This window comes from Shewanella sp. SP2S2-6 (assembly GCF_031931965.1).
GTDB lineage: Bacteria > Pseudomonadota > Gammaproteobacteria > Enterobacterales > Shewanellaceae > Shewanella > Shewanella baltica.
The window spans coordinates 1-57,671 of sequence record NZ_JAUOEQ010000005.1 but is presented as its reverse complement, the minus strand read 5'-3'; the positions used below and the strand labels follow the sequence as shown (position 1 = coordinate 57,671).

At 46.8% G+C, this 57,671-nt stretch carries 51 protein-coding genes (1 of these 51 running past the window's edge); 19 read left to right on the top strand and 32 right to left on the bottom strand.

Translation table 11 applies throughout. The features are described from left to right. From Q4Q57_RS05765 to Q4Q57_RS05755, 3 genes are all read right to left on the bottom strand, one after another. Nucleotides 1-2,097: the 5' portion of a zinc-dependent metalloprotease gene (locus tag Q4Q57_RS05765; RefSeq protein ID WP_311890121.1), read on the bottom strand. It extends 312 nt beyond the left edge of the window; only the first 2,097 of its 2,409 coding nucleotides appear in the window; it begins with the start codon at nt 2,095-2,097; the stop codon falls past the left edge of the window. A 120-nt stretch (nt 2,098-2,217) separates the two neighbouring features. Next, the gene (locus tag Q4Q57_RS05760; RefSeq protein ID WP_311890120.1) at nt 2,218-5,934 is read right to left on the bottom strand and encodes a response regulator; all 3,717 of its coding nucleotides are present in this window, start codon (nt 5,932-5,934) and stop codon (nt 2,218-2,220) included. 215 nt (nt 5,935-6,149) lie between these two features. After that, complete coding sequence (locus tag Q4Q57_RS05755; RefSeq protein ID WP_311890119.1) at nt 6,150-7,544, bottom strand: PhoH family protein; 1,395 nt, start codon at nt 7,542-7,544, stop codon at nt 6,150-6,152. A 406-nt stretch (nt 7,545-7,950) separates the two neighbouring features. On the opposite strand from Q4Q57_RS05755, the gene rapA reads away from it, so the two are divergent. Then, entirely contained in the window at nt 7,951-10,857 is a 2,907-nt protein-coding gene (gene rapA / locus Q4Q57_RS05750) for an RNA polymerase-associated protein RapA (RefSeq protein WP_268649817.1), read from the top strand. 256 nt (nt 10,858-11,113) lie between these two features. Then, a complete protein-coding gene (locus tag Q4Q57_RS05745) occupies nt 11,114-12,010 on the top strand; it encodes a DUF3530 family protein (RefSeq protein ID WP_311890209.1) in 897 nt (298 codons plus the stop codon). 35 nt (nt 12,011-12,045) lie between these two features. On the opposite strand, the gene Q4Q57_RS05740 is transcribed toward Q4Q57_RS05745, so the two are convergent. Next, nucleotides 12,046-12,852: a crotonase/enoyl-CoA hydratase family protein gene (locus tag Q4Q57_RS05740; protein ID WP_311890118.1), complete on the bottom strand. Its 807-nt coding sequence runs from the start codon at nt 12,850-12,852 to the stop codon at nt 12,046-12,048. A 541-nt stretch (nt 12,853-13,393) separates the two neighbouring features. Between Q4Q57_RS05740 and Q4Q57_RS05735 the strand changes: the two genes are divergently transcribed. Then, nucleotides 13,394-14,389, top strand: coding sequence for a response regulator (locus tag Q4Q57_RS05735; protein ID WP_006080020.1), 996 nt, complete (start codon nt 13,394-13,396; stop codon nt 14,387-14,389). A gap of 18 nt (nt 14,390-14,407) precedes the next feature. After that, nucleotides 14,408-15,394: a sensor domain-containing diguanylate cyclase gene (locus tag Q4Q57_RS05730; protein ID WP_106648221.1), complete on the top strand. Its 987-nt coding sequence runs from the start codon at nt 14,408-14,410 to the stop codon at nt 15,392-15,394. A gap of 80 nt (nt 15,395-15,474) precedes the next feature. On the opposite strand, the gene rraB is transcribed toward Q4Q57_RS05730, so the two are convergent. The 6 genes from rraB to Q4Q57_RS05700 all read right to left on the bottom strand — a co-directional run bounded on the left by rraB (nt 15,475) and on the right by Q4Q57_RS05700 (nt 20,085). Then, nucleotides 15,475-15,885, bottom strand: coding sequence for a ribonuclease E inhibitor RraB (rraB, locus tag Q4Q57_RS05725; RefSeq protein WP_012090273.1), 411 nt, complete (start codon nt 15,883-15,885; stop codon nt 15,475-15,477). Nucleotides 15,886-15,925: 40 nt separating this feature from the next. After that, nucleotides 15,926-16,669: a 1-acylglycerol-3-phosphate O-acyltransferase gene (locus tag Q4Q57_RS05720; protein WP_012090274.1), complete on the bottom strand. Its 744-nt coding sequence runs from the start codon at nt 16,667-16,669 to the stop codon at nt 15,926-15,928. 161 nt (nt 16,670-16,830) lie between these two features. Beyond that, nucleotides 16,831-17,631 (bottom strand): metal ABC transporter permease, encoded by an 801-nt coding sequence (locus tag Q4Q57_RS05715; protein WP_261271804.1) that lies wholly within the window; start codon nt 17,629-17,631, stop codon nt 16,831-16,833. Nucleotides 17,632-17,635: 4 nt separating this feature from the next. Next, a complete protein-coding gene (locus Q4Q57_RS05710) occupies nt 17,636-18,544 on the bottom strand; it encodes a metal ABC transporter solute-binding protein, Zn/Mn family (RefSeq protein ID WP_311890117.1) in 909 nt (302 codons plus the stop codon). Then, on the bottom strand, nt 18,528-19,712 hold the full coding sequence (locus tag Q4Q57_RS05705) for a hypothetical protein (RefSeq protein ID WP_311890116.1): 1,185 nt from the start codon (nt 19,710-19,712) through the stop codon (nt 18,528-18,530). The genes Q4Q57_RS05710 and Q4Q57_RS05705 overlap by 17 nt, the downstream gene beginning before the upstream one ends. A gap of 82 nt (nt 19,713-19,794) precedes the next feature. Further along, on the bottom strand, nt 19,795-20,085 hold the full coding sequence (locus tag Q4Q57_RS05700) for an ABC-type zinc uptake system zinc chaperone (RefSeq protein WP_106648225.1): 291 nt from the start codon (nt 20,083-20,085) through the stop codon (nt 19,795-19,797). Between the two features lie 290 nt (nt 20,086-20,375). Between Q4Q57_RS05700 and Q4Q57_RS05695 the strand changes: the two genes are divergently transcribed. After that, on the top strand, nt 20,376-20,501 hold the full coding sequence (locus tag Q4Q57_RS05695; RefSeq protein ID WP_106651706.1) for a hypothetical protein: 126 nt from the start codon (nt 20,376-20,378) through the stop codon (nt 20,499-20,501). Nucleotides 20,502-20,616: 115 nt separating this feature from the next. Here Q4Q57_RS05695 and Q4Q57_RS05690 read toward each other — a convergent pair whose 3' ends face one another. Then, nucleotides 20,617-20,946 carry a hypothetical protein gene (locus Q4Q57_RS05690; RefSeq protein WP_006084232.1) on the bottom strand — a complete coding sequence of 110 codons (330 nt, stop codon included), beginning with the start codon at nt 20,944-20,946 and terminating at the stop codon, nt 20,617-20,619. Nucleotides 20,947-21,191: 245 nt separating this feature from the next. Between Q4Q57_RS05690 and Q4Q57_RS05685 the strand changes: the two genes are divergently transcribed. Next, complete coding sequence (locus Q4Q57_RS05685; protein WP_311890115.1) at nt 21,192-22,841, top strand: mechanosensitive ion channel domain-containing protein; 1,650 nt, start codon at nt 21,192-21,194, stop codon at nt 22,839-22,841. Nucleotides 22,842-22,963: 122 nt separating this feature from the next. Here Q4Q57_RS05685 and Q4Q57_RS05680 read toward each other — a convergent pair whose 3' ends face one another. Then, a complete protein-coding gene (locus tag Q4Q57_RS05680) occupies nt 22,964-24,721 on the bottom strand; it encodes a formate--tetrahydrofolate ligase (RefSeq protein WP_311890114.1) in 1,758 nt (585 codons plus the stop codon). A 204-nt stretch (nt 24,722-24,925) separates the two neighbouring features. Between Q4Q57_RS05680 and Q4Q57_RS05675 the strand changes: the two genes are divergently transcribed. After that, the gene (locus Q4Q57_RS05675; RefSeq protein WP_311890113.1) at nt 24,926-25,816 is read left to right on the top strand and encodes an aldo/keto reductase family oxidoreductase; all 891 of its coding nucleotides are present in this window, start codon (nt 24,926-24,928) and stop codon (nt 25,814-25,816) included. 80 nt (nt 25,817-25,896) lie between these two features. Here the strand turns inward: Q4Q57_RS05675 and Q4Q57_RS05670 are convergent, their stop codons facing one another. Then, on the bottom strand, nt 25,897-26,727 hold the full coding sequence (locus tag Q4Q57_RS05670; protein ID WP_106651707.1) for a MaoC/PaaZ C-terminal domain-containing protein: 831 nt from the start codon (nt 26,725-26,727) through the stop codon (nt 25,897-25,899). Between the two features lie 415 nt (nt 26,728-27,142). Here Q4Q57_RS05670 and Q4Q57_RS05665 point away from each other — a divergent pair, with 415 nt between their 5' ends. Further along, nucleotides 27,143-27,916, top strand: coding sequence for a methyltransferase domain-containing protein (locus tag Q4Q57_RS05665; protein WP_311890112.1), 774 nt, complete (start codon nt 27,143-27,145; stop codon nt 27,914-27,916). A 34-nt stretch (nt 27,917-27,950) separates the two neighbouring features. Here the strand turns inward: Q4Q57_RS05665 and Q4Q57_RS05660 are convergent, their stop codons facing one another. Further along, a complete protein-coding gene (locus Q4Q57_RS05660) occupies nt 27,951-28,853 on the bottom strand; it encodes a TraB/GumN family protein (protein ID WP_311890111.1) in 903 nt (300 codons plus the stop codon). 48 nt (nt 28,854-28,901) lie between these two features. On the opposite strand from Q4Q57_RS05660, the gene Q4Q57_RS05655 reads away from it, so the two are divergent. Together Q4Q57_RS05655 and Q4Q57_RS05650 are read left to right on the top strand one after the other, a co-directional pair. Further along, entirely contained in the window at nt 28,902-29,210 is a 309-nt protein-coding gene (locus Q4Q57_RS05655) for a prephenate dehydrogenase (RefSeq protein ID WP_311890110.1), read from the top strand. A gap of 160 nt (nt 29,211-29,370) precedes the next feature. Beyond that, nucleotides 29,371-31,128, top strand: coding sequence for a GGDEF domain-containing protein (locus Q4Q57_RS05650; protein WP_283627757.1), 1,758 nt, complete (start codon nt 29,371-29,373; stop codon nt 31,126-31,128). Nucleotides 31,129-31,166: 38 nt separating this feature from the next. Here Q4Q57_RS05650 and Q4Q57_RS05645 read toward each other — a convergent pair whose 3' ends face one another. After that, the gene (locus tag Q4Q57_RS05645) at nt 31,167-31,691 is read right to left on the bottom strand and encodes a DUF3016 domain-containing protein (RefSeq protein WP_006079996.1); all 525 of its coding nucleotides are present in this window, start codon (nt 31,689-31,691) and stop codon (nt 31,167-31,169) included. Between the two features lie 277 nt (nt 31,692-31,968). Here Q4Q57_RS05645 and Q4Q57_RS05640 point away from each other — a divergent pair, with 277 nt between their 5' ends. Both Q4Q57_RS05640 and Q4Q57_RS05635 read left to right on the top strand, forming a co-directional pair. Then, nucleotides 31,969-32,277: a hypothetical protein gene (locus tag Q4Q57_RS05640; RefSeq protein ID WP_012090285.1), complete on the top strand. Its 309-nt coding sequence runs from the start codon at nt 31,969-31,971 to the stop codon at nt 32,275-32,277. 135 nt (nt 32,278-32,412) lie between these two features. Continuing rightward, nucleotides 32,413-32,727: a hypothetical protein gene (locus Q4Q57_RS05635; RefSeq protein WP_311890109.1), complete on the top strand. Its 315-nt coding sequence runs from the start codon at nt 32,413-32,415 to the stop codon at nt 32,725-32,727. A 12-nt stretch (nt 32,728-32,739) separates the two neighbouring features. Here Q4Q57_RS05635 and Q4Q57_RS05630 read toward each other — a convergent pair whose 3' ends face one another. After that, nucleotides 32,740-33,249, bottom strand: coding sequence for a DUF4240 domain-containing protein (locus Q4Q57_RS05630; RefSeq protein ID WP_300480358.1), 510 nt, complete (start codon nt 33,247-33,249; stop codon nt 32,740-32,742). A 130-nt stretch (nt 33,250-33,379) separates the two neighbouring features. On the opposite strand from Q4Q57_RS05630, the gene Q4Q57_RS05625 reads away from it, so the two are divergent. The 4 genes from Q4Q57_RS05625 (at nt 33,380) to Q4Q57_RS05610 (ending at nt 36,057) form a co-directional block, all read left to right on the top strand. Then, on the top strand, nt 33,380-33,760 hold the full coding sequence (locus Q4Q57_RS05625) for a hypothetical protein (protein ID WP_300480355.1): 381 nt from the start codon (nt 33,380-33,382) through the stop codon (nt 33,758-33,760). An 83-nt stretch (nt 33,761-33,843) separates the two neighbouring features. Then, entirely contained in the window at nt 33,844-34,641 is a 798-nt protein-coding gene (locus Q4Q57_RS05620) for a response regulator (RefSeq protein ID WP_126492811.1), read from the top strand. Between the two features lie 159 nt (nt 34,642-34,800). Continuing rightward, on the top strand, nt 34,801-35,073 hold the full coding sequence (locus Q4Q57_RS05615; protein ID WP_006079990.1) for an HU family DNA-binding protein: 273 nt from the start codon (nt 34,801-34,803) through the stop codon (nt 35,071-35,073). Nucleotides 35,074-35,364: 291 nt separating this feature from the next. Further along, the gene (locus Q4Q57_RS05610) at nt 35,365-36,057 is read left to right on the top strand and encodes a TorF family putative porin (protein ID WP_311890108.1); all 693 of its coding nucleotides are present in this window, start codon (nt 35,365-35,367) and stop codon (nt 36,055-36,057) included. Nucleotides 36,058-36,143: 86 nt separating this feature from the next. Here the strand turns inward: Q4Q57_RS05610 and rimK are convergent, their stop codons facing one another. The 4 genes from rimK to Q4Q57_RS05590 form a co-directional block, all read right to left on the bottom strand. Beyond that, nucleotides 36,144-37,049 carry a 30S ribosomal protein S6--L-glutamate ligase gene (gene rimK / locus Q4Q57_RS05605; RefSeq protein ID WP_006079988.1) on the bottom strand — a complete coding sequence of 302 codons (906 nt, stop codon included), beginning with the start codon at nt 37,047-37,049 and terminating at the stop codon, nt 36,144-36,146. A gap of 161 nt (nt 37,050-37,210) precedes the next feature. After that, a complete protein-coding gene (locus Q4Q57_RS05600) occupies nt 37,211-38,944 on the bottom strand; it encodes a GGDEF domain-containing response regulator (protein ID WP_311890107.1) in 1,734 nt (577 codons plus the stop codon). Nucleotides 38,945-38,953: 9 nt separating this feature from the next. Next, a complete protein-coding gene (locus Q4Q57_RS05595; RefSeq protein WP_006079986.1) occupies nt 38,954-39,388 on the bottom strand; it encodes a response regulator in 435 nt (144 codons plus the stop codon). Then, nucleotides 39,385-41,538, bottom strand: coding sequence for a CHASE domain-containing protein (locus tag Q4Q57_RS05590; RefSeq protein ID WP_311890106.1), 2,154 nt, complete (start codon nt 41,536-41,538; stop codon nt 39,385-39,387). The genes Q4Q57_RS05595 and Q4Q57_RS05590 overlap by 4 nt, the downstream gene beginning before the upstream one ends. Nucleotides 41,539-41,862: 324 nt before the next feature. On the opposite strand from Q4Q57_RS05590, the gene Q4Q57_RS05585 reads away from it, so the two are divergent. Next, nucleotides 41,863-42,039 carry a PA3496 family putative envelope integrity protein gene (locus Q4Q57_RS05585; protein WP_006079984.1) on the top strand — a complete coding sequence of 59 codons (177 nt, stop codon included), beginning with the start codon at nt 41,863-41,865 and terminating at the stop codon, nt 42,037-42,039. A 181-nt stretch (nt 42,040-42,220) separates the two neighbouring features. Here Q4Q57_RS05585 and Q4Q57_RS05580 read toward each other — a convergent pair whose 3' ends face one another. Further along, a complete protein-coding gene (locus Q4Q57_RS05580; protein WP_006084247.1) occupies nt 42,221-43,183 on the bottom strand; it encodes a PDC sensor domain-containing protein in 963 nt (320 codons plus the stop codon). 278 nt (nt 43,184-43,461) lie between these two features. Here Q4Q57_RS05580 and Q4Q57_RS05575 point away from each other — a divergent pair, with 278 nt between their 5' ends. After that, the gene (locus Q4Q57_RS05575) at nt 43,462-44,817 is read left to right on the top strand and encodes a flavohemoglobin expression-modulating QEGLA motif protein (protein ID WP_063883966.1); all 1,356 of its coding nucleotides are present in this window, start codon (nt 43,462-43,464) and stop codon (nt 44,815-44,817) included. A gap of 87 nt (nt 44,818-44,904) precedes the next feature. Here the strand turns inward: Q4Q57_RS05575 and Q4Q57_RS05570 are convergent, their stop codons facing one another. The 10 genes from Q4Q57_RS05570 to Q4Q57_RS05525 form a co-directional block, all read right to left on the bottom strand. Continuing rightward, entirely contained in the window at nt 44,905-46,281 is a 1,377-nt protein-coding gene (locus tag Q4Q57_RS05570; RefSeq protein ID WP_106648242.1) for an alanine/glycine:cation symporter family protein, read from the bottom strand. A gap of 290 nt (nt 46,282-46,571) precedes the next feature. Continuing rightward, a complete protein-coding gene (locus Q4Q57_RS05565; protein WP_311890105.1) occupies nt 46,572-48,014 on the bottom strand; it encodes an MBL fold metallo-hydrolase in 1,443 nt (480 codons plus the stop codon). Nucleotides 48,015-48,131: 117 nt separating this feature from the next. Then, nucleotides 48,132-49,016 (bottom strand): DUF2927 domain-containing protein, encoded by an 885-nt coding sequence (locus Q4Q57_RS05560; RefSeq protein ID WP_311890104.1) that lies wholly within the window; start codon nt 49,014-49,016, stop codon nt 48,132-48,134. Between the two features lie 6 nt (nt 49,017-49,022). Then, a complete protein-coding gene (gene arsJ, locus Q4Q57_RS05555) occupies nt 49,023-50,291 on the bottom strand; it encodes an organoarsenical effux MFS transporter ArsJ (RefSeq protein WP_311890103.1) in 1,269 nt (422 codons plus the stop codon). 9 nt (nt 50,292-50,300) lie between these two features. Further along, the gene (locus Q4Q57_RS05550; protein ID WP_311890102.1) at nt 50,301-51,314 is read right to left on the bottom strand and encodes an ArsJ-associated glyceraldehyde-3-phosphate dehydrogenase; all 1,014 of its coding nucleotides are present in this window, start codon (nt 51,312-51,314) and stop codon (nt 50,301-50,303) included. A gap of 189 nt (nt 51,315-51,503) precedes the next feature. After that, a complete protein-coding gene (locus tag Q4Q57_RS05545; RefSeq protein WP_106648247.1) occupies nt 51,504-51,740 on the bottom strand; it encodes a thioredoxin family protein in 237 nt (78 codons plus the stop codon). A gap of 9 nt (nt 51,741-51,749) precedes the next feature. Then, on the bottom strand, nt 51,750-52,745 hold the full coding sequence (locus tag Q4Q57_RS05540; protein ID WP_311890101.1) for a permease: 996 nt from the start codon (nt 52,743-52,745) through the stop codon (nt 51,750-51,752). A gap of 47 nt (nt 52,746-52,792) precedes the next feature. Then, complete coding sequence (arsB, locus tag Q4Q57_RS05535) at nt 52,793-53,806, bottom strand: ACR3 family arsenite efflux transporter (RefSeq protein ID WP_311890100.1); 1,014 nt, start codon at nt 53,804-53,806, stop codon at nt 52,793-52,795. Nucleotides 53,807-53,861: 55 nt separating this feature from the next. After that, nucleotides 53,862-54,206 carry a metalloregulator ArsR/SmtB family transcription factor gene (locus tag Q4Q57_RS05530; protein WP_012090298.1) on the bottom strand — a complete coding sequence of 115 codons (345 nt, stop codon included), beginning with the start codon at nt 54,204-54,206 and terminating at the stop codon, nt 53,862-53,864. Nucleotides 54,207-54,690: 484 nt separating this feature from the next. Continuing rightward, nucleotides 54,691-55,302 (bottom strand): LysE family translocator, encoded by a 612-nt coding sequence (locus Q4Q57_RS05525; protein WP_261271783.1) that lies wholly within the window; start codon nt 55,300-55,302, stop codon nt 54,691-54,693. 99 nt (nt 55,303-55,401) lie between these two features. On the opposite strand from Q4Q57_RS05525, the gene Q4Q57_RS05520 reads away from it, so the two are divergent. Beyond that, nucleotides 55,402-56,268 carry a LysR family transcriptional regulator gene (locus tag Q4Q57_RS05520; protein WP_261271782.1) on the top strand — a complete coding sequence of 289 codons (867 nt, stop codon included), beginning with the start codon at nt 55,402-55,404 and terminating at the stop codon, nt 56,266-56,268. A gap of 75 nt (nt 56,269-56,343) precedes the next feature. Here Q4Q57_RS05520 and Q4Q57_RS05515 read toward each other — a convergent pair whose 3' ends face one another. Next, nucleotides 56,344-57,123, bottom strand: coding sequence for a radical SAM protein (locus Q4Q57_RS05515; RefSeq protein WP_311890099.1), 780 nt, complete (start codon nt 57,121-57,123; stop codon nt 56,344-56,346). Nucleotides 57,124-57,671: the final 548 nt, after the last annotated feature.

Genomic DNA, 57,671 nt, shown 5'->3' with positions numbered 1-57,671 from the left:
TAACTTATCCAGTAATGTCGTCACCGATAACTGCTCGCTATCGGCCATGGATGCTTTGCTGACACGGTTCAAACGTTTAGGCATCAATAGCAAGCTCACGGTATGACGGCTAAATACTTCAGCCATGCCGAGAGGATCGTTAATTGCGCCTAAACCTGAGTCGAAGGATTCCCGCGTGGAATGATAATTCCCCGCCTTTGGCACTAAACTGTCGAGCAAGGATTGCGGCACAGTTAAACTCGCCGCATCTAAAGTTTTAAGCAGTGCGTCTAAACCCGTTAACTGCAATTGCGGCGCAATATAGCTCCAGCGGCTGCCTTCACCTATGGATTGATAGTTATAGTCAGTGCCGCCAATAAACTTAGCAACCGCATCGATTTGATAACGCGTCAGCAAATAAATTGGCGCAAAGGCATCGGCTAGCTCGCCCAGTGGCTCATTGGGTAACAAGGCTGCACTGGAGAATCCCGCAATCGCCCTAGTGCGAATTTTGTCGAGCTTACCCAACTGGTCGATCGGATCGTCACCACTATCCCACAAACTGGCATAGGCCTGACTCGCATCCTTTTGCCGAGAATCGGCCTCACCGATATAACGTAAGCCACGTTTGGCGACATCGGCCAGTAAGTCGACTTGCAGTGCTTGTTGGGTACGGGCATCACCTTGATCGCTATAACCATAGGCGATAGCAAAATCATCCCAAGGGCCAACACCTGTAGTGTAAGGTGCTGAAATATCAATATCATTGCCCTTTAGCAGGATTTTCGGATGGGGATAATCCATCACAGAGGCATCCTGATTGGTCGAAGCGGCAAAGTTATGATCAAGCCCTAAGGTATGGCCAACTTCATGGGCGGCCAGTTGGCGAATACGCGCCAGCGACAAGGCTGTCGCCGCTTTCTCGGCCGCCACTCTATCCTGCCAGCCTGCGGTTAAGGCTTTGGCAATCAAGTAATCCTGCCGCACACGCAAGCTGCCGAGCGTGACTTGACCCTTAATGATTTCACCTGTGCGTGGATCGGTCAGTGCGGCGCCATAGGACCAACCCCGCGTCGCCCTGTGCACCCATTGGATCATGTTGTAGCGAATATCCTGCGGATCGGCATCTACCGGCAATAACTCAACTTTAAAGCCGTTGATAAATCCGGCGCGAGTAAAAGCCGTCTCCCACCAGCGCGCGCCATCGAGCAACGCCGAACGTATCGGCTCTGGCACACCGGGATCAAGATAATAAGTAATAGGTTTAACGACTTCGCTTGGCGCTGGGCCAGGATGAACTTTCTGTAAACGGTGGCGCAGGATAAAACGCTGAGCTAACGGTTGGTCAAAGGGCGTCGCATAGTCTTGATACTCATCTGACAAATAACCGCTCATCGGATGATAAGCCCGCGGCTGATAATCGGTATCGGGCAGCTCAACAAAGGAATAACGCATCCGCACCGACATTAAGGTGCCATCGGGGGTTACCTGCGCGACCTGCGCGCCAGCAACATCGCCTTTAAAAGTGAGTTGCACATCGACATCGGCGTTTTTCTCAAAGGATTTAATCCCTTTGGGTAAGATGACAGAACGGCTCAGATCTAGCCGATAATTGCCTTGTTCAGTCTGTTGCAAAACGGAAGCCACACCGTGTAAATCATTGAGGACCAGATCGTTGACTGCCACCAGATCTGGCTTGCCCTCAATCACTTTGCCTTGCCATAGTACTGAATCGGCAAAGGCTTCTGCAACCGCTCTTTGCTCAGCGGCGTCAGTGGTATTCGCACGATATTGGGTATTGAGTTGCTTGAGTAAAACATAGGGACCTTGGCGCTCAAACTGCACCATGCGGGTCTGACCCAGTTGGCCACGATCGAGACCAATGTCGTTCGAACCTACACCCTGCGGCAAACTAGTGACCAAGAGAAAAGGCTGATTTAAGCGATTGACCTCAAGGTACAACTCTCCCTGAGATTCCTCGTAATAGAGATTAAGAAACCCTTTCGCCTCTTGGCTTTGCTTAATAATCTTGGCACTAGGCGCGGCTGCTGCGACGGTAACTGTGGGAAATCCTAACAGCGCTATGGATAAGGCTAAGGCTAAACTTTGGGGTTTCATCTTTCCTCCTGATACGGCTGGCTGCGTTATTTACCTTAATAAGTTATCGATGACTCTTGATCTCAAGCGATTGCTTAAAAGTAAATAACGCGAGGCCATCACTGGCCCCGAGCAAATAAATTAACGATTCAGATGCTGGTTCTTATGTTTGATCCAGTGATTTAATGTTTCAAATAATTCGTTGAGCACTATAGGTTTAGTGATGTGGGCATTCATCCCCGCCGCTAAACTTTTTTCCCTGTCGCCCGACATGGCATGGGCTGTCATGGCAATAATAGGCAGTTCATCGGCATTAAAACGCTCACGCAGTGCCTTTGCAGCGGTTAACCCGTCCATCACTGGCATTTGAATATCCATCAACACGGCATCAAACGGCCGCGAGTCTATGGTATCCAGCGCTACTTGACCATTGTCGGCCAGCACCACTTCATAGCCTGCACTTTTAAGGAGTTCAGTGGCCACTTGCTGGTTGATAAAATTATCTTCCACCAGCAGCACTAAACCTGTGTGTTCTCCGTCCTCAACTTGGACTTCAACCATAGGCTGAACCACATTCAATCTCGGCTCATCGGCAAAGGCGGCAATAATCTCATCGAACAGGCTCGATGCCTTGAACGGTTTTTGCAGTACGGCAAACACATTGGCACTATCGACTTCATGCTGCAAGGGCTCTGCCGCATAGGCCGTCATCATGATAATCACAGGCCGTTTCGCTAAGCGGCCCTCGGCAACCATAGTGTCTATGGCGCTGACCACATCGCTGCCGTCCATTTCTGGCATCATCCAGTCGAGCAATAACAGATCGATTGGCGCCCGCGACAGTTTATAAAGCGCTTCGGCGCCACTGGCGGCGGTATCAACTTCGAAGTGGAAATCTCGCATCAAGGTCGAGTAAATTTGCAGTGCCGTTGGGTTATCGTCAACGACTAAGGTACGTAGACTATTGAGCTTTTCCGGCACGACGAAAGGCTCAATCTTAGCGGCTTCGGCAATCTCAAAGCTGATAGTAAAGCTAAAGGTACTGCCGACCCCAAGCTCACTCTGCACTTGCATCTTACCGCCCATCATAGACACCAGATGCTTACTGATCGATAAACCTAAACCTGTGCCACCGTATTTACGGGTGGTCGAACCGTCGGCTTGGGCGAAGGCATCGAACAGTTTTTCTTGCTGATCTTTGCTGATCCCAATACCGGTATCCCGCACCCAAAACTTCAAGGTAATCCGATGATCGCGCTCACCGACATCTTCACAGCCCAGCTCAATCTCGCCAGATTGGGTAAATTTCACCGCATTCGACAGCAGGTTAATCAATACTTGACCTAAACGCAGCGGATCGCCTTTAAGAATGAGTCCCGCCGTCACTGGGGCATACAAGAGTAACTCAACGCCCTGCTCCTGTGCTTTGAGCGCATTGAGATCGAGGGCATGATCGAGCACTTTATCCAGCGGGAATGGCACCCGCTCAAGCTCTAACTTACCCGCCTCAATTTTAGAGAAGTCGAGAATATCGTTGATGATCCTCAGCAGCGATTGCGCCGAGAAACCGGCTTTTTCGAGGTAATCTTTCTGCTGCGCCGTTAACGAGGTGCGCTGCGCCAACTGCAACATACCGATAATGGCGTTCATCGGCGTGCGGATCTCATGGCTCATGTTGGCCAAGAATTCACTCTTGTAGAGGTTAGCTAATTCGGCGTCTTGCTTGGCTTCCAAAAGCGCCACTTCGTTACTCTTATGGCGGGTAATATCCTTATGGGTACCGAGCATACGCTTAGGCTGGCCTTCGGCGGTGAACTCCACCACACGGCCACGGGATAACACCCAGTGATAGCCGCCATTTTTACCTAACATACGGAATTCAATTTCGTAAGCGCCGACAGGGTCCGCGAGATACTGAGCTCGGTATTCCTCGACGCGGATACGATCGTCGGGATGGGATAATTCATCAATCGTCGACACAAGAGCTGGGAACTCATTGGTTTTATAACCCAACATAGAATAATAGGCAGGGTTACAAATGATCTGTTCAGAGTCTAAATACCAGTCCCACAGGCCATCCTCCACCGCATCCATGGCTAAGTGATAACGCTCTTCGGACAGGCGCAATTGTTCAGCAGACTCGTATTCCCGTGTCACATCACGCCACACGGCAATCAGACCCTGCAATTCGCCGCGGCGATTATAGAAAGGCAGTTTAAGGGTATCGAGCAACACAGGTTTACCCGCAAGCTCGACCTTTTCTTGGTAGCGCAGCGGCGTGCGATCTTTTAGGACTTGTTCGTCTTCGGCGCGGATACGAATGCCCATTTCTGGCGAGGTCAGATCCTCAGATGATAAACCTATCATCTCGCTCTCGGTGTAACCCAGCATGCGTTCAGCCGCTTTGTTACAACCTAAATAGTTGCCTTCTTTATCTTTAAAGACAATGGCTTCGGGGATCGAATCAAGCAGGGATCGTAGCAGCGCATATTCGCGTTCACGCCGCTCTGTGGTGTCTTTTAAGCGTTCAGTACGCCGCGCAACTAGCTTATCGAGCCGCTTATTCTGCTCCGCTAAATGGTGGGTATATTGTTTGTTTTCCTCAAAAATCCGACTCACCAGCAAGAACCAAGGTTCCCAGCCGCGGGTGATTTTCTCCGGTGGCTTACGCGGTTCTTGCGAGCAACCCTCAAGATGCGACAGTAGTCGCGAGGCAGGGCTCACAAAAGATCGACGCGTCTGCCAATGCACTATGGTCACCAACACAGACAGGGCGATAACCACTAAAATAAAGGTCAGCTGCAGTTTTTCCCACGAGTCTTGGAATAGGTCGTCCTCATCCTGCAAATACAGTAAACGCCAAGGTGCGTTATGCAGAGCAACCGAGTGAATGTAATAGCCGTTGCGTATGATGCCGTCGTGGGCATCGAACAATTCCGACTCAGGCAAAGAATGCAGCTCAGAGGGAATACGTTGGCTGATGTGATAGACCCGATTGATGTCTGAGCTATCAAAATCGCTGTGGGATAAAATATTGTTCTGTTGGTCGAGCAAAATCACTGTGCCCGGCATCTTAAAGTAGACCCGAATTTGCCGTGCTAACGAGGCAAGCGTCATGTCTAAGTTAATTGAGCCAATGAACTCATCGTCCAAATAAACGGGCACACCTAAAGTGGTCAATAAGCCTTTGCCCGTGGAGTCGACATAGGCTTCGCTCCAAAACACACTGCGCTGCGGGTTCATTGCCGGGGTGGCGTATTGAAACTGTTTCTTGTTGAGTAATTCGTCCCTAAAACGTTGATCGTCATTCGACCAAGGGAAGTAGGACATAATCCTACGTTTCGACAGGTAATAAATCGCCGAGGCTTTCGGGGCGGCTTCTTTGGCGACGGGGAATGACAGTGACAGCTCAAACAACATCTCAAGCTCTTGATAGAACTTGTCGCTGCGGCCATCGAGGGAACCCGCACCAGTAATCCTACCCATGTTGGTAAAAGGCTCACCGCTCTGGGCGTAGCTAGGTTCTAAGGTAAAATACTGGCCGCTTTCGTTGAATTTACCGTATTGGGGTAAGCGTTCTTTACGCACGAGTTCGCCTAAGCGCAAATGATCCACGGCAACGTCACGTAAGCTTTTTACCGCTCTAATGCTCGACTCAAGTAGCAGATCGATTTGCAATACATGGCGCTGAACCTGCTCTTCACGCTGCTCCATCTGCTGTGCTTTTTGGCGGTCGAAAAACATCCATGCGGTCAACAAAGACATGACGATAACGCCGATGTACGTATAAAAAACGGCACGGTTGTAGTTCTTCTGGATCGGCGATTTTAGTTGCAGATCCGGCTCACTCGATTTCATCCACTACCCTTGATTGCAGCGCTTGATTTCAGCCAACGGCGGCAAAAGCTATGAGCTTCATATAGTAGCAGGAAGAAACTACCAATCACATAAAATAATTGCTGGATAAAGGCTACTCATACCACTGATAAGTCGATTAAAAATCTACTACTCCATAAAATTAAGGCCTCCATATCAGAGGCCTTAGTCATTACCCTAAATTAAACCGACCTGCTTTACAGATGCTCTTCAGCGTATTCCGCTAAGCGTGAACGCACCACGCCATTCAGATACACGTTGGCACTGCCTTCAAAGTCTTTAAAACGTTCGACAATATAGGTTAAACCTGAGGTAACAGCAGTTAAGTAGTTAGAGTCGATTTGCGCTAAGTTACCGCAACAAATCAGTTTTGTGCCTTCGCCCATACGGGTGATCATGGTTTTGATCTGCGAAGCAGTGAGGTTTTGGCATTCATCCAGTAGCACTATGGAGTTTTGGATCGAACGCCCGCGCATAAAGTTAATCGATTTAAACTGAATGTTAGCCTTCTCCATGATGTAGTTCATGCTGCCGGTGGGATTCACATCATTCTTATGTAGTACTTCGAGCGTATCGGTAATGGCGGCCAGCCAAGGCATCATCTTCTCCTCTTCCGTGCCGGGCAAGAAGCCGATAGATTCGGCGATTTCAGGGGTGTTACGGGTGACAATCACTTTGTCGTAGCGATTACGCTCGACCACCAGTTCCAACGCCGCCGCCATGGCGAGCAAGGTTTTACCGCAACCGGCTGGGCCAGTTAAGATCACCAGATCGATATCGGGATCGAGCAATGCTTGCAGCGCCATGCCTTGATAGACGTTTTTAGGTTTAACACCCCATGCCTCGAGGTTTTTCACCCGCTCACGGCCAAGATCTAAAATGTGTAGATGGGTGTCAGTGCGATCGGTAACGCGACCGCAAAAATCAGACTCAGTGTCGATAAGGTATTGGTTGATGTAAAACTTATCATTTTCAAGATCTTTGAGCGGCACTTCATGCACTGTGTGTCTACCGTGGCGCTCGGTGGAGACCTTGTTCAAGTGCTCCCAAAAATTACCTTCGAACTGGTAAAAACCTTTGCTGAGAAAGCGAATGTCATCGATCAACTGGTCAGTTCGATAATCTTCAACCAATTGAATGCCTGCGCCTTTGGCCTTGAGACGCATATTGATATCTTTGGTGACTAAGACAACGGTACGGGGATGATGCAGGTTTTGCAGATGTAGGGCGGTGTTGATAATGCGATTGTCGTTTCCATCTCCCGGCAGTGCGCCTAAGGTAAAATCAACAAGGTGGTCGGGGAAGATTGAGAGCGAACCGACCGCATCGGCATGACCCTCTCGGCTGGGCAAAGGGACACCATTGATAATCTGTTCTGGGGTTGTTTCACCGCCTAGGGTATCTTCCAATGCCCTGATGGCAACTCTAGCATCCCGACTCACATCACTCTTTCGATCTTTAATCTGGTCCAACTCTTCTAGCACTGTCATCGGAATGACCACATCGTGCTCTTTAAACGAATAGATCGCCAAAGGTTCATGTAGTAACACATTGGTATCCAGTACAAACAACTTTCTGTCGTCTTGTTCCATGGCGCCTCCAGAGTGCTTCATTAAAGTTTAAACAAACTTTTGAGTCTCAATAAAAGTTACCCAACTCCTATTACTGGCAAAGCATATGGCAAAGAATGATCATAAGGTTCAAGTTGATAGCACTTTACTCGCACTTAAACCTTAAGTTGATATTGGCACCAAACTCACGAGATAACAATACAGCAACCATTGTTTACCATACAGACTCGAGGCAGTGTATAACCACGGATGTGACATTAGCGTGACAGTTTCATGTACTGGCTCGACAATTTTGTCGCTTGTACAATTTGTAATCTAGCACTCAGGGAATTAGGCTCTAACGGGTGAGAGGGCGATTTAAATATCACGAGTATTGGTATAACATACGCGCCCTTTGTTAGAGTCCGCCTAGAAATGAGAATTTAAGATGCCGTTCGCCTTAGGTCAACGTTGGATAAGTGATACCGAGTCAGAGCTTGGTTTAGGAACTGTGGTTCAAGTAGAAGGCCGTATGGTCACTGTTTTATTCCCTGCCACGGGTGAGAATCGCATGTTCTCCCGAGCAGAAGCCCCTCTGACACGCGTTATATACAATCCCGGCGATTCGGTTGAAAGCCATGAAGGCTGGAGCCTTGCGGTCAGCGAGTTGACCGAGAAAGACGGGATAGTGATCTATCACGGCATTCACAGTGAGACAGGCGAGCAAGTTACCCTGCGTGAAACCCTGCTGAACCACAATATTCGTTTCAATAAACCCCAAGACCGTTTATTCGCTGGCCAAATCGATCGCCTCGACCGTTTTGGTGTGCGTTATCAGTGCCAAATGTTGCGCCACAAATTGGCCTCATCGGATTTGCTTGGCCTGCAAGGTCCACGCGTTGGACTTATTCCGCATCAAATGTGGATTGCCCATGAAGTCGGTCGTCGCTATGCACCGCGTGTACTGCTGGCCGACGAAGTGGGTTTAGGTAAAACCATTGAAGCGGGTCTGATTATTCACCAACAACTGCTTACTGGCCGCGCCGAACGCATCCTGATCATCGTGCCCGATACTCTGCGCCATCAGTGGTTAGTGGAAATGCTGCGCCGCTTTAACCTGCGTTTTTCGGTATTTGATGAAGATCGTTGTGTAGAAGCCTATGCCGATCACGACAATCCTTTCTATACAGAACAATTAGTGATTTGTTCACTCGAATTACTGCGTAAGAAAAAACGTCTTGATCAAGCCCTAGATGCCGATTGGGATCTGTTAGTGGTTGACGAAGCGCACCACTTAGAATGGACCGAAGAAGCGCCAAGCCGCGCCTATCAAGTGGTTGAGGCATTAAGCGAAGTGATCCCAGGCGTTTTGCTGTTAACCGCAACGCCGGATCAACTTGGCCATGAAAGTCACTTCGCCCGTTTGCGTCTGCTCGATCCGGATCGTTTCTACGATTACGATGCCTTCCTAGCCGAAGAAGACAGCTATAAAGACGTCGCTATTGCCGCCGAAGCACTGGCTGGCAACGCTAAATTACCCGATACCGCTATAAACAGCTTGACAGAGTTACTGGGCGAGAAAGACATCAGCCCAAGTATTCGTTTAATCCAAGCCGAGGGTATTGATGCTGAAGTACAGCAAGCCGCCCGCAGCGAATTACTGCAAGAATTACTCGACCGTCACGGTACTGGCCGCGTCTTATACCGCAACAGCCGCGCCTCAGTAAAAGGCTTCCCAAAGCGTTTCTTTAACGCTTACCCACACGCCATGCCAGATCAATATCAAACAGCCGCACGCGTCAGCGGCATGATGGGCGGACACAAGTCATTAGAGGCGAAAGCGGCGCAAGCCCTGAGCCCTGAAAAGCTGTATCAAGAATTTGAAGATAACAGCGCCAGTTGGTGGAAGTTCGATCCCCGTGTGGATTGGTTAATTGAGTTCTTAAAATCACACCGCAGCAAAAAAGTGCTGATCATCGCCAGCCAAGCGGAAACCGCCCTGAGCTTAGAAGAAGCCCTGCGCACCCGCGAAGGGATTCAAGCGACGGTATTCCACGAAGGCATGTCGATTATCGAGCGCGATAAAGCTGGCGCTTACTTTGCTCAAGAGGAAGGCGGCGCACAGGCGTTGATCTGTTCTGAAATTGGTTCTGAAGGCCGTAACTTCCAGTTTGCCAGTCACTTAGTCCTGTTCGATCTGCCGCTAAACCCAGATCTATTGGAACAGCGCATCGGTCGTTTAGACCGTATCGGCCAGAAAAATGATATCCAAATTCACTTACCGTACCTTGAAGACACCGCCCAAGAACGTTTGATGCAGTGGTATCACCAAGGGCTGAATGCCTTCGAACTGACTTGTCCGAGTGGCCATGTGCTTTACAGTGAATTTGCCGAAGATCTGTTAAACGTGCTTGTGGTTGATGACAGCGACGAGCTGACAAACCTGCTCAATCACACCCAGAGCCGTTATAAAGAACTCAAGCACGCCATGGAGCAAGGCCGCGACAAGCTGCTGGAAATCAACTCACACGGCGGCGAGAAGGCAATGGCTATCGTCCAGCGCCTCGCCCAGAATGATGGTGATACCCATTTGATCGGTTCAGTGATCCGTCTGTGGGATATTATCGGTGTCGATCAAGAAGATAAGGGTGAAAACTCGATCATTCTGCGTCCAAGCGAACACATGATGTTCCCAACCTACCCTGGCTTGCCAGAAGATGGCGTGACTGTGACCTTCGACCGTGACACAGCGTTATCTCGCGATGATATTGCGCTGATCACCCAAGAGCATCCACTGGTGCAAACGGGGCTAGATCTGATCACAGGTTCAGAAACCGGCACCACCAGCGTCGCAATTCTGAAGAATAAAGCCCTGCCTGCAGGTACCTTATTCTTAGAACTCATCTACATGGCCGATGCCTCAGCACCTAAGTCGAGCCAGCTTTACCGCTATTTACCGCCTACACCCATTCGCGTGTTGCTGGATAAAAATGGTAACGACCTGTCGGCTAAAGTGGATTACGCCAGTTTCGATAAACAACTGAGCGCGGTGAATCGACATATTGGCGGCAAGTTAGTCACCGCATCTCAGCCAATTCTGCATCCGTTATTTGCTAAGGGTGAAGAATATGCTCAAGTGGTTGTGGATGAAATGGTCGCCCAAGCCAGAGAGAAAATGACCCAACAACTGAGCACAGAGCTGAGTCGTTTAGAGTCACTCAAGGCAGTAAACCCCAATATCCGTGAGGAAGAATTGGAATACCTGCGCAATCAGATGCAAGAGTTAAACACTTATCTGGATGCCAGCCAGTTACAACTCGATGCGATCCGTATGGTACTCGTCAGCCACGTATAGGCCCGAGCCGAAGCACAGGTTTCCATCAATGAGCCCAGCCAAAGCGCTGGGCCTTTTTATGCCTTTAGCTTTCGATTCAAAGTGGTTTTCTATAATAAGCGGCTGTTGATGTTCAGCAGCGTCTTCCCAATTAACGTGATTATCCCAAATGATGAGGCGTCACTCTTTGGCGAGGAAAGTTCACTTTTTGGTAATTGTTCAGGTTATACTCAAGCACTGATGAATTTATGAGACTACACAGGTGGTTATCAATACTATGGCACGCATTATTTCGCTTCTCTTTTGCCTCCTACTTGGTTTCACTACCATCTCTGCCCGCGCGGCAGACCCAGCAACAGCTACGCCAACGCCAGCAGAAGTCAGTGCCAAAAAATTAAATAACCGCTATTTACCCGAGAATGAAGTCAAACAAATCACCATAGACAATCAGCCCTACGATTTGTTGGTGAGAGCGTGGGAAGGTAAAAAGAAACTCGGTGCGGCGATCATTCTGCCCGCCACCAACGGCACGGCAGACGCGCCGGGGCTGATGGCGTTTGTGCGCCGTAATATTAATCCTGCCGGTTGGGCAAGTTTAAGTTTAACCCCGCCAACAGAGCTGCCTGCGGCCAATTTTGCCACCGCCGCCACTGAAGTCACCTCACCCGGCGCTGCGCAATTAAGCTCACCTTCCAACAAACCTAGCCCTAAAATCAAGCCCGAAGATAACAGCAAACATCTGCAAGAGCAGGAAGACTTTCTCGTCCAAAGCATGTCGCAATTAGATGCGGTCGGCGCAGATTATGCGGGCAAACGCATTTTGATCACCGCCGACCAAAGCGCAGGATTATTGATTAGCCTATTGAGCCAAAAGAAGATTGCCGATCCCGATGTGCTGATCGTCATCAATCCCTATCGTGAGGACGAAAAGCTCAACCAAGCACTCGCGGAGCAATTAGCGAAACTCACGCTGCCGATTTTAGATATCCAATCGCCGGACGGTCATCCCGCCTCATTAGAAACGGCCGCGAATCGTAAGATTTTAGCCGTGACCTTAAAAAGTCCTAACTACCGCCAAACCAGCTTAGCGCTCAATTTAGATAACGAGAGCGCATGGCAGAATTGCTTAAATGCGATTAAAGGCTTTTCCGCCCGCATGAGCGGCGCGCAGTAACAACGGCGATTTAAGCTAATTCAGACAAAATAGCATTACCAGCCCGACTGACGATCTTGGTAAGGTTTCTGCGGATCTTTCAGCTGACGCGCCGTCGCTATCTTGCAATTTTTGCCTAACAATAACCGAATCTGACTAATAGACTCACGGCAAAGCAGGCTACGCACCGAAGCCGTCCAACTACGGTTAATGCTGAGTTTGATGGCCGCTGCTGCATCCGGTGAGGTTTGCATCAGTTGCTGCGCCAATTGTTGCGCCGCTTCCATCGGCGTCTCGCTCACTTGCGTCACGAGTCCTAAGGCTAGCGCTTCATGACTCTCAAGCACTTTTGCCGTCAGGCTCAGCAGCATAGCTTGATCCTTAGGCATGATTTGCCTTAACGCGACCAACCCCGCCATATCGGGCACGAGTCCCCATTTAGCCTCCATGATCGATAATTTACAGTCATGGCTAGCGATGCGCACATCTGCGCCCAAGGCGATTTGCATACCGCCGCCATAGCAACAGCCTTCAAGTACGGCAATCACAGGTACGGGCAAGTTTTGCCAACCTAATGACACCCGCTGGGCTAAGTTCGCATTCCCCGGTAAGCCCTTAAACAGTAATTTTACCGCCTGCATGGGTGCCGACATCACGCTTTTGACATCGAGCCCAGAGCTAAAATTGCCACCCGCCCCCGAGAGGATCACCGCTCGCACCCCACGATTGGATTTGATATTTTTAATCGCACGGTCGAGCTCACTAAACATTAAATAATTAATCGCATTCATTTTTTCAGGACGATTAAGCAACACATAGGCGATGCCATCATCGATTTTGACTTGTACACTTTGGCCACTCATGAAATATTCCGTTACTGGTCAGTCCAGAATAAATGTTAACACGTTTGGAATAATTCACTAAAAGATATAACATAAGCCTGTTTTTTGACTTGAGTCAAAATATTGCCAATTCAAACATGGACTGAAGGCAACTTATGTTAGGCTGTCGCCAATACGTGCGGTAATCCTAATGTATGTTTCGATGAGATAGACTTATCGAACTCGGCAATGAAGTTACCTCGCCGCCAACATCGACGCTTATATAAAACTGTACTTGCCGCTAAGGATAACGCCGCAAACAGATGGACTCAGTCGTCCTTTTTATTCGTTACATCCTTGTTATTTGCTAAAAATTAGCCAGCTCGATTTAAAATTTTGCATCATATGATTCAATAATGAGTCAAATTTTAATGTCAGCGAAAAAACGAAATTAATCAATAATATCTATAAGTTACATCTAGAAGATATAAATCAGACTTGCCCGAAGAACGCAATTCGTCAGTCGGACCTGAAAAATAAGTGTTATCTTCAATTAATGGGCAAATAAGGATCACTAGTCAGCATGTCAATATCTGTACTCATCTGTGACGATTCCGCCATGGCACGTAAGCAAATGGCCCGCACGCTCCCAAAAGAGTGGGATGTGGAAATTACTTATGCGACCAATGGTGCCGAAGGCCTTGATGCTATCCGAGCCGGAAAAGGCGAAGTGGTGTTTCTCGATCTCAACATGCCAGTGATGGACGGTTATGAAGTACTGCAAACCGTGCAGCAGCAGGATCTCCCCGCGCTGATCATTGTGGTCTCTGGCGACATTCAAATCAAAGCTCATGAGCGAGTCAAAGCCTTAGGCGCATTAGATTTTATTCAAAAACCCGTTAGCGCCGATGCCATCAGCAACATTTTGCAAGATTACGGCATCTTAACCCTGACGCAGAAAGATATCGCCGACGAAGTCCCGATGATCAAAGTCGACATGCGTGACGCTTGCCAAGAAATTGCCAACGTCGCCATGGGCCGCGCCGCCGATCTGTTAGCTAAGTTACTCGATGTATTCGTGTTACTGCCCATCCCCAATGTGAACGTGCTTGAGGTGAGTGAGTTGACCATGGCACTCAAAGCCACGGAAGAAAGCTCGACCGTATCGGCACTTTGCCAAGGTTTTATCGGTGCGGGGATTGCGGGTGAAGCCCTGCTCTTGTTCCATGATTCCAGCTTTAAGGACATGGCCAAGCTGATGGGATTAGCCAATCCTGAAGATAAAAATACTGAGATAGAAGTCCTGATCGATACCGGAAACGTGCTGATCGGCGCCTTCCTTAACGGCATTTCTGAACAGCTCGACATGAAATTTAGTCAGGCTCACCCTGTCGTGCTAGGACGGCACTGCACGGTTAACGATCTGATCCATGATAATTCAGAGAAATGGCAGCGAACTTTGGCTATGGAGATCAACTATCGGATTGAAGATCATAATATTCAATGCGATTTGTTACTGCTCTTCACCGAGGATTCTATCCCCACACTTAGCTATAAACTCGGCTATTTACTCGATTAACCAGTTGGATTTTATCCTATGTCAAATGACCAAAGCGCAATGAACGAACTACACTGGCTCATCGATATGGTGCAAACCATAGAGGTGGGATTAGTGGTATTAGATCGCCATTACAATATCCAGCTGTGGAACGGTTTTATGGAGAATCACAGCGGTGTTTCCCCTAATTCGATCAAAGGTCAAAACTTGTTTACCCGCTTCCCCGATCTGCCCGCCACTTGGTTAAAGCAGAAAATGGAATCGGTTTTTATGCTTAAAAACCGTGCCTTTATCAGCTGGGAACAAAGGCCATACGTTTTCCAATTTAAAAACTACCGCCCGATCACAGGCCGTGCAGACTACATGTACCAAAACGTGACCTTGTTGCCACTGGCATCGCTTACAGGGCAAGTGACCCATATCAGCGTGATTATTTATGATGTGACTGATATTGCCATCAACAAGTTACAACTTAAAGCCGCGAACGAGCAACTCGAGCGCCTAAGCCAAACCGATGGTTTGACTCAGCTGCATAACCGTCGTCATTGGCAAGAATGTTTAGACCATGAGTACGACATGTATGCCCGCTACTCAGGCATGGCAAGTTTAGTGATGATAGATATCGATAACTTTAAACATATCAATGACAGCTATGGTCATCTGGCGGGTGATAAAGTGATCCAGCATATCGCCCACTTACTCAGCCAATCCCTGCGTGAGACCGATTGCGCCGGACGTTATGGCGGCGAAGAATTTGCGGTTGTATTGCCCAAAACCAGCGGCGCAGATGCGATGAACTTTACCGAGCGGCTCAGGGAAAAAATCGCCGCATCCGTCATAGTGTATGAAAGCTTGAAGATCTCTGTGACTGTGAGTTTAGGTGTATGCGAAATTGGTTCCCACATCACCAGCAGCTCAAGCTGGATTTCTTGCTCCGATAAAGCGCTGTACGAAGCCAAGCAAAAAGGCCGTAATTGCAGCGTTCTGCATACCAGTACAACTGCGAAAAAAATCAGCCAAACTTAAAATATCTACCTAATAAAAATGCCCATCATAGATGGGCATTTTTATTTAAAGCGGATATAGATTAGATATTCACGCGCGAATTAATGAGGGAAACCATCATCTTCTTCGTCGTCTTCATCTTCTTCGTCATCCATTTCATCACCGACAAAATAGGTGCCCCAACCGTCATATTCCACTTTCTGTTTTACCGCTAATTGCAGCAGTTGTTCTGCGGCTTTATCCAGTAATTCAACATCTAGCTTGTGGTGCGCGACAGCATCGAAACAGAAAATAATTGAACCATCTTCCAATTCCATTTCTTCAGCGTCGTTTACCTCAAAACCTAATTTAAAGGCATCTACTGCGGCTTTTTCGAGACGATCGAAATTGGTCGATGAAAAGTGATGCTCAATAACATATTCCGCATCAGGCTCTGAGCCATCGTCAAGCAGGGCTTGCACTATGTCACGATTCTCTGCAAGTTGGGCTTTTAACTGACTTTCAATAGACATGGATTTGTCTCCGTTAAGGTAAATCTGGCTCAAATTGGCATTATACGTCATCACTCGCGAGAGTTTTACCCATAAGTGCTGCCGCCTCTTGATTTATCTCAGCAAATCTCGCCGACATGCTGGCATGAATTTGCGCAGAGAAGTTTTTCACATCTGCTTTATCTAAACCTGCGGTCGGCACAGGTGCCATCATATCGATAATGACTACACCGTTATTCCAGCGATTGAGCTTAATGTGGCTTTGGCACGAGGCCAATACCGGCACAACAGGCACTCCCGCCGCAATCGCAGTATGGAAAGCGCCCGCTTTAAAAGGTAACAAACCGCGACCACGTGAACGTGTCCCTTCAGGGAAAATCCACACAGACAAATTCTTCTGTTTAATTTTTTCCACGGTTTTCGCCATAGTATCAAAAGCACTGTGACGGTTTTTACGGTCGATCAGAATATTTCCTGACAACCAATAGATTTGACCGAATAATGGCATCCACGCCAAACTCTTCTTACCCAAACTCACAGTCCCTTTAGGTACCGCAGTCGTATGAGTAAACAGATCGAAGTTATTCTGATGATTTGCGAGGAAAATATAGGGGCCATCCTGCACATCTTTATGTCGACGTACAATCACTTTGATCCCAAGGATCGGAGCGACCGATGAGAAGATCTTGGCGAACATATGTACATTGTCGCGGTGCCGAGGTCTTAATAAACACACTAAGCCACCAAAAATAAAGGCAAGCAACAATGACACCGCCAACAGCATTGATCTGACGATTAAAAGCACGATTTACTCCGACTGTAAAAGTGGCGTCAGTATAGCTACCATGGCTTTGGGACTCAATATATTGTTTACATCTGTAAGCTGACTTGCTAACAAGCAAGCAAAAAAGCCCATCGATATACTGAAAATCCAGTGTATCTATGGGCTTTTATATCAATATTTATCTAAGCGTGGTGCTTTGGCAGGATTTCAGATCCCGTTGCCTGAGGTGCAACTTTAGCTAACACTAAACGGATAACGAAGGCGCTCACGGCCAAAGTCGCGACAATCGCCGCACCGCTGGGCAGATCTAACGTCGCCGACAGGACTAATCCTAGAACATAACCCAACAAACCGACGAGGTAAGCGTAGAACAACCGACCTTTGCCGCAATACTTGTTCAGCGCGAGAGCGGGCAATATCAAGGTACTGAATACCAGATAAACACCTACTAATTCCACCGACAAGGTAATGACCAGCGCAAATAGCAGATAGAACCCTGCACCATCCAATATCTGGGGACGCAGGAATATCGCCAATAACACCAGCGAATATACCACTGCTGGCAAAATCAGTTGTGACCAACTCACCCACAGGATCTGACCTGACATCAATTGCTTTAACAGCTCGGCGCCGTGTGGGTCGTTCGCCAGCAGCAACATAGCCGCTACCGCAGACAACACATAAAAGCAGCCGATCATTGCCTCCAACTCACCCGCCATCCGCTTAGATAACCAAGCGATAAACCCTGCGCCCGCGAGGGCAAACAGCGCTGGCATCCACACATTAGCAAACGGCATGTCTTCTAATCTGTGGTCCATGTGAGCGACAATCGCGCCTAAGGCGGCAACTTGCGCTATCGCTAAATCGATAAAGATGATGCCACGCTTAAGCACTTGTCTTCCAAGTACAATATGCGTTGACAACACTAAGATCCCCGCCGCCAATGCAGGCAACAGAATCGACATCAGTTCAAGATCAAACATAGGTTTATTTCACTCCATTTAAGAGTGAAATCACGCTGTCATAAAGGCTAAATAAATCTTGGCTCTTATCGTTACCACCCACAGACATAGGCAGCATTACCACGGGCAAGTTCGCTTTCTCACCCAGCCATTTTGCACCGCGCTCGTCCTGATAAGAGGCCACGACCACCGCCAGAATATCCCCTTGCTCGGCGCGCGTCAGCAGGCTCGCTAAGTGGCCGCTCGTTGGAGCCAAACCCGGTTTAGGCTCTAAATCCGCCACTTGCTCGATACCAATCCAATTGAATAAGTATCTGAAGCTTGAGTGGTAAGCAATCACTTTTTTACCTTGTAATCCCTTAGCTTGCGCTTCCCAACGCGGGACTGCGGCTTGCCAGCGAGTGGTAAAATCTGCCAGTGATTTTTGGTAATCAGCCGCGCCAGCAGGATCTAATTGAGCCAGCTTAGCACTCAGCGCCGTGGCGACGTTTAACAGACGCGTCGGATCGAAATGGATATGTGGATTACCTTGGGCATGCACATCACCCATGCTGCGATCGACACTGGCCAGCTTATCTAAGGTCTCGATTTGATCGGCGGCGAAAAATAACCCTTGATCGGTCGAGCGCACTTTTGCGTTTGCCGACTTCATCTGCAGCATAGGCAACCAACCCACCTCAAGATCGGCACCGGCGCAGACCACAAGATCCGCCTGACGCATTTTGGCGATCAAGCTCGGGCGCGCCTGCACTTGATGTGGGTCTTGCAATGCCGTTGTTGCCGAATAAATGCTCGCCGTTGGAGCAAGCTCCTTGGTCAATGCTGCATATTCAGGTTCACAGGCAAACACGTTTAGTTCGGCGTGGGCCAAACCGGTATAAGTGACAGATAAGGCCACTGCGGCCAATTTAGCTAAATTAGAATTGATGCGCACCGTGAGCCCCCAGAGACATAATGTATTGAATAGTGAAGATGTTATCGTCTTCTATTCCATCGAAGTTAGTACCCTTTTGATTGGTATACTGGAAACGAACCGTTGAAAAATGGCTAGAATGCCAAGCCAAACTCACCTCAGATTCCTTCAACTTTTGCCCATGAAAATGATCGCCATGGAGCTCTTGGGTATCAGCTTCACCGTAACGCACACCCGCTGACCAGCTAGGCGTGAATTGGTACACACTACTCAGATACCAACCTTGGTGGTAATCTTGGCTTGGCGCATCCTCTGGATGCAGATCGACAGGGGTAAAATCGCTCACCCGATAATACTCGCCGCTCACGGTAAGATTTTGATATTTGTAGTTACCGTTAGGCGCCCACTTATAAACAAAATCAGCACCATAGGTATTTTTACCTGTGTAAGATGCGGCATGGCTATGACCTTCGTGCTCATCACCATGGTCATGCTCATCTTCATGTTCGCCTTCTTCATGGGCGGTCACTTGGCCATTCTCGTTGCGCAAGTAACTCAACCCCGCTTGCCATGAGCTGTTATCGCCTATGTCGCCACCTATTTTTGAGTACAAGGTATAAACACCGACCTTCTTAAACTCACGCTCACCATGCTCATCGGCAGCACGTAAACTATCGCCTTTAAAGGCTTCAACGCCCATGGTCCAATACAAGTCCGTCGGCGCTACGTAGTTAAAACGTATACCGTCATCAAAATAATGTCCCCCTAAGAATGCACGGTAAACCACAGGACGGTCGGTGAAGGAATCAGTATGTAAATGTTGGTTATTGAGGTAACCAATGTCCGATAGGAAACGACCACCACGGATAGAAAATCCCGCTGGCATCGCCATAGTTTGAATAAAGGCTTCTTCAAGATTCAGCTCAGTCTCACCGTCATGCATTTCAACTACTGCGGTGATTTTACCGTAAAACATATCATCGATATTGGCACTCATCGCCAGTTCAGTCTCGCCTAAACCAAAGCCATCTGGACTCTCGGCTAATGGGCGCTCACCTGTTTGATAGTAACCATTTAATACGGCGCTGATCGCTGGGTTCGTGAGGCTCGAATCTTCAGCCAATAAGCTAGGCGATACAAACGCACACGCCAAAGCCACCAAAGAAATTCGGGTATTTAAAACAGTCATGATATCTCCAAAATACAACTAGCACTCGACGACTGATATAAAGTCATCAAGAAATACAATAAGTTAAAATGTTTGAGTTGATTTAGAGCGTGACAGGAGGCGCACGACTGCGATAAACACTGACGTGTTCAGAAATGGAGGGGGGTAAAACAAATTCGACCACATCGAAATGCTGTACGCCTAAATTAAGCGTCAGCGGTTGGGTCAATAGAATCTTGTTGAGCTGGTGCTGATGGAAGCACAGGGTACAGTGGGTCTTAGCCCCATCGTCAAGATGGGTCACACTATGGGCTGAGGCGGCAAAAGACAGCAATATCAAGATGGCCGAAAGCCATATCGAAATCGTGCGTCTAATGTGACGTTTAAGTCTCACTCAGTCGTCCCCATAGTTAAAAAGTTGCATAAGTCTATGTCAGGGCCATAGCAAGTTGCAATAAGGTAATCACTTTGCAAAAGGTTACAAGATATTTGAGGTGGGTAATCTTAGCGACAACTGGCCTCGCCCATTACGGCGAATCCTTGCGGGAATGCTGCTAAAAGAGTGCATTTAAGATTAGCTTAAGTGAGTGTAACTATAGTGTATTTAGTTTTTATGTCAGCGAGCACAGCGGCAAAATTGAGCTCGATATGGCGTCCATTTTCAACCACCAAAAGGCAACTCACATGCTAGCATTTTTTCGTGAAAACTTAGGGATTATCTTAGGGATAGTGATTTTCAGCGTGGTGATATTTGGTGGCATTTACTACGTTGAGCACTCATTAGCGGCCCAAGAACAAGTCGTTCAGTAAGCAAAGGCCCACTCGCGACGGCGATAATTCGCCACAATAAACACCTGCTTCGCTATACCTTGAGCGCCCGCTAAAGGCGCTCGACTCATTTGTGCCTCAACAAATTGTCTTCTTGTTATCGGTACTTTTGTCTTTGGTCACTATCATCGACGGGTTCCGGCGCTTCAATGGTGATCACTTGGTCCATAAAGTGACTCACAAACAACAACATCAGCGAAAAAATCATCACAGGGATCGCAAAGTGCCGCACTGAGGCATCGAAATAACTGTATCCCGCCGTAAACACACTCAAATAAAAGCCCAATAACTTAAGCTTAGCCAATGTTGGGCTGCGGCCTAACCAAGCGGTGCAGTGGGGACAACGCACTTGGGCATCAAAACCTTTGCCTCTTTGCTGGGTGATATCACTGACCTTGATGTACTGATTACAATGGGAACACAACATGAAAACACGATTCCTAAATAGCGATGCGCAAGTTTACCAGATCCCTGCCAGACTACGGCCAGCAAATACTGATAAAAGGCTAATATTGTCGAAGATACGGGTAAAGCCACGAGCCCAGCAATAAGCCTAATACACCCCTACTACAAAAAACCTTAGCTCCGAGGCCAATTTCACGCGACGGCGTTTTACAGTCAATCCGGCAGCCACTATCATAACCAAACATATTTCAACTTAAGACCATTCCTATGCATCGCTACCTCGCTCTAGTGTTTGCCCTATTTATTCCATTGTTAAGCCTTTCATCTCCAACGCAAGCCGAACCTGTCGCGGTAACCGATAACACATCAACCACACCTGTGGCGGTCAAAGCTGAACTGGCTATGTTGCAACAGGCTATCGATACCGATATCCATAAACTAAAACATGCAAAAGGTGAGTTGAAGACGATTGTCGAATATCGCATTCAAAACAAAACCTTACAGTTACGTAATAAGATTAAAGATCTGCTCGAAGCAACACCGATCGACAGTGTTTTTCTGCAGCCATTGATCCAAGGGCAATTGAACTACATCCAACAGATTGATAGCTATATCGATGACAACATTGATAAATTAGAGCAGCAATTAGGCTCAGGTAAAGATGATGCGATTCTGCTCGATATCTCTAAGCGCGAATTAGACAAAGACACCTATTACAAACAACAACTCGAGACACTCAATTGGCTCGAACAAGTTGGCCAAGATATTAGTGAAGCGCAAAAGTCACTGCTGCAAATTTTAATTGCGCGTGCAGATATGCTCGAAAGTTTAGTGACTTACACTCAGCAGCAACTGCAAACTGCGGTCGATACCGCAACCAGTGCGGGTAAAGACGTTACGTCGGCGCAAACCAGCCACGTGATGATGCTAAAGGAACGCTTAGCCCAAAATAGCCAAAGCTTAAATATCGACATAAACTTACTCGATGCTTTAGGCCAAGATACTGCCGCACTGAAAAAGACCTTGTTCAGTGTGTCAGGCGATATTACTCAGGATGTGTTGAGCTTTGATGTGGCCTCAAGCTTAATCGAGCAATGGCTGAACACGGCGCAGGAACAAGCGATAAATCATGGCCCTACGGTCGTGTTTAAGTTATTTGTATTCTGCTTGATCTTATTTATCGCGGGTCTCGCTGGTAAGTTAGCCAAACAGATAGTGAAGAATACTGTTAGCAATTCTAAATTGAATTTGAGCAAGTTATTACAAGACTTCTTTACTTCGCTATCAGGCAAAGCCGTCTTTACTATCGGACTCTTGATCGCCCTGTCTCAACTTGGGATCGAACTTGGGCCGCTGCTCGCAGGCTTTGGTATCGCGGGTGTGATTATTGGTTTTGCCTTGCAAGATACCCTGTCGAACTTTGCCTCTGGGATGATGATCTTAATTTATCGTCCCTACGATGTGGGAGACTTGATCAACGCCGCTGGCGTCACGGGTCGAGTGAGCCACATGAGTCTGGTCTCGACCACGATTAAAACCATGGATAACCAACGTCTTATTATTCCTAATAATAAGATTTGGGGCGACACTATTAACAACATCACGGTCGAGCACCAACGCCGGGTGGATATGACATTTGGTATTGGTTACAGCGACAACATAGAACATGCTGAAGCGATTCTCAAATCCATCGTCGAGGCCCATCCTAAAGTACAGCCATTGCCAGAGCCGACGATTAAACTGCATCTGCTAGGAGAATCTTCGGTGGACTTTATCGTGCGCCCATGGGCAAAACCGGAAGATTACTGGGAAGTGTATTGGGACATTACCCGTGAAGTGAAAATGCGTTTCGACGCCGAAGGGATCAGCATTCCGTTCCCGCAGCGCGATGTGCATATCTATCAAACCACGAAATAACCGTTTTAAAACAGCACTAAAGCGTTAGCACTAAAACAGTATTAGCACGTTAACTGAGTCAAAGGGCGTAGCTGTCAGCTCGCCCTTTTCTATCTCAGCACAGTTAGTTTTGAATCTAAACGTTAGCCCAAACCGACTATCTCGCCTTTGGCATCAATATCGATTTTCAAGTATCCCGGTTTCAGCCCAAGTCCTGGCATAGTCATCACATTACCCACTAAGGCGGTAATGAATCCCGCCCCCGCATGTAACACTAACTCTCGCACTGGCACCACAAAATCCTTAGGAACACCCTTTAAGCTAGGATCGTGGCTAATGGATAACGGCGTTTTAGCCATACACAAAGGCAAATGTCCATAGCCAAGCGCGGTCAGTTGCTGCGCCTGTTGTTTCGTCTCGATAGACAGACTCACGCCTTTAGCGCCGTAGCCTACTTCGGCTAAGGTGGATAACTTAGCCTCCAATGAGGCTTCATCAGGATATAACAGCTTGAACTGACTCTTAGTTTCAGCGGCGCGAACCACAGTTTGCGCTAAGGCGATAGCGCCCGCTTCCCCTTGGCTGAAGGCATCGCTAATTTCACAACCAAAGGCAGCACTCGCATTGACGGCTTCCGTTAGCCATTGTAACTCAGCATCAGAATCAGTGGCGAAACGATTAATAGCCACCACCACAGGAACGCCATAACGCGCCACATTGTTGATATGCCAGTTTAAATTTGCAAAGCCCGCTTCGAGTCGAGACTGATCAGGGGCATTGCTGTTTATCGCGCTTATGTTTGGCACATGGATATTTGATACATTGCTATCCGCCTCAGATGCCAAGCCACTATTGGCCTTCAGCGCTTTTACAGTCGTCACCAATACAGCGGCGGCTGGCGCCTGCCCCGATTGACGTACTTTGATATTACAGAACTTTTCAAAGCCCATATCCGAGCCGAAACCGCCTTCAGTCACCACAAAGTCCGCCAGCCTGAGGGCGATATCATCGGCAATAATTGACGAGTTACCGTGGGCAATATTGGCAAAGGGCCCTGAATGGATCAGGCAAGGCGAGCCATTTAAGGTCTGCATTAACGTCGGCTTTATCGCATCGGCCATGATGGCCGTCATCGCGCCAGCCACACCTAAATCGTCGGCGGTAATCACTTGCCCTTGGGTATTTAAGGCCAACACTAAACGACCGATCCGCACCCGCATATCCGCCAAATCATGACTTAAAGCTAAAATCGCCATCAACTCAGAGGCGGCGGTAATATCAAAGCTAGATCCGTACTCTGGGCCGTTATTGTCGCCTAAGCCCACCTGGATTTGCCTAAGGCAGCGATCATTATGATCGACTACTCGATGCCAGCGGATCTCCTTGGGATCGATAGCCAAAAATGCTTGTCCGGATTGCGCTTCAAATTCTGATTTACCTAAGCGCGCCTCGTGAAATAGCCGCGCCGCAATCGCCGCCGCCCCTAAATTGTGGGCACTGCTGACGGCGTGAATATCGCCCATGAGATGTAAGTTCATCTCCTGCATGGGCACCACTTGCGCATAACCGCCACCCGCAGCACCACCTTTCACCCCAAACACAGGTCCCATGCTGGGTTGACGAATACAAGCACAGGCCTTTTGGCCTATGGCATTTAACGATTGTGTTAAGCCAATGCTCGTCACCGTTTTACCTTCGCCGTGGGGTGTAGGCGTAACTGCGGTGACGATAATCAATTTACCTTTGCGTTGCCCCGCTAAACGCTGCAACACACTAAGCTCCACCTTGGCTTTAGTGTGACCAAATAGCATCATCTCTTCGGGTAACAGGCCTAAGTCGGTGCCCAGTTCGGTGATGTTTTTAAGGCTTGCGCGACTCGAAATATCCATATCTGTCAGCATGCGTCGATTTCTCCCTTTCAGATACGCTTTGGTTTAGTATGAGGGGTTGCTAAGCACAACACTCATTGAATAGGGCGGATATTAGGTGATTGGCTTTAAGATATATAGCCATCGAAAGGGTTAATGAGCGATTCCTTAATCTGCATCAAATATTTTGCCCTGCGCCCTATAAATCAAAAGCAAACAGTCCCAAAGAGGAACAGCATGAGCGAGTCCCATTTCACTTTTTCTGAATTTGTTGCTGGTTTCTGGCGAATGGAAAGCTGGGACATGACGCCCATGCAGCGCCTTAACCTGATTGAGCAATATCTAGAACTAGGCGTGACCACTGTGGATCACGCTGATATTTATGGCGAATATCAATGCGAGACCTTGTTTGGCGAGGCATTAGCCTTAAAGCCAGCACTGCGCCAACAGATGCAAATTGTCAGTAAATGCGGCATTAAACCCGCGTTTGCGTGCCGCCCTGAGCGCTATGTTAATCACTACGACACCTCCTGTGAGCATATTATTGCTAGCGTCGAGCATTCCCTTAAACAGCTCAATACTGACTATTTAGATCTGCTGCTGATCCACAGACCCGATCCCCTAATGGACGCTGATGCGGTCGCCGAGGCATTTAAGAGCCTCAAGCAAGCAGGTAAAGTACAACATTTTGGCGTATCGAACTTCACTAATGCACAGTTTTCCTTGTTGCAATCGCGCTTAGATGCCCCTTTAGTCACCAATCAAGTGGAACTCTCGCCACTGGCGATGAGCACCTTACACGACGGTACGCTCGATTTGTGCCAGCAACGTCGTATTCGGCCTATGGCTTGGTCGTGCTTAGCAGGCGGAAAGATTTTTGAAACCACGAACCCACAGGCGGTTCGCTTGCATCAAACCCTCAAGCTCATCGCCGAGCAAGTAGGAACTCATGATATCAGCCAAGTGATTTATGCCTGGGTTCGTATGCTACCAAGCCGACCCGTGCCACTTATCGGCAGTGGCAATATCGAGCGGATAAAGCGCGCCGTTGCCTCCAATGAGATCCAGCTCGATCGCCAGCAATGGTTCAGTATTTGGCAGGCATCTATGGGTCACAGCGTACCTTAATTTTTACCTCCCAAACGCAACAACCATAAACAACAACGGCGCCAGAAGGCGCCGTTGTTGTATGTATTATTGAATGCGACTTAAAACTGCACATCGCCACTTAAATGCGGGCGACGACCTTTGCTGTCACGTAACTCAAATACCATATTATTAGCATTCTGCTCATAGCCAAATCCAACATCGGCAGGCATCAAGAGTGGCAGTTTAAAGGTCACATCCACAGTAAATGGACGATCGCCAATGCTTGGCATCAACTCAGCCAAACAACGGGCCTTAGACCACATACCATGGGCGAGCACGCGATCAAAACCAAAACGCTTTGAGAGCACAGGATGCAAGTGGATCAAGTTATAGTCACCAGATGCCTTAGCATAACGACGACCTAAATCTTCACTCAAACTCCAGCTTTGTGGCGTTTCCCACGCCATATCAATGGCTTTAGGTGGACGAACCCGACGTCCAGCGACATCGATACGATATAAATAGGTGGAAAGCGATTCCCAAACGAGTTCTTCACCTACAAACGCCTTAGACACAAATTCAAACTCTAAGCCAGAATCAGTCTCACGGCTCGTCGTCAAGGCGCACTCGAGGGAGAAAGTCTCGTCAACCGTTACAGGGCGATATACTTGAATGCGGTTCTTTAGGTGGATCATCCCAAGCAGCGGGAAAGTGATGCCATCGTGGGTAAAAATCACCGCATGCAGGCGAAATGCCATCACATACAAATAGGTTGGCGGCAGCACTTTACCGTCAAATTGAAAACCACACACCTGCGCATATTGGCTTACTTTAGTTTCAGACACAGTCACATGTGGCGCAGTCACCTTTATATAGGGCAGCGGTTGCTGATCCCAACCCGGCTTACGGCCAAAGAAGATCTTGCGATAAAGAGAAAACAGCGACGGCATCGCGTTCAATTCAACACAATATGCATTATTCAAGTCTGAGTACCTTTTAATTAACTATCCCTTGGCACATAAATGCATTGCCATAAATTACCCCGCACAGACGAGTAACGTCTGCTCAATCAAGTTGATAACGAGTGTAAAACAGGCAGCGCTGCGTCTTAATAAGGGCTGATGCTGACTCACCGAATGGATAGCTATAGAGTCAGGTTTGTCGAAAACGGCGTGATTATAACCCATAGGACAGAGTTCTGTGTATCCCTAAGTTTAGTAGGAATAATTACTACTAATAAAATCAATAAATTAAAATATTATGATACAAATTTACCCATCTCGGCTCGGCGATAACATCTCCTGAGTGCGAAAAATTTACGTCTGTGCCACACTATCGTTCCACTCTCTTTAACCTAGTTATCACGTGCAAGATAAGAATTTTGATAAGCTCGCGCAAAAATTTGCGAAAAATATTTATGGTACGCCTAAAGGCGACATTCGTGCAGCTGTACTGTGGCGCGACCTCGCACCTGCGCTAGCAAAACTGGGGGATAGAAAACTCAGGGTATTAGATGCGGGCGGTGGTTTTGGTTACTTTAGCCAGAAATTAGCCCGCCTCGGCCACGAAGTGGTGCTGTGCGATATCTCGGCGGAGATGTTGGCGCAAGCGCAAGAGCAGATAGATGCATCGCCTGAACCATTAGCTATCCAGCTTATCCATGCGCCTATCCAAGCTCTGTCGGTCGAGCAACATGGCTATTTCGATATTATATTGTGCCATGCAGTCGTCGAATGGTTAACGGATGCTAAGCCCACGATGGCGGGCCTACTCACTATGCTTAAACCCGCGGGATTATTCTCTTTGATGTTTTACAACAAAGAAGCCATGCGCTTTCATGCCTTAGTGTCGGGCAATTTCGATTACGTCGCCGCAGATTTAAAAGTAAAGAAGAAAGTGCGGCTAACACCCACGCACCCACTTTATATTCAAGAGGTTAAAGATTGGTTTAGCGAGTGGCAGATGTCACTCATCTGTCAGTCTGGCGTGCGGGTGATCCACGACTATTTGAAAAAAAGTCAGCCAGTGGATTTCGATTATCAAAAACTGCTGCAAATGGAGCTCGAGTATTCGCAACGCGAGCCCTATATTTCGTTAGGTCGATATGTACACTTTTTAGGGCAGAGTCCAGCAGTTTAAATGCGCTTGGTTATAAACCCAGTATCCTAAACGATTACTCGCAGGTCTGTTTCCAGCAGGCGCTCACTTTGGCGCCTGCTCGTTCTAGCAATTGCACCACACTCTTATCGCCCACCACATGACCCGCACCAACCACCACAAATAATGGTGAAGCCACGTCAGTCGAGCCCATTAATTTTATAATGCCGTCGGCCATCACATGGTTTCGCCGCCAGAGAATTTTCTCTAGCATTTCAGTGTCGTCCTCGCCGCCCATTTGCTCCTGCATTATGTTATCAAGCTCAGCTTCATTACCCGAACGCCAAGCCGCAATTAACGACAAAAGGTCTGCATCCGACGTACTAATCGCCTCACGCACCATAGACCACTGCGCTTGGCTATCAAAGGACGCTAATAACTGAAATTGCGACTCAGCGGTTTCTAACTGATACACAGGTAAAGCCGCATGGCGGGCAATCAACTGCATATCAACGCCATAATCCGTGCTGTAACCTAAGTTGTTATAACGTATTAAGTTAAGTTGCGTGGCTTGCAGCCAAGGCGCGAAGGATTGAATCGACTGGCAAACATTGGCCGTGGCAGCGCAATAGGGCGTCATGCTCTCAACCGTTTGTTTATCTCGGCTCTGCCAATCTAAACCTTTGGTTTTATCGGCGCGGCCGTATTGGCGCAGCAAGGCATTGCTATCGGCTTTATTCATATCGACTTCCACGACTAAGCCCTTCGCTTTGCCCAGCGAGGTTTCAATTTGGGTGGGTAATGGATAAAAATCGGCACGTCCAATATGAATCGAGCCCAGTAGATACGCGCTCTTTCCTTGCCATTGCACTTGATAAAATGGCGGCTTATCGGTTTCGGCACTCACCGCTTTGGTGCTCCAACCCGTCAACGCCAGAAAACAGATTGCTGCAATTAATCGCCATTGGCTTGTTGCCATATCCTTTGCCCCTTATAATTCCTGCAAATTTTGCAATGAGACGCTGTTATGCCACATACCAAGGTTATAGAGCAACTGAAAGAGAATCTTCAAATCGCCTATCGCCAAGCCATAGACGCCGACGCTAAGTTAGATGTGCTAAAGAAAGCTGGCCATGGAAACTTCACCAGCATATTCACGGCAGAACAAGGTTTTATCGCTTCGAGTAATCGTTTTCTGCCCTATGTACAAGAGTTGGTCGATGACTTAACTCGCATGGAAGAATATGAGGAGCTCGATGCTAAAGAACTCGAAACCTATGTGCGCCAGCTCGGTGCGTTACTGCAAACATTGCAGGCCTTTAAGATGCAAAGCTAAGCTTGATTAAGAGCTGAAACTCGCCAGTAGTCTTCAGCTCTTTTCATCTGCTATCCATTCAAACCCCCCGCATAGCTAACGCTAAGCGCCCTCAAAATTGTCATCATTTTGTCATTTCTAAGTCATAGACTCCGCTCACATAGACGAAGGGGCTGACGTAATGACAAGTTTAGATTTGGCTAAAGAGCTCGATAAAATAATTTCTAAAGCGGCAATCAGTCCCTTATTTCAGCCAATTTTCAATATATTAGAACATAAGATCCACGGTTTTGAAGCCTTGAGCCGCGGCCCTGAACACAGCCCGTTATACTCTCCAGTGCCGCTATTTCAGACCGCCGAGCATGAAGGCAAGTTAAGCGAGTTAGAAACCCTTTGTCGGCGCATTTCACTCGAACAATTTAAGCTGCGTCAGTTCCAAGGCAAGCTGTTTATCAATATCTCGCCCAAGGCGTTGTTAGACCCTGCGCACCCCAAGGGCATGACCTTACAGCTGTTGCAACAACTCGGCATAGCGCCATCGCAGGTGGTGATTGAGCTGTCGGAGCAATATCCCGCCGATGATATCGACTTACTTAAATCTTGCTTGAATCATTATCGCAGCCAAGGTTTTTTAACGGCCATCGATGACTTAGGCGCAGGTTATTCCGGTTTAAGGCTCTGGTCAGAATTGTCGCCCGACTATGTCAAAATTGACCGCCACTTTATCCATGAAATTGATTCGACCCCTGTCAAACAGGAGTTTGTCCGCTCGATTGTGGAGTTATGCCAAAGCTTAACCTGCAAAGTGATAGCAGAAGGGATTGAAACGCAAGAGGAATTAGCCGTACTCAAACAACTGGGTATCGTCTATTGCCAAGGCTATTTGCTAGGGCGTCCAGAAGTGCTCCCCTGCCGCGCGATGAAAGCGACCTTAGTGCCAAACAATACCCAAATTCAACCTAGATACAGCGAATCCGCCGAAAGCCTGTGCACAAATGCCATCACAGTTGCACCCACACTCAAACTCAAATTTTTAAGTGACACCTTTAGCTCGCAACCCGCACTGCAGGCGGTGGTTGTGGTCGATAATCAGTTACCGCTGGGGATTATCAGCCGCGCAACCTTACTCGAGCTTTTCAGTACGCCCTATGGTCGTGCCTTGCATGAAAATCATGCCGTAAGTGAAGTGATGGACCCGCAGGTTATCCAAATTGAAGCCAACGAACCCTTATCTACAGTGAGCCAATTGCTGACCTCAGAGACGGCCAATACAGTTGCTCAGCAGTTCATTATCCTTCGCCGTGGCAAACTACTCGGCATAGGCCACACCAAAGATTTACTGCAAAGGATCACAGAGCACAGAATTAAGATGGCCCGCCACGCGAATCCTCTGACAGACTTGCCGGGCAATGTGCCCATTCAAGAGGAATTAAAACGCCTTAAGATCCAAAAGAAACACTTTTATCTGGCCTATTTTGATTTGTGTAACTTTAAGCCCTATAACGATATTTATGGCTTTTGTCGCGGCGATGAAGTGATTTGTGAAGTGACTAATCTGTTACTGAAATATAAAAGTGACAATTGCTTTATCGGCCATGTGGGCGGCGATGACTTTGTGATTATCAGCACCTGTGAACATATGATCAGCCGTTGCCAACGAATTCTAGCGGACTTTGAAACCCATAAGCATTTGTTTTACAGCGCCGAGCATTGGCAAGCGCAAGAGATGCTCGCCGACGATAGACAAGGCGAAGCCTGCTACCATCAATTGATCAGCCTGTGCGTGGGTATCTTGCCACCAGCACTGACCTTTAACGCCAATGAACACAGCCTGTCGACCTTAAGTGCCCGGGCAAAAAAACAGGCAAAATCCGCGAATAACGGATTTTACCTGTTAGAAAATCACCTTACTATCGAAACTCAAGCGCTCAGTGCTTGAGTCTTGAGTGACCGATTTAACGATTGAAAGATTGACGATTAAAGTTGTGGGGCAATCGTCTTCTTTAACCAATCAGTCAACATTTTGGTTTCGTACATAAAAGGTTTATCAGTTAAAGATTTAATCCCATCCATGAAACCCATATCCGACAGTTTTTCATCGCCCGCAATAATCACTTTATCGTTTTCCAAAACTTGATAGGAAAAAGTCATACGCGGTGGATAGATTTCTTTAACAATGCGTAAATCATTGGCGGTCGCACCAAAGGTTGGGCGCATATCCCCCGCCAGATCAACATCGGTGATCGTCATTTCAAGCTTTTGATTCGGCTTTAAAATCTTCGCCGCTTCTTTATTGATGTTTTCTGTTAAGGTCTCAAATAAGCGCTTCTCATAGCGGGATTGGATTTCCCCCGATGATTTGATATCGCGAAAATCCTTAGGACTTTGCCAAACAATTTTAACCACCCCATCTTCGGTGACGGGATTCACTGGCGCTTCATCGGCCGCCCAAGCCGCACTGCAACTTAATACACCTGCGAGTAAAAGGGACTGAATTTTCATGTTTGCCTCCAAGGCCTAGATAACTTTCTGAGAACCACAGTACAAAATCTAACCTGAACTAGAGCTTAACGCAAAACTGATATAAGTACAGCTAATGCTGTGTAAGCTTTTGTATAAATACGTAAATTTTATCTGATAACCACAATTGACACGTATCTTTTTGTATCGAGACTGCACTAAGTAAGTGCATAGTTATCAATTTGTGAACATTTTACGCGCATAACCACAAAAAAAACGTTATCCTTCCGCTATTGTTTACATGGCTCACTTAATAAAAATGAAATTCCCCGTTGTACCTGTGTTCATTCTTATCCTGTTTACCTGCGTGGTTAGTGCGATTTGGTTTATCTCCCCGAGTGATAAAAATACCGGCCCTAAAACTTGGTCAGCCTTTATCTATAACCATGGCTATGACTCTGGAAAGTATAAAAAAACGGATAACTTTGATAGCTATGAGACCTGCCGCGATTTTGCACGCGAACAATCGGCCTTTTACGACGATGTACCTTGGGAATGTGGTTCTATGTGCCAGTTCGATACTCGCAAGCAAGGGTTTCAATGCAAAGAAATGAAGAATGAGCGCTAACTAACCGTTCAGCATAGGTTCAATATTTATACAATAAGCTAAGCCCCTCACAGTACAACTCGTTTTCTTTACCGTCTAAGGATGCACGATTTAGAACTGACGTGTTAAACGTAATTTTTAATTTGGAGCTTACCTATGAACCTAAAAACAGCTAATTTATCAAAACCTTACTCACATAAAATTGCTTTATTGGCTCTACTAACATTCGGAACTAGCATTAGTCTTTCAAGCCATGCGGCGCCATTGACCATCAGCCAACAACAGGCGGTTAACGCTCATTTTAGCAAATTGGCTCAGGCGCAATATGCGGCTGAAACCCAAATGGCTGAGCAGCTTAAGCAAGATTTTTCTCAGCAATTAACCGCACAGGAACATGAGTTTATGAATGATATCTGCCCTAAATACGGCATGACATTCGACGTGACAACCAATGCCTGTTTACGCTCATAAGCGATTGCAAGATTAAAATGGAAAACGGGCGCTGAGCTCAGGGTATTGCAGCTTTAAATCCTTGGGCTTAGTGCTAAATTTTTTCCCCGCGGGCGTCGCCTTGCCCGATGGCATAAAGGGCAATTCCTCACCGGTTCTATCTTCGTATAATTGCCCTGCAATAAGATCGTATTCATCCACAAAGGGATAAGCATAGGCATCTCGCTCTGGCCAAGCGGCTAAACGCGCTAAAGTGTCAGGCTGATTAACCACACCATCGTAGATTTCTTTGCCGAGTGAAATCAAAAAACACCTGAATTCGGCAAAGGCATATTCAGAATCACAGCCCGTAATAATGTAAGCAGCGCCCCAAACCGACCACAAATAGCTACGGCGCATCTGCTGACCAAAGATTTTATCGAAGGCTTTTAACTCTTCATTACTCAGTTCGGCGAGTTTCTGCTTCAGTGCTTGAGCCAAAGACTCCTGTGATTGCGCCGCTTCCGTACGCGTGACTAAACCCCAAAACTCAACTTCTGTCATAAACTTCACCTAATAGAATAAGCCTTTCGCAAAAGGCTTATTCTACACGATATTAAGGTTATGCTGGACTCGGATTAGGGCATTTCCTACACTTGCTCATCTTCTTCGCTACCTGTCTACATATCCATCTATGCCTAAACGTCTTATGCTACTGATCTCTTTATATTGCCTCTTCAGCATTGCCGCACTTTTACGGGCTGCGACAACGCAATCCTTTGATGTATTCACCCTAGGCGTCCTCCCTGTGCTCGTTGGCATAATGATGCGCACGCCGTGGTCGAGCTTAGTCTTGAAGATTTATATCGGCATGCAAACCTTAGGATTTTCAGCCCTAGGCATTACAGCGATTATTGCCTACCGCATTACCCCTGAAGATGTAAAAGTGGTTGTTTCTGGCCACAATATTCCTATGTTGCCGCTGACAATAAGCATTATTGTCATTTTACTCTTGCAGTATTGGATCGCATTTTCTAAGGTCACGAGTCATTATTTGACCCGTCAAACACGGTAATGGACATTTGTTGCTAAGCTGTTACTAATAGCGTAGCTTAGCGACCCAATAAAATACTTGCGACTCTTAACTTGAAGTAGACTATGAGCCATTTATCGCCCAGTGAACTATCCATTCTTTTGGTAGAACCTTCAGATATCCAGCGTCGAATAATTATTCAGCGCTTGCAACAAGAAGGTATTCTCAGCATTCAAACCGCAGAAAATATCGAAGCGGCTAAAGATATTATTGCTCGCCACAAACCCGATCTTATCGCCAGCGCCATGCATTTTGATGATGGCACCGCCATTGATCTTTTGGGTTACCTAAGGGCTAACGCGGACTGCAAAGATATTCAATTTATGCTGGTCTCGAGTGAGTGTCGCCGTGAGCAACTTGAGATATTCCGCCAATCGGGTGTGGTCGCTATCCTGCCTAAGCCCTTCAGTGCCGACCATTTAGCCACAGCCTTAAATGCCACTATCGATCTGCTCAGCCACGATGAACTCGACCTCAGTAACTTCGATGTGCAAGATGTGCGCGTATTAGTGGTCGATGATAGCCGTATGGCAAGAAATGTCATTAAACGCACTATCGGTAACTTAGGGATGAAACTGATTACCGAGGCCGAAGATGGTGCACAGGCCATAGCGTTGATGAAAAACAATATGTTCGACTTAGTCATCACTGACTACAATATGCCCAGCGTAGATGGTCTTGCGCTGACTCAATATATTCGCAGCGAAAGCCAGCAATCGCACATTCCCATCTTAATGGTATCTTCCGAAGCCAACGATACCCACCTCAGCAATGTGTCCCAAGCGGGGGTGAATGCCTTATGCGACAAGCCCTTTGAACCCAAATTGGTTAAAAAATTACTCTATCAACTGTTAGAAGAATGAAACCAGAATAAAACTTAAGTCACGAACTGAGTAAATATTCTGCGCTTTACCGAACATCCTGCGGCAGCTTAGACGCAAAAGGCTTTCCAAGCGCTGAACCTTATGGCATGTTAGGCACGCTTATTTCAAATAAATCTACGGAAAGAAGAGACAATAAAAATGAACAAAACTGAACTTATCGCCAAAATTGCAGAAAATGCCGATCTAACGAAAGTAGAAGCCGCACGCGCATTGAAGTCTTTTGAAGCAGCCATTACCGAATCAATGAAAAATGGTGACAAAATCTCCATCGTAGGCTTCGGTTCGTTTGAAACTGCGACTCGTGCTGCTCGCACTGGCCGTAACCCACAAACGGGTAAAGAAATTCAAATCGCTGAAGCGACTGTGCCTAAGTTTAAAGCGGGTAAAACCCTACGCGACAGCGTAAACTAAGCGAGAAAATTCAAAACAACGCCTCCATTGTGAGGCGTTTTTTTTTGCTTTCTTCCAGTGAAACCCTGAATATTTTTTGCACAACAAGAGTGCGCCTCTGCCCCATAAGCTGGCAAATAAAAACATTTCATTAACACTTGATATTCTAATGTATTGTTTTACATATGATTGTAATAGTGGCATGTGATTAGCAAATCCCTTCTTAGAAAAAAACCAAGATGCACTAATGACCACTGCTTACTTAAGTGCGCCAATGGTGAATCGATAAATAAGTCAATCGAGGGGATGAGCATGAAGAAATCACTGTATAGCGTTTTGGCCTTATCGACGGGAATGTTACTGGCAGGCAATGCCTTTGCAGTCGTATCAGGCAACATTGGTGGTACCTCTAATTACCTATGGCGCGGTGCGACCCAAACTAAAGATGCGGTCGCAATCCAAGGTGGGATTGACTACAGCCATGATTCTGGATTTTATGCCGGCACTTGGGCATCGAATGTGGATTTTGGTGATGATACGAGCTACGAGCTAGATCTCTACGCGGGTTATGGTGGCAATATTACCGAAGACATCAGTTACGACTTTGGCTACCTCTACTACGCCTACCCAGACGCTCCTGGCAGCATTGATTTTGGTGAACTCCATGCTGCAGTAACTTGGAAGTGGCTTGAACTGGGTTACTCCCATGTCATCAATGCCGGTGACGATGTCGCCGCCGATCCGTTAGATAATAAAGATCTCAGCTATCTTGCCGCGACTGTCTCTGTGCCTCTCACTGAAAAACTTAGCTTATCAGTGCACTATGGCTACTCAAGCGGTGATGTTGTGCAATCTTGGTTTGGCGAAGATAACTATGCCGACTATAACGTCACACTCAGTGCAGATACCAGCATGGGCACAGTGTCGTTCATGGTTTCTGATACCGATCTCACCGATGATGATGCCAAACTGGTACTCGGCTATTCCTACAGCTTTGATCTCTAAGATCTAACATTTAGGATCTTACGTCTAAGCTCTAAGCATAAAAAACGCCACCTTAAACGGTAGCGTTTTTTTAGCGTAATCAACTATTAGGCAATAATAGGTCTATTGGTTTTACGGGCAGCGACCATTTTCTCGATATATTCAACAATAGGCTCAGTCACTGAAATCCCTGTGGTTTGTTCAATCCCTTCAATGCCTGGCGCCGAATTCACCTCAAGGATCAAAGGACCACGATTAGAGCGTAAAATATCCACCCCAGCGACCACCAATCCCATCGCTTTCACCGCCGCAATCGCCATCTTACGTTCCACTGCAGTGATTTTAACCACCTCACCACAGCCACCCAAATGCAGATTAGAGCGAAAATCCCCCTCGGGACCTTGGCGCTTCATAGAGGCGATGACCTTGTCACCGACAACAAAACAACGAATATCACTGCCATTGGATTCTTTAATGTATTCCTGTACTAAGATATTCGCTTTCAGCCCCAAGAATGCTTCTATCACGCTCTCAGCAGCCGTTTTCGTCTCAGCTAATACCACGCCAATCCCTTGAGTACCTTCGAGTAACTTAATGACTAACGGAGCGCCGCCCACCATATTGATGAGGTCGGGGATATCATTTGGCTTATTGGCAAAGCCTGTCACAGGCATACCAATCCCTTTGCGGGAGAGTAATTGCAGCGCCCGTAATTTGTCCCGAGAACGCGCAATAGAGATTGAATCATTCGCCGCATACACGCCCATCATCTCGAACTGACGAACAACGGCACAACCATAAAAAGTCACGCTGGCATGAATACGCGGGATGATGGCATCAAAACCAACTAATTCAGTGCCTTCATAATGAATGCTAGGTTTAATGGAATTAATATTCATGTAGCAGTTCAGCGTATTGATCACGACCGCTTCATGTCCGCGGCTTTGACAAGCCTCCACTAAACGTTGCGTCGAATACAACTGGGGGAATTGGGATAAAATACCTATTTTCATTGCTGAGTGACCAACTTAAGCATGAGTGAATAAACCGTTCTGCAGCACTAAAAGCACAGCGACAGAAAAAGGGGCTGATATTTGTCTATTGCTCAGTGTAAAGCAAGAAAATATTCCTCACCAGACGAAATCACTATGCTATTGAAATAGTTCGAGACCTCTCACACTGGGAGCTGAGTTTGGGTTAGTAGTGGCAGAATATACTTGGCCTCAAACGCCGCGGCATCTAAGGGGCGCGAGAATAAATACCCTTGTAAAACAGTGCAATGGCGAGCAGTACAAAACTCTGCTTGCTCAAACGTTTCAACACCCTCCGCCACAGAAATAACATTAAACCCATAGGCAAAGTTGAGTAAAGCAGCGAGCAATCGGGTGTCTTTTTCATCCTTATCGTAGGAAGCGACAAAGCTTTTATCGATTTTCAGCACGCTGATCGGAAACAGTTTGATGTGTTCTAATGACGAAAAACCCGTCCCGAAATCATCGAGGGCAAAACGCACCCCTAATCCGGCGATTCTATCGAGCACTTTGGCATGTTCATGGGGATCTTCAATGAGGCAATTCTCTGTAATTTCAAGCTCTAATGCTCCAGCAGGCAAGCCTGTCTTAGTCAATATATGCACTATTTTATCGAATAGGTTCTCATTGCCTATTTGAGAGGCGGAGAGGTTAACTGCAATAGTAAATTCTTGGCCTAAAGGCTGTAACTGGGATAACCAAATCTGAGCTTGGGTGCAGGCTTGTTCAAGCACCCAATCATCAATGTCATCCATTAAGCCAATTTCGTCAGCAATAGGTAAAAATTGATCGGGGGCGATAATGCCATCCACTGGATGCTGCCATCGGATAAGGGCTTCCATCCCCACCAACTGATGGGTTTTCGCATTAACCTGTGCCTGATAATGGACCTTAAACTCATGTCTTTTTAAGGCCATACGCAAACTTGACTCGATATGATTACGGTAGCGCACCTCTTTATCTAAGGCTTCGGAATAAAACTGTATCTGATTTCGGCCCATCTTTTTAGCGCGATACATGGCAATATCGGCGCATTTCATCAATTCAGAACTATTCGAAGCCGCTTCATTATAAAAAGCCACACCGATACTGGCACCAATAAGCACGTCGTTATCACCGAGACAAAACACGTCCTCAAAGACTTTTAGCAGTCGATTGGCCACTATCATGGGGAAATATTTATAATCGTTATCCGTCACCAGTACGACAAATTCGTCCCCGCCTAAGCGGGCAATAATATCGCCATCGCGCAGCACTTCACTTAATCTGGCCGCCACTTGAACTAACAGCACATCACCAGTTTGGTGGCCTAAAGTGTCATTGATCGCTTTAAAATCATCGAGATCGAGTAAGATAACGGCTAAATAATCGTGGCAACGTTTCGCCCTTGCGATCGCTCGATTCAGACACAGTTCAAAGCCATAACGATTAACCAACTTAGTGAGCGAGTCGTGCTCGGCCAGCTCTTTGAGTTTTTGATGGCTATTACGTAACGCCAATGCCATTGAAGATCTTTGTTTTGCGTAGCGAATCGCACGGGTTAGTATCCGCGAATTAACCTCATCCTTGAGCAGAAAATCCTGCGCACCTAATTCAATACAGCGCTGGGCCAGTTTCTCATCTTCATAGCGACTCAGCATCACGACCACAGTCTGGTCTTGCGTCATGGCATTGAGCTTAATCAACACTTCTAACCCATTGGCATCGGGCAATAAATAATCCAATAGAATGCCATCGAAATGGCGTTCTAAAGCAAGATTTAACCCATCAAATGCACAATTTGCTTCGATCACATTAAACGTCAATTTCGACTGTCTAAGTGCTCGGATAATTGCCGTTCTATCGACTTCATCATCATCGATCAGTAGTAAATCCATATACTCACCTTATGCGGATGGGAGCTCGACTATTCGCCAGTAACCTTCAAGCATGTTAAAAATATTGTTAAAACCGTCTTTTATGTCAGTTTTAACCATGTAGCCAGCCACATGATGACTATAGGCCTTCATTCTATCTTCATCGGTACTCGACGTCGTGAGCATAAAAACGACAGATGATGAAAGTGAAGGATCTGAACGTATCCGCTCAAGAAACTCAAAGCCATTCATTCTTGGCATATTAAGGTCGAGTAAAATTAGATACGGGCCTTTAATTGTGTCTAAGCTGGTGAGAATTGCGAGTGCCTCAATGCCATCCCGTGCGCGCACTAAAGGATTGAGTAACCTAAGCTGTCTCATCGCCCGCTGCACGGCCATGTAATCCACATCATCGTCATCAACTAATAAAATAGTGACCTGTTGATATTGATCTGCTGCTCTCATAAAAGCTCCTTTTTCACTATGTGCTTAGGCCAAGTAAAGTAAAAACAACAGCCTCTACCCTGCGATTTGAGTTGAATATTACCGCCTAAACTTTCAACTGTTTTCTTCACAAGTGATAAACCTAAACCACTGCCTTCGACTTCATCTCTAGGTTTAAGTGTTTGAAACATTTCGAAGACTTTATTCTGATAGGCACTCGAAATACCTGGCCCATCATCCAACACACTGAATAGATAATGTTTACTTGTACTCTCACATAAAACGGTAATGACACCTGTAACTAAGTCATGGTGCTTAATGGCATTACTGATTAAATTTCGTATCACTAATTCCAACAAGGCGCGAACGGTATGGAAGTTCGGAAACTCCCCTTTGAGGACTAATTCGAACCCCTGAGGTGGCGCAACGAGCGCAAACATATCTTCAACCAGTTGCCGACTGTTGACCTCAGTGGTTTCAGTATCGACACGGCCAATACGGGAGAACATCAATAGCCCATCGAGCAATAACACCATGCGGTGAATACGGCTTTGGATCAGCCCGAGATATTTCTGCACATTTTCATTGGTGTTATCGGATAAATCCTCTGTTAGCCAAGAGGTTAACTGCTCGATACCCCGTAGCGGGGATTTCAAATCATGGGAAGCGATATAGGCAAAACGGTCGAGTTCTTGATTGATGCGCTCAAGCTCTTGCATGTGTTCTGCACGCTGAACTTCAATGCGCTTACGTTCAGACACATTGTTAATTGTCGCAAGAATGAAAATGCCATTACTGAAATGAATAGGCGTCAGCCCCACTTCTATCGCGAGTCGACTGCCATCTTTACAACAGCCAAATAAGTCATCCCGCATCGACATATTTTTCGCAATCGGCTGCACTAAGTAATTATTCATGTGCTGCTGGTGCACATCCCTCAGCGCGTCTGGCAATAACATATTGATAGAGCGGCCGAGTAACTCATCTCTGGCATAACCAAATAAACGTTCGGCATGGGTGTTTACCAATGTAATAATTCCAGCCTTATCCACCATAAACAGTGCGCTTGGAGAGGCTTCAATGACGAGTCTAAAGCGTTTTTCATTCGCGATTAGCTCAGAGGTAAGTAATGACTCTTTATATCGATTACGCGCCATGATTAGCACCGAGTAAAACAATGCCAAAATGAATGCACAACCGATAAATTGCAGCCAGATACCTTGGGTCTCTTCCGATCTTGAGATAAAACGCGATTGTGATGAAATGTCCAAGCGCCACTGCCTACCGCCAATCAAGTCGGTCTGTGACTGATAAAACACATCTTTTTGATTTGGCAGTACTTTACTGCTAGTGAACATTAAACTGTCTGCATTTGCCTGCGGGTTTTCATAAATAGCAAGTTTCAAACCTGAGAATCGATCTCCCATAATCCCTTGCATGAGGTCGTCCATCCTAAACGCCGCATATACGAGTCCAATCGCCTGTTGTTTCCGTTCAACCTCCGTTGCCACCGTTCCTTGATAAATGGGTAAATACATCAAGAAACCCGCTTGAGCATCTTCGGGCGTATCTTGAACTAAGGCCACCTTGCCTGAGATAGTTGGCTGGCCAGTGCTAATGGCGTGATCTATGGCTTTGCGCCGATTAGCCTCGGAACACATGTCATAACCAAAGGCTCTTTGATTGCGCCAATCAAAAGGCTCTAAATACAAGATCACGCAATACTGATCACGTACGCCTTCTGGGTATACTTTATAATCTTTAAAGCCTTCGGCCTGAACGTGTTGGACATGGTTATCTAATGTGTCAGGCTTAAGTAACTGAGCATAGCCAAGGCCTTGAAAACCTGGGTAATACTCAGATAAATGCGCATTGACAACATAGGTTTGCCACTCCTTTCGGGTCACATCATTTGAAGATAATAACAAGCCAACACCACCGCGTAAGACTTGCTCATAGGCAAGCATTCTGCGATTCACCGCTTCGGTTAACTCTTGCACACTGTTTTCGAAACGCTCTTCACCCCTATCTCTAAGATATTGCTCCAGCACATACCAGGAAATGCCCATGAAAAGTAAAGCAGCGATAATCATCAGCCAGCTAGAGCTCAGCACGCTAAAATAGATATTATTTGATGGGCTATGCAGTTTAGAAAACTCATCCTTGTCCATTTGAGCCAATTCCCTAGCAAACTATCAGCAATAAACACAGTTACAAGTGTTGTTGTAAATATGTCTAAATTCAAGTTTATCCTACTATTTAACTCGGAATTAACCCGAATATATCGATGACACTGTTGTGCTCTCAATCACAAAATAAGCAAGAACTGAATTAATCAAATATCCAATTGTAGCCTCAGGCTTAAGCCAAACAGCGGCAAGCTGAATCATCCGGCACACGGGAAGAATTTTTCACCCTGACTCACAAAATTATTTGCTTTTCTACCCTACTCTTTTTAGTTAGAAAGTCGTTAGGAACAACAAGAGGAATTCGTTATGGCTCATATTACTGAAGTCGTGCCCAACGATACTGAACTTGAGGCAATGACCACACCGAGAAACAGCAAAGCTGCCGAGGCAATGCAACATAGACGTGAAGTCAAAAAGCGTTTAGAAGACTACCTCGAACGGGCGGAGTTAAAGCGTGCATTAGGAGATGACGATTTTTTCTAGCCTATTTGATCTCACTATCTAGTGGGCAAAATTAGGGTGATGCTGCGTTAAATCGCAGAGTGTTCATCTAGAACTCACACAGTTCGTGTCCACTCAGACCTAATATCTCACCCAGCCCTCAGTGCTGGGTGAGACTTTGTTTAACCATCTTATGCCCACATTAAACGCTGCAGTTTCACAGTCACTTTTTACCGCTTTTATAGGCTTGAGTTTTAATCAGCAACCATTCGGCCTTAGCGCCTAAATAAACGTAAGCACCTAATCCTACGAGTAAACCAACTACGGCTAACATCATCCAAATTGCGGGTTCAATATATTGTTTCTCACCGAGTGACGCCTTGAACATAGTCAATAACGCCTCAATGGAAATGGCAATAAGGATGGTAGACACAAACCGTGTAATGGTTCGCCGCGTTGAGCTGTGGCGAAAGATATCCTTATGCATTAGCACTTCTTCTTCGAGAATGGTTTTCCCGAGATCAAAAATCGCTAAAGCTAACGTCATAAAGATAATGATCCCAAAAGGTTGCAGCGGATCTTGGCCAATTCGCTCGACCGTAAAGAGTCCGTAAATATCCCGCAATGCGGTCCAGAGTAATACAGTAACCAGCACAAACAACCCTGCCACTATCACGCCATAAACCGCTTTAAATGCTGGCGTTACGCGCCGCCGTGCACTGTCGCCCATCATAAATTCAATCAAACGGGTCAAGTCCACATCCACCACTAAATAACCCAGTTTTTGCTCCTGTTGATAAATCGCTAAAGAGGCGGAAAGGCATAAATTACCACTGGCATTGGATAAATAGGGACGTGTAATGTTGACGCCATCGGACTCATCACGATTAATGAAATAGGGTCGTTGGCTTCGATCACGATTGCCACCTAACGGAATTAACTCAATTTGGTGGTCTACCACGGCGATATTCTGACTTATCTGCAAGCCTTGGCTATCGAGTAAATACATCAGCTCGACAAAGGGATAGCTCTTCGCGATTCCTTTCATCGCTTTGACATCGACCTTAGGTTGTTTAAATAACTCGGCGTCGGCAATCCCTGTTAAAATCGATTCCATCAGTTCATGCACTGTGGCTTCGTATTCGTGATACCGCTCGATCACACTCAAATAACTCATCGCTGCCATGTTTAACTCCAATCAACCGATTGCTAAGTCCAAAACAAAGCAGCTTTAATGCCATATTAATAAAATAATATTAAACAAATAGTTACTAATTTATATCCAATGCACACAGCGCTATAATAGTCACAGGTGCACCAAAATGATTCACAAAACCGATAACAGTTAATTTATGTAATCGGTATATTTCCTCAGCTAGCCTGCGAATCAATATGAATAAATGAGGTTTAAGGCTATGATTAGCCACATCTCTCTCGCTGAAATTACCTGCAGGATATACGGGAATGTCTGAGTCGTTAGCCCAATATCAACAAGATCTACGCCGTTTTTCCGATGAATTAATTCGCATCCAAACGCCAATAAAAATCTTAGATGCCATCAAATGGCCGCGGGAAATGGAGGAGCGTTTTCTCTCAAATAAGGGCACTGTACTACCGGCTATCAAGCAAGAGTTCTATCAAAACATTGCCTTACCTTTTGACCCCGTCAAAACCCACGCAGAACTCGCCTCCCTAAAACAGGATATCCATAGACGTTTAGGTAAACGGGATAAACTCGGCAAGATATTGGTGGCTAACGTCGATCAATATCGCCTTGTGGTCGATATGCTCGAAAACAGAGGCACGCCGACCTTTGGTAAACTTAGCCAAGAATTATACGGCAGCGCGAGTCACAGATTGCACGGCGATCGTCATACGCTGCGACAGTTAGGCGATAAACTCAGTTATATCTTCTCGCTGCCGGCAGCGAGACACATGAATAAACATCACCCTAAGATTATTAGCGCACCCGAAGCGGTTCACGTACTCAGTCAACGTTTAGAGAAATATTTCCATAGCGATGACATGCGTGTGCGCCTCAGTGACGGTATCGTCTCCGATGCCGCTGTGGGTGGCGATACCGTTAAGCTCAATAGCAAAGCCATGTTCAGCGAATCAGATCTCAATGTATACGAGGTTCACGAAGGTTGGGTGCATGTCGGCACAACGCTCAATGGTCGAGCCCAACCCCACGCCACTTGGCTCAGTGTCGGTTCGCCGCGAGTAGCCGCGACTCAAGAGGGTTTAGCTGTTTTACTGGAAATGCTGACCCTAAGTTCAAATCCGGGACGAGCTCGGCGTATTAGCGACCGTGTCGCCGCGGTCGATATGGCAGAAAATGGCGCCGACTTTATTGAAGTATTTAATTATTTCAGAGGATTAAACCTGAGCGCGACCGACAGTTATCGCGTCACCCAAAGGGTTTTCCGTGGGGGTATGGTAGAAGGCGGCAGCTTCTTCACTAAGGATATTTCCTATGTGCGCGGCTATGTGGAAAACATTAACTTTATCCGCAGTGCTATCACCTCGGGCCTTCCCGAACTTATCCCTATGTTATTCCTCGGTAAATTGGCGATCGAAGATATCCCAGTGTTATACCAAGCTTGCCAAGAGGGCATACTGACGACACCGAAATATTTGCCGCCCATGTTCGATAACTTTAGTGGTCTTTATGCTTGGTTTGGTTTTGCTTCAGGTCTCGCGGGAATCGATTTGAAAGGCGTACAACGTCACTTCACTCGCCTGTTTAAAGACTTACCAAACGTCGAACCAACCTTTGAGTTACTCGACGATACTGAGTTCGATAACAACTCGGATTAATACGTAAAGATTATTAATTTAAATGAAAAAAGCTCACAACTAGGTGAGCTTTTTTTATTCTAACGTGATTCAACTTTATTCATCAGATTAAGATTGGGCCTTTGCTGCTTCATCGGCACGCTTTTTAATGAAGTATTCCCGCGTTAAACCAAAGACCACAGGGCTTAACAGTGCCAAGGCGATTAAGTTAGGAATGGCCATCATGGCGTTTAAGGTATCAGCCAATAACCAGATAAAATCCAATGAACTCACCGCGCCTAGTGGCACGGCTATGGTCCATAGCAACCTAAAAGGTTTTACCGCTTTGATACCAAAGAGATACTGCACACATTTTTCGCTGTAAAAACTCCAGCCAATAATGGTGGTAAAGGCAAAGATAGACAAGGCGATGGCGACGATATAATTACCCAGAGGCAAAGCATGGGAGAAAGCGTATGACGTCAGCGCAGCGCCATTCTCACCTGAGGTCCAAGAGCCTGAAACCACAATGGCCAACCCTGTAATCGAGCAGACCACGATCGTATCGATAAAGGTGCCGAGCATAGCCACCAGCCCCTGCGCCACAGGATTATTGGTTTGTGCCGCAGCATGGGCTATCGGCGCACTACCTAAACCCGCTTCGTTGGAGAATACGCCGCGCGCCACACCAAAACGAATCGCCGCCCACACAGCTGCGCCCGCGAAACCGCCTTGGGCTGCGACAGGATTAAAAGCACTGTGAATAATGAGGGCAAACGCCGCTGGCACATCTTGAATATGCACCACCAATACACCAAGGCCAGCAGTGATATAAAAAATCGTCATAAATGGCACTAACTTACCGGCAACTTCAGCGATTCGCTTAATGCCGCCCATCAATACTGCACCTACAAGCAGCATCATTATCACGCCAGAAATCCAAGCTGGAACGCCGAAGTTACTGCTTAATGCTGCCGCCACTGAGTTGGCTTGCACTGTGTTACCAATACCAAAGCCAGCGAGTGATCCAAAAATCGCAAACAATGTGCCCAACCAAGCCCACTTCTTGCCGAGACCATTTTTAATGTAATACATAGGGCCACCGACATGGTTGCCATTGTCGTCGACTTCGCGGAATTTCACCGCCAGCACGGCCTCAGAATACTTAGTCGCCATACCCACTAATGCGGTGCACCACATCCAAAATAACGCGCCAGGGCCACCGACAAAAATCGCCGTCGCCACACCTGCAATATTACCCGTACCAATGGTGGCTGAAAGGGAAGTCATCAGCGCATTAAACGGGCTCACATCTCCTTTCACATTTTTATCTTTGTCGGGAATACGGCCAGACCAGAGTAACTTAAAGCCTGTGCCTAATTTCAGAATGGGCATCAATCTCAGCCCGAGGGAAAGAAACAAACCAACGCCTAAGATCATCACCAACATAGGTGTGCCCCAGACAAAGCCATTAATCAGGCCAACAAACTCCGTAATCGCTTCCATTCAAACCTCGTGATTGCTTGTTATTGTTATAGTTTGACTGACTATATCGGATTAGGACTTGGCCTAACGTATACGACATATCAAGGAGCCAATCTAACAGTTGCATCTCAGATTACAACGAATAGTTAACAATTGGAAATCTAAATCATCTGCGAATTTATCTGGAATCGATTAGTGAACAGAGTCGTTGCCGAGCGGTGAGGTATTGATTTGCAACACAAATAAAAACTCCCCGCAATGATGATGCAGGGAGTCTATCGAGCAGTACGCGGCTATGTAGAATAGTTAACTTAAGCTGGTTTCCACACTAACTGTGGCAGCGCGGTTAAATCTAACCTGTCGCCGTGGGTCGCTATCGCAGTAGCTTGAGGTTTAGTCTTAGGGTCTTGGTTAATCACATCGACCAATCCATGCTGCGCGTCGGGTTCACCGTGGACTAAAATCAGCGGCGGTTGGCCTTCAAAATGGCGATACCAACGCAATAATTCAGCTTGATCTGCATGGGCAGAAAGCCCGCCCACTGTGTGTAACTTAGCCGCAACTTTAATACTATTGCCATGGATAGTCAGCTCCTCAGCACCGTCAACCAAGGCACGCCCTGGTGTGCCAAGGGCTTGATAACCACAGATAATCACATCGCATTCAGGTCGCCATAGATTATGCTCTAAGTGGCTACGAATACGTCCACCGTTACACATGCCGCTACCCGCGATAATGATCAATCCCTTATGCACTTCGTTCAGCGCCATCGACTCTTCGGTCGTCTGGATAAACTCGACATTCGACAACAGCGGATGCTGCCCAGGATGTTGGCGGGTAAAGCGTTTAAAATCCTCATCCATTAACGGATAATTATTGACGTACACCCGCGTCGCCTCAATCGCCATGGGGCTGTCTAGGCAGATTTTCCAGCGACCGAGATCCCATTCTTTAGCATATAAATGAAAAAGATATAATAACTCCTGCGCCCGTCCAACCGAGAAAGCTGGCAGCAAGATATTGCCTTGGCTCTCGTTGACTGTCTTAGCAAAAATATCCTTCAACTCGGCAAGGGTATCGGTCCAACTGCGGTGGAAACGATTACCGTAGGTGCTTTCCATTAACACTAAATCCGCCGTATCCACTAAGGTCGGATTACGTAATATCGGCATACCCGCACGGCCAAGATCGCCACTGAAGATGACTTTCTTCTGGGACTTACCTTCGCCTAACCACAGCTCGACTAAGGCCGAACCTAAAATATGTCCCGCATCTGAGAGGCAAATATCCACATGGGGAATAACCCGAGTGACTTGACCGTATTCCAGCGGCACAAATTGGGTGATGGCCTGTTCGGCATCTTCAACGGTGAACAGTGGCTCAAGAGGGTCAAGATCATGTTTAGCGCGCTTTTTATTGACCCTTTCGGTGTCGCGGCTCTGTAGCATAGCGGCATCTTTAAGCATGATGGCGCACAGTTCTGCCGTGGCTTTATGGGTATAGATAGGCCCATCAAAACCCGCTTTGACTAAGAGAGGTAAACGCCCTGAATGGTCGATATGGGCATGGCTGAGCACAACAGCGGAAATAGACTCAGGGTCGAAGGCGAAGGGATCATGATTACGCAGTTCATCCGCTTTACCACCTTGGATCAAACCACAATCGAGTAATAAGTGTTCATGATCGATCGAGAGCAAATGACATGAGCCGGTCACTTCCTCTGTCGCCCCTAAAAACTGCAGTGTCATTCGCATGGTGTCCCTCCAACGTTTTTACCTTGTATAAAGCTAGACTATGCCCTTATTACTCAAAGAAAAAGGATTAATTGGTCGCATGCGAGCAATGTCAACTTTCGCAGTAACACTCAAACATCAATAACCTAATAAAGGGTATAACTGGCCTTGACGCACGGTTTTATCGGCATGGATTAGGGTGCCATCACGCTGCCATTGTTCGAGCAAGAACAGCAATGGCGCTTTGACCTCAGCGGCCGTCATACCAGCGCGAATATTCGGGCTATAGAGCAATTTAAGCAGAATGAAATCGAGCCCTGTAAGTAAATCCTGCGGGGTTTTATCGTTAAAAATGGAGGGGAATACTTTTTCAGAATCATTGGGCAGCCCGAGCACTTGAGTAATTTCCTCAACTACGCAAGCCACTAACTTACCGTGCATTTGCGCCTGATCAACGGGAATGATCACCCATGCGCGTTCAATTTCACTCTTAGCATTAAGGGCAAACTTGGCCATACACACTGAGCCGTGGACATTTTTCGCGGAACTTGGCCCCATTAAGCGGGTAACCTCGCTCTCCCATTGGGATTGACGGGTAAACACTAAGTGCAGATTTGCATCCAAGAGCGTATCCACCAGCTGAATATCATGACCCGTAATCTCGGCTAAGTGCGCTAAGTGCATCCGTACTAATTGAGTGTGCAGCGCCCTGTCGCCCACTTGGTGTTCGACAAACACTCGTACCGGAATGCGCCACTTACGCACCCGGTGTTTCGCCACGTCATACTCATTTTTAAGGGCAATTTCACTAAAAGCTTGGGTAATGTAAGTTAAGTTTTTCCAATCACTTGCTGGTGTTAATGTCGGAATTAACGCGGGCTGCGTTTGAGCGGCGTAAAGAGGTAAGGCTAACAAACTTAAGCACAAGCCTAAACTCATACACAGGCTGCGCCAAAAACGCCGACACGCAGGTAACATTAACCCTTTGTAGTTATGTGTTGATGCCTTGAGCCACGTTTGCATTAGCACTTATTCCACAGCTTGCCGAGGTAACTTAATCGAAATCATCGCAGTGATGCCGATAAAAGCGGTCGAAATCCACAAACAGGCAGCTAAACCATAGGCTTGATACACTAAGCCAGACAGCACAGTGCCGACTAAACGCCCCATAGCATTGGCCATGTAATAGAAACCCACATCCAGTGACACCGCATCTTCACTGGCGTAACTCACAATCAAGTAACTGTGCAGCGATGAGTTCACCGCAAACAGGGCACCAAATAACATGAGACCCAACAACAAACTGGCCTCGGGATAAAAACTAAACTGTATCGCGCAGGCAATCAGCGCTGGCACAAAGGCCAGCAAACTGGCCCAAATTAACGCGCTGCGACCATCGGGTACAGCACCGACTGCTAAGCTTTGGTGTTCATGATTCCCTGTGATCTTAGGTGCCAAGGTTTGCACTATGCCATAGCCAATAACCCACACAGCTAAAAAGCCGCCCACCGCCCAATGATCCCAGCCAAATTTACTCGCCAGATACACAGGCAGCGCCACTACAAACCACACATCTCTGGCGGCAAACAGGAATAATCGTGCCGCCGAGAGAATGTTCACACTGCGACTCTTAGAGAAAATCTCCGTAAATTTGGGTTTATTCTTGGCTTTACCTAAATCCTTTTTCAGCATCACTAGACTGAGTAACCATACGAGTCCAAGCATGCTCGCCATAGTGGCGATCGCCAGCTCAAACCCAAGTAAGGCAAGCAAAACGCCGCCGAGGAAAAATCCCGCACCCTTGAGGGCATTTTTAGAACCCGTTAACAAGGCAACCCACTTATAAAGCTTGCCCTGCTCGCCTTTTGGCACTAGCAGTTTGATCGCGCTTTTGGCGCTCATCTTATTGAGATCTTTAGCTACTCCAGATAACGCCTGCGCCGCCATCACCCAAGGCACGCCGGCGAGCCACAAAGGTAAACTCGCCGCCGGCACTAATAACATGGCTAAGGCAAACACTTGCATCCCAAGGCCCACGTTCATGGTGCGATTTAACCCTAAACGCGCACCAAGATAGCCGCCCAGTAGATTGGTCACTACGCCAAAAATCTCGTAGAACAAAAACAGCATAGCGATCGCTAGCGGACTGTAGCCAAGGTCGTGAAAATGCAGCACCACTAACATCCGCAGTGCGCCATCGGTTAAGGTAAAACTCCAATAATTGAAGGTGATCAGCAAATATTGCCGCACAGCAGCGGGCAATTGCATTAGTTGATCAAAGTGCTTGGCGGCAGACATTAAGCTCTCCTAGCGCGGCAAATCAAGCTGGCCGACTAAACGGGCGAGCTCAGCCGTACGGTTAGCGTAGCCCCATTCATTGTCGTACCACACATAGAGCTTAAGTTGAGTGCCATTCACCACCATGGTCGAGAGCGCATCTACAATGCTCGATCGCGGATCGGTTTTGTAATCCACCGACACCAGCGGCCGCTCTTCATAGCCTAAAATCCCCTTAAGCTCACCCTCGGCGGCGGTTTTAAGTAGCGCATTCACTTCCGCTTCGGTAACGGCGCGCTCAAGCTCGAACACACAATCGGTCAGCGAAGCATTAGCCAGTGGCACCCGCACGGCGTGACCATTAAGCTTGCCCTTAAGCTCAGGGAAAATATGGGTAATCGCAGTCGCGCTGCCCGTGGTGGTTGGGATTAAACTCAAACCACAGGCGCGGGCGCGGCGTAAATCTTTATGCGGCGCATCGAGAATGGTTTGGGTGTTAGTAATATCGTGGATAGTGGTCATAGAACCGTGTTTGATGCCTATCTGCTCATGGATCACTTTCACCACAGGCGCAAGGCAATTAGTGGTACAAGATGCGGCGGTCACTATGGGATGAATGGCAGGATCGTATAGTTGATGGTTCACGCCCATCACCACATTTAACACGCCCTCTTCTTTCACGGGAGCAGTGACAACCACCCGCTTAACACCTTGATCTAAATAAGCTTGCAGTAAGGCTTTGGTTTTCATCACCCCAGAGGCTTCAATCACTACATCGCATCCCGACCAATCGGTCTCGGCAATGGCTTTATTGCGCGTGGTGCGAATGGCTTTATCTTGGATCTGGATCGCATCGGCATTCGCCGTCACTGGATAACGCCAACGGCCATGGACAGAATCAAACTCGAGTAAATGTGCCAATGTATGGGCGTCGCCTGCGGGATCGTTGATCTGCACAAACTCCACCTCATCCCAGTCCCATGCCGCGCGCAGTGCTAAACGCCCCATACGGCCGAAGCCATTAATGCCGATTTTGATTGCCATGATGATATCCCAATATGTTGATTTTAAATTTATATTGTTAATTTTTAATATGTTATGAATAAGACGGACTTTTTACTTAAGTGATAACATCGCCATTGCCAACCCTAGTGGATGACAATGGCGCATCTTGTTAACGACGATTATTACTAGGCCACAAGCAAGTCTTGCTCAACGATAATGGCGGCTAATTTACTCCCTTAGCCATCCTTCAATTTCATCTCGGGTCGGTACTGAGCCGCTGTGGATTAACTCACCATCGATCACGACCGCAGGCGTTTTCATCACTTTAAATTTCAACAGGGTTTGCGGATCTGTGTCCTTTTTCACAATCGCATCCACGCCCATTTCTTCTGATATGTCCGCAATCATCTCGGCGGTTTTACTACATTTAGCGCAACCACTACCTAATACTTTGACTTGTTTCATGTTATTTCCTTAAAGATACGGTACTGCAAAATTAAAAATCCAACCTACTAACGTAAATGCCGTCAATAGCACAACCAACAGCAGCGCCAACAGGCGCCACTGCATCACTTGTTTCAGTAAAATAAATTCGGGGAAACTGGCAGCCACTGTGCTCATGCAAAACGCTAGCGTAGTACCAATTGGTAGACCGTTCGCCAGCAAACTTTCCATCACAGGAATGATGCCCGTCGCGTTCGAATACAGAGGAATACCGACTAACACTGCCGCAGGCACAGACCACCATTGACCTTGACCTAAATGGGTTTCAACCCAACCCTCAGGCACAAAACCGTGCAAGGCAGCGCCAAGACCCACGCCGATAATGACCCACTTCCAGACTCGGCCAAAAATCTCAACCGCCTCAGCTTTGGCAAATTGATGCCGTTCAGAAAAAGATAAGACCCGCGCAGCGGTAGAAACGGTATCAGATACCGCCATTTGGCGCCCACGGACGAGGGCTTCGGCGGCGAAGGATTGCAACCAACGTTCGGCCTTCATCGCATCTAACAATAATCCGCCGAGCACACCCACTGTCATGCCCACAACCACATATAGCAAGGTAAATTTCCAGCCGAGTAAACTGATGAGCAGCAGCACGGCGACCTCGTTGATCAAAGGAGAAGTGATCAAAAAGGCCATAGTGATCCCAAGGGGGATCCCGGCCGAGGTAAAACCTAAAAAGACGGGGATACTCGAGCAAGAACAAAAAGGCGTGATGGCACCAAAAATCGATCCCAGCAGATAACCCAAGCCCTTATTCTTACCCGCTAAATAATCGCGGACTCGCTCAACATCTAAGGACGCACGCAGCAAGGCGATGAGATAAATCATCACCACCAGCAATACAAAAATTTTACTGACATCTTCAACAAAAAAATGCACAGCGCCGCCCAAGGCCGAACCCGCCTCTAAGCCAAACACGCCGTACACTAGCCAAGTCGCAAAATCAGTAAATATTTGGAACATATTGATCCTTAATGAAATATCGACTTACATCATGCTATTACTTAAGATTAAAACCAGTGCCGCGTACGATTAGCAAAGTACACCAGCGACAACATCACAGGCACTTCAACCAACACCCCAACCACAGTAGCTAAGGCAGCTCCCGAGTGCAGACCAAATAATGAAATGGCTACGGCGACCGCCAGCTCAAAAAAGTTTGAAGAACCTATCATGCTCGCAGGTGCGGCAATCGCATGGGTTAGTTTCAGTTTTAAGGCCAACCAATAGGTTAAAATAAAAATGCCATAACTTTGAATAATCAAAGGAATAGCGATTAACAGTATGTTCTGTGGCTGGGAGATAATGGTTTCAGCCTGAAAACCAAATAACAACACAACAGTGGCTAATAAACCGATCACAGACCAAGGTTTAAGCTTTGTCAGCAACTGCGGCACAGCACTCACATCATGGCGAGCTTCAAGGCGTTTTCGAGTCGCGACACCGGCAATCAAAGGCAGTAACACATAGAGGACCACGGAAAGTAACAGGGTTTCCCATGGCACTTGAATATCGCTCACACCGAGTAATAATGCTGAGAGTGGCGCAAATAAAAACACCATAATGATATCGTTTACAGAGACTTGCACTAAGGTGTAGTTCGGGTCACCTTTCGTCAGTTGACTCCACACAAACACCATTGCAGTACAAGGCGCCACACCGAGCAATATCATTCCCGCGATATATTCACTGGCAGTTTGTGGATCAACCCAGTCGGCAAATAGCAACTTGAAAAATAACCAGCCTAACAATGCCATAGTAAAAGGTTTGACTAACCAGTTGATGATGAGTGTTAACACCAGTCCTTTCGGTGCTTTACCGACATCTTTCACTGCGGAAAAATCAATCTGCACCATCATGGGATAAATCATGATCCAGATAAACAGGGCTATCACTAAGTTAACATGAGCAAATTCTAGCGCGGCAACGGCCGCAAATACGCTAGGTGCAACATTCCCAAATACAACTCCAGCAAGAATACTCAGCCCTACCCAAACACTTAAATAACGCTCAAAAATTCCCATAACTGCCTCAAATAACTCTTATCCTAATAGAAAATATCACACACCTATTTTCAACTTAGCAGCAAGCCTTAAGGCGATCGGGTCGACCGCCCATCTGACAAAGATTACGCACGTTCTCCTGCAAAAAGCTGTCGTTATCATCACAGGTTTGGCCAAGCACCTGCTGGCACCAAGGCGCGATCTCAGCATTGATCCGATAAAACACCCATTGACCTTGGCGTCTATCGACCAACAACCCAGCCTTTTTCAACTGAGCCAAGTGGCGCGAGACCTTAGGCTGACTCTCAGACAGCGCAGCCATCAGCTCACACACACATAATTCACCTTCACGCTGGATTAGCAGTAGGCATTTAAGCCGAGTCTCATCGGCAAGTGCCTTAAAAAATGCGACAGGTTGCATCGAGTGCTCCCAAAATGATCAGATTACATATGGAATAAAGCATATATGAAAAAACATATATGTTAAGTGATTTTTTGCAGTATTTAGATGGAGAGGACCGATTGAGCAGATCTTGAAGTGAAACTTTGTAGCCTGATAAAAAATTGGAGATATCACTTATAGTGCTTGGAGCAACAGCACTCTTATCTCAATCCCCCCTCCTTTTTAGCCCCACTGTTTCGCTAGCCCTTATTTTGCCGTCCATTGGTTGGCTAGGTTTTTTCCTTAACCTTTCCATTAACCTTGAGATAGCCAGCACAGTGGCATGAATTGGCTCAACATTCTGAGCAATCCATAATAGACATCTGATGCTGGCTTAAGGGAACCCTAGCGAATATATCTTCCTCCCCTGAGGCCATTCGAATTAACTGTGAGTTTAAGTCAACTTTAGACCGAGTTAAAAACTGGACTAAAACCTATCACCTCAGGGGGGAAGAAATCAGCTTCAAGCGTTAGTTGATAATATCGCACCAAAGGTTATAAGACCCACACCACAGGCCTGATTAATCCTATGACCAAAACGTTTCAATACTCGAGTGGCTTTGGCTGATGTCACTAAATATGCAACGATGCAGAACCAGATCCCGTGTAACACTGCGATATAAACACCATAGCTGATGACGAATCCTAAGCCGTCACTATGGGATGAAATCAGCTGGCTAAATACACTTAAAAAGAAAATCATCGTTTTAGGATTCAGTACATTACATAAAAATCCTTGCATAATGTACTTTCGATTTTCTACCGGTTTAACAAGCTGAGTCCCATAATCTAAGGTGAGCTTGGCAGTCAATAAACCTGTGATCCCAAGATAGATTAAATACGCTGCTCCCACATATTTCACTAGGCTAAATAATCCGGCATTGTTGGCAATTAACTGACTGATCCCAATGATTGAATAGCTAATATGGACACAAACTCCCGCGCCAATTCCAAGGGCCGTCAACATCCCCGCTTTTCTGCCATACATGGCACTATTTTTAAAGACCAACACAAAATCGGCACCTGGGCTAACCACAATCAGCAGCCCAAATATCACAATACTCAATAACTCCATTTCCGCTCCTAAGGGTTTATTAGCAAGCGGTAATTGTATCGAGTCGCTGGTAAGTTATAATCGAAAAGAAGGCACTAAAACCGTGAGAAAAAGTCACATATGAGACATTTAAAAGCATTCTATGTATTTCACATTACGGCCGAGTCCTCGAGTTACAGCCAGGCCGCAGAGAAATTGCATATCACTCACGGCGCGGTCAGTAAGCAAATAAAACTCTTGGAAAACCACTTATCGCAAATATTGTTTTATAAGCAAGGCCGAGGGATGTGTCTCACTCAAGAAGGAGAATTGCTCAAGCGCTACACAGATATAGCCTTTAACACCTTAGATAGTGGGGTAAAGCAGCTGACTCGGGAGAGCCATCATTATCTTGAGGTCTCCTGTGAACCCACACTCACCATGCGCTGGTTAATGCCGCGGCTAGCTAGTTTTTTCCAACTAACAGGCATAGACGTTCGGTTATCGACGGCTGGCGGGCCAGTCAAACTGGCAGAATCCGGATTATCTTTAGCCATTCGGCGAGACGATTTTCATATCCCCCCTGAATACAGCAAGCACAATTTAGTTAATGAGTGGGTTGGACCGGTGTTTTCGCCTGAATATTGGCGGCAAATTCAGCAAAACTGGGACGATATTGTCCTGCTGCATAGCGACTCTCGGCCCTCTGCATGGTCGGATTGGTCACAGCGTTCGGGGCACAACTTCTCAACCAACAAGTCGAAATCCTTCGAACATTTCTATTTCTGCCTGCAGGCAGCGGTTGATGGACTCGGAGGCGCCATAGGCTCGTATCCCCTGATTGTTGACGACCTAACAAGCGGCAGGCTCATCGCGCCATTTGGCTTTATCCCATCAGGGCATCATTATGTGTTGTTGAGTCATACGGAAAGGCTTGGCAACAATGAATTGGCGTTCTTCAACTGGTTAGAAGAGGCCCTCTCCTTATGCCAACCCGAAACCACCTAAGCCACGAAGCCCGAATAAAATGAGCTTACAATTCCGAGTGGAAGCTTAACGACTCATCACTCACGCATGACACAATCAGAGTCCGCGCTGCCATTCTTGCCTTAAGGGAATGCTTCGCGGCGCATTGATGGCGAGTGCAACCTGTGCCAGCAATTTGGCCTTGTCCTTACCTAATACTCCTTTTAGCACAAGGTAATTAGAGGCATGATCGGATCTAAATATCGTTTGCTCTAATTCCAAATGATCCAATAAGGTGTGCATTTCTTGGAACAAGCCCATTTGATCCGGCAACTGAAATTGCCCGCCAAATACCGCGTCCATTCGCTCCGTGCCTAGCGGTAAAGTGACTACCAATGTGGATAAATAATCGGGCTGGGCGGCATTCATTAACTTGGCCGAATTAACCGCATGTTGATGGGATAGCGCGACACCGCCTAAACCATTAAGGATCATCACAGATGACTTCATCCCCGCCGCGCGGATTTTAAGCAGTGCCGCTAAGGATGATTCGAAGGTTTCGCCCTTTTGGATTTTGGCGAGCACTTCGTCATCGCCACTTTCGCAACCCACATAGAGTAAAGACAGCCCGAGTTCGCGCAGACGTGCGAGTTGCTCTGGGGTTTTATTATTCAGATTGCGCGGCAAACAATAACTGCTGATGCGAGTCACCTGCGGCAAGTGGCGGTTGATCAGCTCACAAATCGCTTCGAGGCGCGCAAAGGGCAAACTCATGGCATCGCCATCGGCCAAAAATACCCGAGAAACGGGGACGCCAGACTGAGCAACGGCCAAAATATCCTGCTCAACCTTGTCGAGCTTTTGTGCCCTAAAGGCTTTTTGCGGTTGGGTATACATGCCTTGTGTAGTGTAAGCTAAATAGTCCTAAATAATCTACATATCTTCTTAATAGACTGTTTAATAGAACTTATTTAATGGACTATTTATTGGGGATTAATATTTCTCTTTCCCAAATATCTACACCTGAATCGGCACAAGTGATCAATAATCACAGTTATTAAATTTCTAGGAGCAGGTAAAAATGACTCACGTGTGGTTCTAAAATTCACCACTACAACATGACATGTTGATTTTTAAAGCTATTAAAGTCAGATGGCGCACGCAGATATTTGTATGATAACGTTCTAAATCAGGTTCATAAAAATACGGCTATATATATAAATTTCCACCTGATATAAGCCCGAACTAACTAACTAACTAACTAACTAACTAACTAACTAACTAACTAACTAACTAACTAACTAACTAACTAACTAACTAAGTAAGTAAGTAGCTGATAGCAGGAAATCAATGAGGAAATGTGCGGCAATGAGATAAGAATTTCGTTAGCCAACTTCTCGCGACTAACTCGAAATTGCTCGTGCGACGTGAAGTCGTATGAAGCG

What these genes read in the sequence shown, in the direction of transcription:
- Q4Q57_RS05715 (WP_261271804.1), bottom strand. Translation starts at nt 17,631, where the DNA reads ATGTTTGATCTTGAACTGATGTCGATTCTGTTGCCTGCATTGGCGGCG.
- Q4Q57_RS05745 (WP_311890209.1), top strand. Translation starts at nt 11,114, where the DNA reads ATGGCACGCATTATTTCGCTTCTCTTTTGCCTCCTACTTGGTTTCACT.
- Q4Q57_RS05630 (WP_300480358.1), bottom strand. Translation starts at nt 33,249, where the DNA reads ATGACAGAAGTTGAGTTTTGGGGTTTAGTCACGCGTACGGAAGCGGCG.
- Q4Q57_RS05705 (WP_311890116.1), bottom strand. Translation starts at nt 19,712, where the DNA reads ATGACTGTTTTAAATACCCGAATTTCTTTGGTGGCTTTGGCGTGTGCG.
- Q4Q57_RS05610 (WP_311890108.1), top strand. Translation starts at nt 35,365, where the DNA reads ATGAAGAAATCACTGTATAGCGTTTTGGCCTTATCGACGGGAATGTTA.
- Q4Q57_RS05690 (WP_006084232.1), bottom strand. Translation starts at nt 20,946, where the DNA reads ATGTTGTGTTCCCATTGTAATCAGTACATCAAGGTCAGTGATATCACC.
- Q4Q57_RS05675 (WP_311890113.1), top strand. Translation starts at nt 24,926, where the DNA reads ATGAGCGAGTCCCATTTCACTTTTTCTGAATTTGTTGCTGGTTTCTGG.
- Q4Q57_RS05625 (WP_300480355.1), top strand. Translation starts at nt 33,380, where the DNA reads ATGCCTAAACGTCTTATGCTACTGATCTCTTTATATTGCCTCTTCAGC.
- Q4Q57_RS05635 (WP_311890109.1), top strand. Translation starts at nt 32,413, where the DNA reads ATGAACCTAAAAACAGCTAATTTATCAAAACCTTACTCACATAAAATT.
- rraB (WP_012090273.1), bottom strand. Translation starts at nt 15,885, where the DNA reads ATGTCTATTGAAAGTCAGTTAAAAGCCCAACTTGCAGAGAATCGTGAC.
- Q4Q57_RS05620 (WP_126492811.1), top strand. Translation starts at nt 33,844, where the DNA reads ATGAGCCATTTATCGCCCAGTGAACTATCCATTCTTTTGGTAGAACCT.
- Q4Q57_RS05565 (WP_311890105.1), bottom strand. Translation starts at nt 48,014, where the DNA reads ATGCGAATGACACTGCAGTTTTTAGGGGCGACAGAGGAAGTGACCGGC.
- Q4Q57_RS05520 (WP_261271782.1), top strand. Translation starts at nt 55,402, where the DNA reads ATGAGACATTTAAAAGCATTCTATGTATTTCACATTACGGCCGAGTCC.
- Q4Q57_RS05685 (WP_311890115.1), top strand. Translation starts at nt 21,192, where the DNA reads ATGCATCGCTACCTCGCTCTAGTGTTTGCCCTATTTATTCCATTGTTA.
- Q4Q57_RS05735 (WP_006080020.1), top strand. Translation starts at nt 13,394, where the DNA reads ATGTCAATATCTGTACTCATCTGTGACGATTCCGCCATGGCACGTAAG.
- Q4Q57_RS05645 (WP_006079996.1), bottom strand. Translation starts at nt 31,691, where the DNA reads ATGAAAATTCAGTCCCTTTTACTCGCAGGTGTATTAAGTTGCAGTGCG.
- rimK (WP_006079988.1), bottom strand. Translation starts at nt 37,049, where the DNA reads ATGAAAATAGGTATTTTATCCCAATTCCCCCAGTTGTATTCGACGCAA.
- Q4Q57_RS05595 (WP_006079986.1), bottom strand. Translation starts at nt 39,388, where the DNA reads ATGAGAGCAGCAGATCAATATCAACAGGTCACTATTTTATTAGTTGAT.
- Q4Q57_RS05650 (WP_283627757.1), top strand. Translation starts at nt 29,371, where the DNA reads ATGACAAGTTTAGATTTGGCTAAAGAGCTCGATAAAATAATTTCTAAA.
- Q4Q57_RS05655 (WP_311890110.1), top strand. Translation starts at nt 28,902, where the DNA reads ATGCCACATACCAAGGTTATAGAGCAACTGAAAGAGAATCTTCAAATC.
- Q4Q57_RS05740 (WP_311890118.1), bottom strand. Translation starts at nt 12,852, where the DNA reads ATGAGTGGCCAAAGTGTACAAGTCAAAATCGATGATGGCATCGCCTAT.
- Q4Q57_RS05755 (WP_311890119.1), bottom strand. Translation starts at nt 7,544, where the DNA reads ATGGAACAAGACGACAGAAAGTTGTTTGTACTGGATACCAATGTGTTA.
- Q4Q57_RS05760 (WP_311890120.1), bottom strand. Translation starts at nt 5,934, where the DNA reads ATGAAATCGAGTGAGCCGGATCTGCAACTAAAATCGCCGATCCAGAAG.
- Q4Q57_RS05585 (WP_006079984.1), top strand. Translation starts at nt 41,863, where the DNA reads ATGGCTCATATTACTGAAGTCGTGCCCAACGATACTGAACTTGAGGCA.
- Q4Q57_RS05515 (WP_311890099.1), bottom strand. Translation starts at nt 57,123, where the DNA reads ATGTATACCCAACCGCAAAAAGCCTTTAGGGCACAAAAGCTCGACAAG.
- Q4Q57_RS05570 (WP_106648242.1), bottom strand. Translation starts at nt 46,281, where the DNA reads ATGGAAGCGATTACGGAGTTTGTTGGCCTGATTAATGGCTTTGTCTGG.
- Q4Q57_RS05590 (WP_311890106.1), bottom strand. Translation starts at nt 41,538, where the DNA reads ATGGACAAGGATGAGTTTTCTAAACTGCATAGCCCATCAAATAATATC.
- Q4Q57_RS05615 (WP_006079990.1), top strand. Translation starts at nt 34,801, where the DNA reads ATGAACAAAACTGAACTTATCGCCAAAATTGCAGAAAATGCCGATCTA.
- Q4Q57_RS05695 (WP_106651706.1), top strand. Translation starts at nt 20,376, where the DNA reads ATGCTAGCATTTTTTCGTGAAAACTTAGGGATTATCTTAGGGATAGTG.
- Q4Q57_RS05730 (WP_106648221.1), top strand. Translation starts at nt 14,408, where the DNA reads ATGTCAAATGACCAAAGCGCAATGAACGAACTACACTGGCTCATCGAT.
- Q4Q57_RS05540 (WP_311890101.1), bottom strand. Translation starts at nt 52,745, where the DNA reads ATGTTCCAAATATTTACTGATTTTGCGACTTGGCTAGTGTACGGCGTG.
- Q4Q57_RS05580 (WP_006084247.1), bottom strand. Translation starts at nt 43,183, where the DNA reads ATGGCAGCGATGAGTTATTTGAGTGTGATCGAGCGGTATCACGAATAC.
- rapA (WP_268649817.1), top strand. Translation starts at nt 7,951, where the DNA reads ATGCCGTTCGCCTTAGGTCAACGTTGGATAAGTGATACCGAGTCAGAG.
- Q4Q57_RS05575 (WP_063883966.1), top strand. Translation starts at nt 43,462, where the DNA reads ATGTCTGAGTCGTTAGCCCAATATCAACAAGATCTACGCCGTTTTTCC.
- Q4Q57_RS05550 (WP_311890102.1), bottom strand. Translation starts at nt 51,314, where the DNA reads ATGGCAATCAAAATCGGCATTAATGGCTTCGGCCGTATGGGGCGTTTA.
- Q4Q57_RS05640 (WP_012090285.1), top strand. Translation starts at nt 31,969, where the DNA reads ATGAAATTCCCCGTTGTACCTGTGTTCATTCTTATCCTGTTTACCTGC.
- Q4Q57_RS05530 (WP_012090298.1), bottom strand. Translation starts at nt 54,206, where the DNA reads ATGCAACCTGTCGCATTTTTTAAGGCACTTGCCGATGAGACTCGGCTT.
- Q4Q57_RS05680 (WP_311890114.1), bottom strand. Translation starts at nt 24,721, where the DNA reads ATGCTGACAGATATGGATATTTCGAGTCGCGCAAGCCTTAAAAACATC.
- Q4Q57_RS05560 (WP_311890104.1), bottom strand. Translation starts at nt 49,016, where the DNA reads ATGCAAACGTGGCTCAAGGCATCAACACATAACTACAAAGGGTTAATG.
- arsJ (WP_311890103.1), bottom strand. Translation starts at nt 50,291, where the DNA reads ATGTCTGCCGCCAAGCACTTTGATCAACTAATGCAATTGCCCGCTGCT.
- arsB (WP_311890100.1), bottom strand. Translation starts at nt 53,806, where the DNA reads ATGGGAATTTTTGAGCGTTATTTAAGTGTTTGGGTAGGGCTGAGTATT.
- Q4Q57_RS05525 (WP_261271783.1), bottom strand. Translation starts at nt 55,302, where the DNA reads ATGGAGTTATTGAGTATTGTGATATTTGGGCTGCTGATTGTGGTTAGC.
- Q4Q57_RS05545 (WP_106648247.1), bottom strand. Translation starts at nt 51,740, where the DNA reads ATGAAACAAGTCAAAGTATTAGGTAGTGGTTGCGCTAAATGTAGTAAA.
- Q4Q57_RS05600 (WP_311890107.1), bottom strand. Translation starts at nt 38,944, where the DNA reads ATGGATTTACTACTGATCGATGATGATGAAGTCGATAGAACGGCAATT.
- Q4Q57_RS05670 (WP_106651707.1), bottom strand. Translation starts at nt 26,727, where the DNA reads ATGCCGTCGCTGTTTTCTCTTTATCGCAAGATCTTCTTTGGCCGTAAG.
- Q4Q57_RS05660 (WP_311890111.1), bottom strand. Translation starts at nt 28,853, where the DNA reads ATGGCAACAAGCCAATGGCGATTAATTGCAGCAATCTGTTTTCTGGCG.